This window comes from Anaerotignum propionicum (genome assembly GCF_024461735.1).
Classification (GTDB): Bacteria; Bacillota; Clostridia; order Lachnospirales; family Anaerotignaceae; genus Chakrabartyella.
The window spans coordinates 461,372-502,634 of sequence record NZ_JANGAD010000002.1 but is presented as its reverse complement, the minus strand read 5'-3'; the positions used below and the strand labels follow the sequence as shown (position 1 = coordinate 502,634).

Here is a 41,263-nt window from a genome sequence, read left to right as displayed (position 1 = left end):
ACCCCCGACCCACGGCTTAGAAGGCCGTTGCTCTATCCAACTGAGCTACTGATTCAAAGCGATTACGCAAAAATTATTATGCCACAACTTTCATGCTTCGTCAACACTTTTTTTAAAAAATGCTGTTTTTTATTCTTTTTCCTTCTTTTAAAGAGAAATCAGAGAGGAAAATCTCCGTTGATCCTTTCTTTATTTCAAAACAGTAGAATGCAATTTTATTACATCATTTTAAGGTGAAGGTGCTGTATAATATCCTACTTTCTATTCTGATAGAAACAAAAGTCTACCTATTTTTAGCTTAGGAGGTACTTTGATCTCAATAAAGTACCTCCTATTGCTTGGAAACTTTAATAATGCAAAGTTATCAATTTGTCCTAAACTCTCTTTTATAATACTGCAACAAGGTCACAAGGGAAGACCTCTTCTGAATTTCTCCACCTAAAATACACGTTTTCTCCGTGTGATTATCCCTTGGTCATAATCCATGATAGCGCCTTCTATTTTTCCATTTTCAATGGAAATGATACCAAAGGTGGGTGTGAAGCCCTCCCTAGGTAGAGAAATGCTTCCTGGATTAAACAAATATACCCGACCACCACCATCATTGTAAGGTACATGGGTATGCCCGAAAATCACAGCATCAGCCCCCTGTTCTTCCCCCCAATAGGCTATGGTGTTCAAATGATAATGTACCCGCTCTTTATGTCCATGGGTCAACAAAAAACGTTTCCCTTGAGCAGTTACCAGCTTATGGGTAGGCGTATCCCATCCATATTCATTATTTCCTTTCACATAATGAAAAGGCAACCCGGAGAATATTGATTGAAGCGCTTTGGCATCCTCGTCATAATCACCTAAATGGAAAACCATGTCCACCTGCTGCTCCAGCCTTTGCAGCACTGCCTTTGCATTTTCGATTCGCCCATGACTATCACTTAAGACCAAAATTTTCATTTCTCCAATTCCTTCTTCAGTATCTCCTTCATTTTTCGCAAAGCCTTACCTCTATGACTGATGGCATTCTTCTCCTCTGGGGAAAGCTCCGCCATATATTTGTCCTTTTCAGGAACAAAGAAAATGGGGTCATATCCAAACCCATTTTCGCCCTTGACCTCCCAGCCGATGATTCCTTCAACAGTATCATAGCTCACCAGCCTTCTTCCATCAGGAAATGCCGCAGCGATACAACTCACAAATCTGGCTGTCCTTTTTTCCTTGGGAACATGTTCAAGCTTTTCAAAAATCGCCTGAAATCTCTGGGAATAAGGAGTTTCCTCTCCCATAAATCTGGCGGAATATATCCCCGGAGCCTTGTCCATATAATCAATCTCCAAACCAGAATCGTCGGATAAGGTTATTTTATTGCCAATTTCCATGATTTGAACCGCTTTTTTCATTGCATTCTCTTCGAAAGATGTACCATCCTCAACCACATCAAAGGTAATTCCAGCATCTTCCATAGAGACAACTTCCACATCCATATCTGCTAAGATTGCATTGATTTCTTTTATTTTCCCCTTATTTTTCGTAGCAAAAATAATTGTTTCCAAATTTCTCTCTCCCTTCTTAATTCAATTCCATACCATCCAATGCTTCCTTCTGAATCTTCATCAAATCCTGAATTCCTTTTTTGCCAAGGGAAAGCATCTCTTCCAATTGTTCCTGAGAAAAAGTACCATTTTCCCCTGTACCCTGCAATTCAATAAAACCTGATGCATTGCTCATAATAATATTCATATCTACCTCAGCGGAGGAATCTTCCTCATAGCATAGATCCAAAAGACTTTCTCCCTCCACAACACCAACACTGACAGCAGTAATATAACTGGTGAGAGGCATTTTTGCCAGAAGTCCCCGCTCTACAAGCCCTTTGCAAGCCAACGCCAGTGCAATAAATCCCCCGGTGATGGAAGCTGTTCTTGTGCCGCCGTCCGCCTGAATCACGTCGCAATCTACGGTAATGCTTCTTTCCCCCAGAGCCTTCATATCAACGGCACCTCTGAGGGATCTGCCAATGAGCCTTTGAATCTCTGTAGCCCTTGGGTTCATTTTTAATTTATGGATATCTCGTTTATTCCTTGATTGTGTGGCACGAGGTAGCATGGAATATTCCGCTGTAACCCAGCCTTCACCGCCCCCCTTCTTAAAAGAAGGTACACTTTCTTCTACCGTGGCATTACAAATCACTTTTGTATTGCCCCATTCTATCAAAATAGATCCCTCTGCATAGCGGGTAAAATTTTTCGTTATTTTGATTGGTCTTAATTCATCATTCTCTCTGTTGTCAAATCTACTCATTTTTTTACTTTCCTCCTTTGTGCAATCTATTCTCCATTATATCCTGTCTAACCTGCTTTGAACAGAAAATTTTCCATCTCTTGTCTATTCAGAAACTCTGAAATTTCAAAAAGATTTACCTTATCACTAATGATAAACAGATAAATCTATGTTTCTCTTTCTATTTTTTTACCATATAAAATGAATCTCCAATTTCTAATTAAAAAATTACCAACAATAAATCCAAATATTTTGTAAAAATATAATCATACTATTTTTATGATTGATTGAAAGGAGGCTTTCTATGGATACTTTTATTCGCAGAACAATGATTTTTTTCATTGGAGCCTTTGGTTATTATAGTATTGAGGTGCTTTACCGTGGCTATTCCCATTGGACAATGTTTTTGGCAGGAGGACTGGCATTTTTATGCCTTTATACTTTGTTCAACACTAGCTTTTCTTTGCCCTATTGGGCATGCTGTTGTATTGGTGCACTGATTATAACCGCCATAGAATTTTCCATTGGAATTGTGGTAAATAGATGGCTGGGTTGGCACATTTGGGACTATTCAAAGCTACCCTGCAACATACTGGGGCAAATTTGTCTGTCTTTTAGCATAATCTGGTTGATACTTTGTATTCCCATTGGCTTCCTAACAAGACTTCTGCATGAAAAGGTAGTGAATAAATTGATGTTTGGCATGTTAAATTTCTTAAAACGCAAAGAAGTTCTAAATAAAAAAATCCACCCTTAGAGGAATACCTCAGTTCATTGTGGTATCTACAAACTTAAACAGGCCCAATCTCTATGTAAAACAAAAAAGGCATGAAAAGTAACTACTTACTTTTCATGCCTTTTTTCTATTTTCTATTTCTATTAACGAATTGTGTAATCATCCATCATTTCAGTTATTGCCTTGGCCATTGCCATTGCAACAATATCCTGATTTGTAGATGACGAAATTTTAATGGCATCACCGGGGTTTGATAAGAAACAGGTCTCCACCAAAATTGCAGGGACTGTGGTACCGTTTAAAATCAACAAATCCGTTCTGCGCTTCACACCACGATTGGTGGTGCCAAAGGCTTGAATCAAGTTACTCTGCATAATTTCTGCCGCCTTCAAGCTGGTCAACTTACTGCCGTTGTCATTGCTATGTACCTGATACAGGGTCTCCGTACCATTGGCAGTAGTATTCGTTCCTGCAGAATTCATATGAATAGAAACCATTAAATCGGCAATTTGGTTTGCCGTTTTCGCTCGCAAGTTATTTTCCGGATAGTTATCACTATCTCGGGTCATATATACCTTTATATCAGAATTTTCTAAATATTTTTGTACCTTTAGCGCCACTGATAAGGCAATATTTTTTTCTACTAAACCATTTCCATTGGTTCCAGGATCTTTTCCCCCATGGCCTGCATCCAGCAGAACAACCTTATTATAAACTTCCTTTGGATTTTTTGCAGCTATCTCATATCCATTCTTTGTTTCCTTTACCACATATTCACTGTAGCGATTTTGGTTAAACCGCATTACAGTGTCACCGCCCTTGGTGGAAACTGAAATATTGTTCATCACATCATTTCCGATTTTCAATGTACCATATCCATACACACTTTCATAGTTACCTGGCAATGTTAGCTCATAATAGCCCTCGGTATGGCGGTCATTTTTTACAATTCTATCCACATCTATAGATTTTACATTCTCTAGCGTTAGAATATTAGACGAAGAATCATAAGAGAGATTTTCAAGAGTAGATTTTGTTACCTCAACGGTTAATTCTCCATTCTCCTCTTTCCAGCTAAAATCTGTTAACTGCCCAATCTCTAATACGATACGAAATGTATTTGCATCATACATACCCGTTCTGGCAGCATTGATATAGGATAGTCCCTTGGTGCTCAATTCATTTTCCACTTTGGATTGAACATTTGGAATGTCCACCACAATCCTCTGAGGGTTTGATAATGTGGAAACTTTCGCCCCTAAAGAGCCGCTGGCTCCTACCACCAATTTGTCCACATCTCCACGGTTGGTAAGGGAAATTTCATCAATCACAGATTGTTCAAAGGTGATAACAATTTTTTTCTTATCTGCACTTTGGGTTATGGTCTTACTTTTTTTACCGGATAAATCAAAAACAATTCTAGTTACAGGTGTGCCATTACTATCATGCTGAGCCGTTCGTATGGCCGTTACAATATTGCTATTTGTTGCAGTAATTTTTTCTGATAAACTGCTCGTCGCGTTTTGAATGTCAATAACAACCCTTCCGTCATCCACATAAACCTCATCATAGCTGTATATTGCCCGATCTGCCTCAATGGTAAATACCTGTGATGCCGTTGTACTGGTGGGTACAGAAGCCTGAAAAACTTTGACCGCCTGGGTTGTTGGCGTTGTTGGGGTTGTTGGCGTTGTTGGCGTTGTTGGCGTTGTTGGCGTTGTGGATGAGCTCCCTGCGCCAATGTTTACTGTTCTATTGGGATCATCCCAAGTAATATCCAAATCCAAAGCCTGAGCCAATGCCCTCACAGGGAGCATCGTTCTGTCATTAACAACCATAGCCGGAACATCCATGGTAAATTCTTTACCATTTTTAATACCTTTTTTACTTCCCAATGTGAATGCAACAGTGGAATCGTTATTCATTACAAATGCCTGCTTAGTATCCTCATTCCAAAGAACCTCACACCCCAGAGCCTTGGCAATCAAACGCATGGGAAGCACCGTTCTGCCATCAATAATCACAGGAGGCATATCCTCAGGTTGCAATTCCTTCCCATCAATGTTTATTTTAACCTCGGACGCATTGTATGCGTGATTCTTCCCATCATAAAATAGATTCATATTAATTTTTTTTGCATATGCCACATTTGTCATCATCATCCCTATGGCAAAAGCTGAAAGAAACAGCCGCTTAATCCCAACCTTCATAGTTACCTCCTAAAGCATATCCCATCAAAAAGGCAGACGCCTTCATTATTTACACAATTATCTTTAGTATATCAAATTTTGTCGCAATTGAAAGGGAAATGTCCCAATTGAAATATAATTTTAATAAATAGAGATATGCTTTTTCTTCAAATTTAAAGAAGGCAAAGGGACTGAATAAAACTGATATAAACTTCAAATGAATGCTTTCATACAAAAAAGCCCGATTGCATGATGAGGGTTCCTCTCATCTAGTGCAATACGGGCTTTTGGCTTTAAAAGACTTACGTCGAGTTTGATTTAAAGAAAGGTGGAATAAAAAACTTTCCAGAGCCATTTATTACAGCTTCATATTCTGAGTTTTGGCAATATTAAATTTCAATAACATAACTCCATTCCCATAAAGAAAACCCCACAAAAATATACATACAGCGGCACTTCCTCTTGTAGCTGCAAAAATCAATCCTAAAACAAACAACGGATATTCCCACCACCAGACACTGCTTTTTGTTGCTTCATTCACTTGAGGAAGTTTATATAACCCCATGAGATAGCAACTTACAATGGCAACGGAAAGTCCCAACACTACAGTCGGAGAAAAAATTTCTTTGTTGACTAATAAATAACATGCATATATCGCCAGAAGAAATCCATTCGCCCAAAGCATCGCCTTTATATACATTTTGGGTGGCAAAACATTCCTTATTTGAAAAGACCACATGATAAACTCCTATATCTTAAAGTAGATACAAAACCGCTATTATACTTTTTTACGTGCCAAGACATCAAATTTCTTTAATTTCTTCATTACCAAGCCATGAATGCTGTTTTCAGGGTAATTGCCTTCAGCGTCCTTCTCTCCTGCAGACATCCCCATCAAAAGAGCAATTCCTTCCCCAATCTGACTGATAGGATAAATGTGGAATTCCCCATTTCTCACAGATTCTACAACCTCATCCTTTAACACCAAATCCTTAATATTGGATGCGGGAATTACAACCCCTTGGGTTCCTGTTAAGCCCCGCTTTTTGCAAAGGTCATAAAATCCCTCAATCTTGTGGGTAACACCACCAATGGCCTGAATTTCCCCTTTCTGATTGACTGATCCAGTTACCGCCAAATCTTGGCGAATGGGCACCTCAGAAAGAGAAGAAAGAATGCAGTAAAGTTCTGTACTGGAAGCACTGTCCCCATCAATCCCATTGTAATTTTGCTCAAAACAAATTCTACAAGAAAGAGATAGTGGGAATTCTTGTGCATAAGTCTGCCCTAAAAATCCATTGATGATTTGAACCCCTTTGTCATGGGTCTGACCACTCAGCCTTGCTTCTTTTTCAATGTTAATAAGCCCGGACTTTCCAACATAAGTGGTGGCTGTGATACGGCTAGGGTTGCCAAAAGCATAACTTCCCATATCTAATACAGCTAAACCATTAATCTGCCCAATGACACGCCCCTCAGTATCAATCATGATAACATGTTCATCCAACATCTCACCAAGCTTTTCTTCATAAAGCTTCATTCTTTGCTCTTTCTCATAGACCGTCTTTTTAACATGGGCCGCTGTAACCACCTGGGCATTCTCCATTTTCGCCCAAGTTACCGCCTCACAAAGAATTTCTGCAAGCTGATTAAAGCGTGTTGATAATTTATTTTGCCTCTCAACCAATCTTGATGAGTATTCCAATACGGCACAAACTGCGCTTGCATCAAACTCCATGGTCTTTTCTTGCTCCACGAAACGTTTAATGAATCCAGCCAATTTCCACATGTTTTCAGGATTCCTAGGCATTTCATAATCGAAATCAGCCTTAATTTTGAAAAACTTATCAAATTCCTCATCATATTCGCTTAACAGCTCATAGTAGTAATTGCTGCCTATCATAATTACCTTAATATCGGCAGGAATAGGCTCCGGCTTTAATGTGGGTGCCACTGTCGCCCCCAATTGGTCTCTACTGCTGTCCATGTTGATTTCTTTGGTTTTTATAACACGACGCAATGCCTCCCAAGCCTGAGGCATAGAAAGAATATCCTGTGCCTGCACAATGAAATATCCCCCGTTTGCTTTATGGAGCAAGCCCCCTTTGATTTTCATAAAATCTGTGGTTAAATTGCCGAACTCACTATCATACTCCACTTCCCCCATCAAGTTGTTATAGGTGGGGTTGAAGGATACCACTACAGGAGCCCCTTCGCTTTTGGAATGATCTACAATCAAATTCACCTTATATTTCAAGGTAACATCTTCAGCGGGTTTTTTCCCAAGCATAGGCAATAAAGAGGAGATTCCCTCGTCACTGTCCTCTTCATCCTCATAAAACTGCCCCAGGTTTTCTAAAACATCTTCACGTACCTCATTGATATATTCGATTACCCGCTTGCAATCCTGATATTTCTCCTGAATCCCACTGATATGGTGTCCAATGGCAAACATACCTACTTGATACTCAAGCTGTTCCAATTCTTTTTTAGAGGCCTTATCCAGCTCTCTTATGTCACGCATGATTGCTCCAGCTTTCTCCTGAACAACCTGCGAATTTTTTTCAATTTCATTTTTAACATCTTCGTCTAAAGCATCATATTCTTCTTCACCAATGGCATTCCCGTTTACAATAGGCATAAAATAAATGCCGGAGTTGGTGGTTTTTATCTGGAAGTCGAATTCTGCAGCCATTTTGCTCATATCTTCCATCAAACTGCTTCTTTTTTCATCAAAAGTACGCATCAAATCACTTTTCTGCTTCTCATATTCCTCTGCACGAAATACCTTCTGTATTTCTGTTTTCAGAAGCTGAACAAGTTCGCTCATATCTTCTTTAAATTGCTTCCCCATGCCCTTTTCAAACCGAAGAGCCAAAGGATTTCTTGGATTTTGAAAATTATAGACATAACACCAGTCTCTGGGGACAGGTTCAGTTGCCGCCAACTTTTCCGTGCTGGCTTTGGCATAGGTGGTTTTTCCTGTACCTGAAGGCCCCGACATATAAATGTTATATCCCTTCATTTTCACCATTAAACCAAAGTCAAACGCCCTTACTGCACGCTCCTGCCCGATGATTCCTTCCAATGGAGGAATTTCGCCTGTTGTACGAAAGGAAAAATCTTCAGGAAAACAGCCATTTCTCAGCTGTGTATACTTTAATTCTTGCGCCATCTTTACTCTCCTCCTTCCAAAAATGCAGACACTTGCAGCTCAATATTTGAACCATTTCTCTGCCCGCATTTTCTTATCCTTTCTTGCAATGTTCCTCATAGCCCTCAAAAACAGGATAATATTTCCACATGATTACGGCATCCTCATGGGTATCGGAGTAATAATTTTTCCGAATCCCTTCTGGGCGAAAACCGTATTTATGATACAATCTCTGTGCCGGTTCGTTATTGATACGAACCTCCAACGTAATCCCAATCATTTCTCTTTCTTTTGCTACCAATTCCAAGTTTTGCATAAACAACTCACCAATGCCCTGCCTGCGATATTCATGCAAAACCGCCACATTGGTAATATGCCCTTCTGTAACTACGTGCCACATTCCTGCGTAACCTACAATCTTATCTCCATCCATGGCAACGAAATAGATTGCCATTTTGTTTTCCTTGATTTCTCTCTCGAAATCCTTTCTGCTCCAAGGTACCGAAAAAGAAGCTTCCTCAACCGCCAGAACTCCGTCAATATGCTCCTCCTGCATTGGTACAACTTTAATCATTCTGTTTCCCCTCTCCTTGCAGGCGTTCTTCCCGCTCTCGTTCTGCCTGAGATTTTCTTAAATAAATTAGCTCAAAAGTATCGCCTTCCACCGCTCCACCTTCTTTTACAAGTTCCATGGCTAATGATGCCACAGAGGCCGCCCTTTGCAAAGAGCAATGGGCAGGAGCAAAAATAAAATCAGGGAAAAGAGATAAATTTTTTTGATGAACCGGCACTCCGTCTCCTAAAAATATAACCTTTTGTTCATAGTCCCTTGCCATTTGTATCACTTCATCAATGCTGATTGCCATCATTTCCGTCAAACGGCTTAATTTTCCGTTGATCCAACGGTAAAAAGCTGTATAAACCTGACTACGTCTAGCATCCATTATCGGACAAATTATTTTATCTGTTTCAAACACATTATATGCCAGAGCATCCAATGTGGGAACGGGAACGAGCTCCTTCCCAAGGGCTAAGGCCAACCCTTTTGCTGTAGCAGCACCAATGCGCAGGCCCGTAAAAGATCCCGGCCCACTGGCACAAGCAATATAGTCGGCTTCATCTGCCTTGGTTTCCGATTTTTCACAAATTTCAGCAATCATCGGCATGATTGTCTGACTATGTGTTAATTTATAATTTAAGGTAAACTCCGCAATCAGCTTGTCCTCCTCCACAATAGCAGCACTGGCTGTTTGCCCTGTTGTATCAATGGCTAAAATCTTCATGCTTCTTCCCCCTGACAAACGGTAATTCGTCGATAATCGTCGCCTTTTTCAAAATCCTTCTCTATGGTGATATGAATGGCATCCTTGGGTATTAAATTGGGGATCAGCGTAGCCCATTCCACCAAGGAGACCCCATGACCATAAAAGTAATCCTCGTAGCCAATATCATCCATTTCCTCCTCAGAAGAAATGCGGTACACGTCAAAATGATATAGGGGAATTCTGCCCAAGTATTCATTGATAATTGTAAAGGTCGGGCTTGTAACATGCTCTGTTATCCCAAGTCCTCTGGCAAATCCCTTTGTAAAAACAGTTTTCCCCACACCCAAATCCCCATCCAAAGAATATACCTGGGCAGGCTTAGCAGCCTGCCCCATTTTCACACCAATCGCCTCAGTTTCTTCGGAAGAAAATGTCTCCCATTGTTTCTTCATAAATCCTACCTCATTTTCAGTAAATATAAATTGCTGTCACACCTGTATCTACCATACGAGAAGTTTTCCCATTATAATAGTATAAATCGCCTATTCCTGTTGAAATATTATAGTTTTTCAAATAAGCAAATTTACCATTTTCTTTATATTGGAACACAAAAACATCTCGATCAATTTCTGTTTTTCCCTTTCCGTCAAACTTCATCAGGGCACTGTTGCCTGTTTTTGTATCGGTATTTGCCATATAGTATACCTCTCCCTTATCTTCAGGGAAATATACACCAACAGCATTTTTCTCTATCTCCTGGGGAGCTCCGTCTTTATACATGCCTAAACTGCCCATTCCACCGTTATAATTATAATAATACACCAATGTGTTGCTGTCACCCAAAAAGGTCATTTGTTCAACTGCTTTTTGAACCTGAACAGGTGCACTCTTGCCATCAAGAGCTTCCACCATTAACACATTACCACCGGTGGTTTCATCCTGCACAAAATAAGCGGCAGTTTTCCCATCAGGAGAAACCTGAATTGTATTGGGCACTGCTTTTTTGTCTTGCAGAAGATAATTTTTGCCTGTTTTATCTGCAATAAATACTTCTCTTTGTCCATACATCAATGCTGCATAATAGGTATACATTGCTTCATCAAAAGAGGTGATCTTTGACAGCTTCACAGGCTCCGGTGCCTGCATGTAGAAACCGCCCACATAACTGCCTTTTCCCTGAAGGGATACAGCAGAAATCACAGTTTCACCCAGTTTCATTTTATTACCCCCGGCATTTAGCAAATAGCAATCCTGGAAAATAGGATCCATGCCTTCTTTGCCATTCATCTTCTCTCTAATCTCTTTAATTTGAGCCTGACGCTTCTCATCATAGGATGAAAGATCTGTAATGTCATCTTCTATCATCTGGCTAAAGGAAGCATTTTCCGTTCTCATAGCACAATACAGAACATCCTGATCGTTGGGCATCAGCTCTGCGTAAGTAACCTGCTCGGCTATCAACTTGGGCTGTTTTCCTGGAGAAAATTGAAAAAGCTGATATGAATCTTCTTTTTGTCCTAAATAATAAGCAATATTTGTTTTCTTTGAAATAAAACTCAAAACAGAGGAATCGGCTAATTTTACAGATTCCTTCTCGCCAATGGTACGGGAGAACAGAGCTATCTTTTCGCCAATATTTTTTTTGTATAATAGATACGAACCATCATCGCTTAATTCATAAGCACCATTTTGCAGTAAGATATCGTCGTCTATCTTTTGGCTTTGACCATTGGCAAATACATACAGATCCATTTTATCCCCGTTTTTCACCAGATATGCACATTCATTGCCATCGGCACTTCTAATAAAATGATACACCTTTTCCCCAATCAGAATAGGCTTTGCATCCTTATTTTTGATGTCCTTATAATATAGATCACCAATACTGGCCTCATTTACCCCTGCCATATAATAAATGTCTTCGTTGTCCTCAGAAACATTTGCACCCCAAGCGGAGTAATAATAGTTGCTAACGCCACCCTTGGTTACACTGTCATTTACCACATAAGGATCATTTTTCAGATCATACACATATAATCCGTTATCCTTTAAGTACGCAATTGCAATATCTGCCGTTTTCCAAAGGCCACCCCCTGTTGCAAACCAGCAGTATCCCATTACACCTAAAAAAGCAAGAATACCTAAAATGACTTTCCACCAAACACCATTGTCTTTCCCACTAACACTTGTTTCATTTTCCACATCCAAAGCCGTGTTATCCACATTATCCACAGTTTCTTCCACAATGTCATCCTTGTCTGCTTCCTTTTCCACAAAGTTCTGCACAACTTCTTTATCGCTATCCACAGAGTTATTCACAGAATCCTCCGGTGTTTCCACAGATTTGCTCACATTTTTCGCAAATTCCTCTGAAAATCCATCATCTGTCCCCATGTTCTCTACAGTCTTACCCTGTTCATCCACATTGTTTTCCACTTGATTCACATCTTTATCCACAGCAATACCTTGGTACTCCTGCTCTTCCTTTTTCTGATCGTCCAATGTAATAGCCTCCTTGAAATTTTGTTAAAAATACCGATCCTTTATGATTCTGTACGCCCTAAAGCCTATTTTTCCCCGCCTGCAAATCTTTCTATTTGCAAAAGCAAAATTCCCCCGGCTCTGATTCTTAATTTTCTCGATTCTATTTTTCTTCATTTGTGTTTTTTGAATTTTATTATTCCGAAAAAGTCGTCGCCAAAGAAATGCCACAACACCTTTACCTGCTTTTAGACAAAACAGTCCCAATTCTGTGTTACGCATTACTTTTTTCAGCTCCAAATTCATAAAATCATTCCCTTCCACCGCAATAAGGACAAAATCCTTGTTTCAGTCTTCTAAGAAAGCGCTGCTGAGGCGTGTTCAGATACAATTTTTCTATTGATAAGAAAAAATACAGCAATAGCTGTGCTATTGCCAAATCTTTTAACACCATCCAATAGAGAATTTGATTGGTTGTGTTCATAGAAAAACAGCGTTTCCTTTATTTCATGAAAACGGATAAGCATATCAAAACCGAAGTAAATATTCTTATGAAACACTTGATTTCATCAGGATTATTGCAAGAATATTTCACGGTAAAATTGCCCCGTCGACCTTTCACATCATACCATATTTTGTTACATAGTGAAAGGAAATCCATAATTATTAACTAATTATTAACAACTTTGAACTTTTAATGAAATTTTTATTTACAATTACAGAAATTTACACTATAATACTAACATATCTTTTGAACAGAAAGGAACATTTGATGGAATCCCGTGAGAATTTACCTTTAAATAATCAATCAGAGCATCACTTTTTATCTCTTCATATTGCCCATAAAGGCAAAGAAAAATCACTTCATGTTAAAAAAACACATGCACTGGCATTTTGTGTTGCGGCATGCTTGCTTGTTGGCGGTTCAGCAGTTACCTTAGGCTCCTATTACAATACAAAAAATGAGCTAATGACCTATGAACAGCAATTGTTGCAAATTGAGCGTACAAACCGAAAACTTGCTCAAAACTCAAAGGCATTGGAAAACGAAAATACAGAATATACCCAAAATATTGAGAATTTGCAGAATAAAGCCGTGGAGCTTGAGCAAAAAATCAATGAATTGGAAAATGTGAAAAATAACTTGAATGACCAGTTGAATAGTATCAACTCAAGCGATAGCGCATCAACGGAACTTCGTAACGCCGTTGCCAGCTGCCTTGTGCAGGAAAAGCCCCAAGTTGTAGCAACACAAGACTTTACACCTATTGTAACCACTTCCTTCAATAAAGTTACAGCCTTGGCTGTCCAATTGGATCGTATCAACTCTCGCTTGAACGAGACAGAAACATCCTTTACGCAAGTGGCGACAAATGTTACAGAGACCCTATCCGCTTATAGCGATATTCCTTGCGGTATGCCGGTAGCAAAGGGGATTATTTCAACTGAATTTAATCCCGAGGGGTTATCCACTATCAGCGATGGCAGGGTGCATTACGGTCTTGACTTATCCACCCGCAGTAAAATTCTACCTATCGTAGCAACGGCGGCAGGAACGGTTATTGAATCTGAATACCATAGCGAATATGGAAATTACGTATTAATAGACCACGGAAACGGCTTTGTTACACGCTATGCACATAACACCGAAAACCTTGTTTCTCCAGGCGATGTAGTTAAAAAAGGTGACACCATTGCAACAACTGGTTCCACAGGTCAATCCACTGGCATTCACTGCCACTATGAAGTAATCTTAAACGGAATTTTTCAAGATCCCATGGATTTTCAGTAATCAAAAAGGATGGCTTAGCCATCCTTTTTTTATAATTAATCATATCACACTCACAACTTGAATCAATAAAATCCTTTAAGTATTTCCTTCCCATCAATCTCTTGCAAACTTAAAAGCTCCTTATGATAAGGCTGATTTCTCATCCTGTTTTTTATTCTCATCGTTTTGCGATTCAATTTTCTCTGCAATTTCAACGCTCTGGGATGGTTTCCCTATATTCATCAATACCACAGCACCCACCACCAGTAAAATGCCACCTATTTTAGCCAACGTGATACTTTCTTTAAATACCAAAATCCCCAGAACCGCCGCCACCACCGGCTCAATGGTTGCTGTCACCGATGCCTTGCTCGCTGGTAGACAACTCAAGCCTTTTGTATAACATAAATAAGGTATCACTGTTGTCATCACAGCAAACAGAATGGAAAGTGGCCATTGCCCTGCCTCCGTAATTTCCTGCACAACATGAATGGGATTTACACAAAAAGCCATAAATACAGAGGCCAGTAAAAACGTATAAAAGGATATCGTTAAGGATTGATAGCCCCTGCGTAATGCGAAGGTGCCAAAAATGCTATACAATGCATACCCAATTCCAGATCCAAGGCCCGCTAAAAGTCCCATGGGAGACAGCATCAGCTTTCCGTTGAAAAGCCCGGTTATCATCCCACAGCCACAAAGTGTCATGAACAACACCAGTGCCTTTTTCCTTGTCATCTTTTCTTGAAATAAAACAATGGAGAACAACATCACTATGGTAGGGGCTGTATACAACATCACTGCGGCAATACCAACACTGGTCAAATTAATGGCTTTCATATAACACCAGCTGAAAAAAGTAAAACTAACAATTCCTGTGCCAACAAAGTATAGGATGTCCCCTTTCTTTTTCAGTCGAAAGCTTTTTTTATCCCGAATCATAAGAACTATGGTTAAAAATAGTACACTAACGACGCCTTTGACAAATAGAATTTCTAACTCTGTTAAGCCAAAACGAGTAATTGCCTTTGTAAAAAGACCGATTAAACCCCAGCATATACCCGCAATCAATATCCACACATAAGCCATAATGAAACCCCTTCTTATATCAAAATTCCCCGTCTCATGGCAAAGGAATAAATATAAACCTCCGTCACCTGTTTTCCCAAAGACTGCTCCAATGCCCGTCGATACAGCTTCAATTGAATTTCATAGCGCTGGCGCAAGGCTTCCTCATCATACATTCTGTCACTTTTATAGTCCAGAAGAATCAGATTATCCCCCTCCATAAAGTAACAGTCTATAATACCGTTTAACAGCACCATGTCCTCAACATCCGCATATTCTGCTCCTAAAAAAAGCTCTTTCGCCGCCATAAGCATGGCAAAGGGTCTTTCCTTTTCTACTGCATCGCAACCTCTGATGCGCTTCGCCAAAGGGGATGAGAAAAAACCCAGCAATTCGTTCTTTCTTAATGCTGCAAACTCTTTTTCGGATAGCCTGCCATTCTTCATCATTTCTTTCAACAAACGTTCCAATCCATCTGCATCATATTCCTTATAAAAATCAGCATATTCCATCACCGCATGCATTGCAGTTCCAATTTCCGTGGGGGTTAGGGCACCCTCCCTCTCTATCATTTGAGGAAGTTTTATTTCCACAGCAGCATAAATAGGTTCTCCCGTAATCTCCTCCAGATTTCTTCTCTTCACCTCAGATATAGAAAGCTTAGACGGAAGGGACGTTGCTCTAAGATAAGGATATTGCCACTGAAGCAAAGAAAATATTTCTTCCCGCCTGCCACTAAAATCCGCCTCTGTATCCCAAAAGGCAAAATAGTTTTCCTGTTCTTCTGCCTGAGCTTTTTCCTCCACCACTTGCAAAAGAATATCCCCTCTGGTTTTACGTTGAAAAGACCATACAGAAGGCTCCTCCAGAAAAACCTTTACTCCATGGGAGACACCAAATGCTTCTCGCATCCATTTTGCATCAGGATGGCGTAGCAAAGCAGGCATCATCCAATCCAAATAGCTTTTGCTTCGTCTTAATCGAAATACAGATAGGCGGTCTTTCTTGCCTTCTGCCCCTTCAGCCCACTTTTTTACAGCTCTCTCCAAGTCCTTCACCGTTCCCGTCAAGATGAGCTTCTCTTTGGCTCTGGTTAGGGCAACATAAAGCACCCGAAGTTCTTCCGCTAGGTTTTCCAAACGTATGACCTCTGCCAATGCTGTTTTAGAAAGGGTGCGGTAAACCGCTCTGTGCTCCAAATCCTTATAATCCATGCCAAAACCCCACTCCTGATGGGTAAGCACCGCCGCCCTAACGTCCATCTCATTAAATTGCTTACCACAATCCGCCACAAAAACAACAGGAAATTCCAACCCCTTGCTCTTATGAATGGTCATAACACGAATCAGGTTTTCCCCTTCACTTTGAAGCTTTGCCGATGCCGATTCCGCTTCTGCCGTTTTCATATCCTCCACATATCGGATAAAGAAAAATAACCCTTTACGGCTTCCCTGCTCGAATTGCTCCGCCTTTTCCAATAGCAACCGAAGATTTGCCTGACGCAGACTGCCCCCCGCTGTCATTCCCACATAATCATAGTAGCCACTCTCTTCATATAGATAATGCAAAAGCTCATGAAGGGTCAACTCCTTCACCTGCCTACGCCATTTTTCTAAATCCCCAATGAAATCTTGCAGCTTTTCTTTTAATGCAATATCGTCACCTTGATGCAAATATCCCTGGATGCAATCAAAAAACAACCCATTTCCGCCATTCAGGCGCATTTGCATCAATTCATCCCCTGTAAGACCATATAATGGGGAATGAAGCACAGAAATCAGGGGTATATCCTGCCTTGGATTATCCAACAGGCGAAGGAGATTCAAAACCATATCCACCTCAGGTACTTCATAATAGCCTTCAGCTGTTTCTGCATAATAAGGAAGCCCTGCTTGTCCAAAAACATCGTCAAGCACGCTTCCCCAGTTTTTCATGCTTCTAAGCAATATGGAAATATCTCTAAACTCTAAAGGACGATAGTCTCCCCTTTCCTTATCCACAACACAAAAGCCCTCTGCCATCATTGCCTTGATTTTATCGGCAATTGCCATTGCTTCCAGTTGGCGTCGGTTTAGTTCCTCTAATTCCTCCATGCCCTCTTCTTCCAAAACATTTTGGCTCTCCACCAAAATCACTTCGTTTTCTCCTCCATGAGAAGTTTGGGCATCCGGAAAAATCGCTCCCGCATATAAGGCCGCTTCATCGTTATATTCCACATCACCAAAATCCATAGACATTAGCTGGCGAAACAGAAAATTGGCGCCGTCCAATATGTTTTTTCGGCTCCTAAAGTTCTTAGAAAGAATAATCTTTCTACATTTGCCCCCTTCTTCTAACGGATAAGTTTGATATTTTTCATTAAACAGCTGGGGCATAGCCAATCGAAAACGATAAATACTTTGTTTCACATCTCCTACCATAAATCGATTGTTTTTCCCCGTACTTTCTCCAGAAACTGCAGCCAATATCATTTCCTGAACCATATTGCTGTCTTGATATTCGTCTATCATAATTTCATCATAGCGCTTTTGTATTTCCAAAGCCGCCGCTGTGGGAATAACCTGCCCCACTGTGCTGTCTTTTTCCACTAATATCTGCAGACAAAAATGCTCATAATCATGAAAATCGATCATGAGCTTCTCTTTCTTTGCATCTAAAAACCGCTGTAAGAATCCCTCAACCAGCACCGCCAATCCCCTTGCCACAGGGTATAAAGAGCGCAGAAGCTCCCCTTGCATTTCTTCGCTAAAGGAAAAATAAATCTCCCCCAGCTTATTTCGAATATCCTTTGCTTCATTACGCAAATTTTTGATATCCTCAGCTAGCTCCTTCTCTTCTCCTCGGTAACTGGGTAGTCTTTGAAATTCTGTTTGCAGAAAAGCCATACGCCACTTGCTGTAGCCAAATGGCAAAGCTTCTTCCATTTGCTCCAATCCTATCGCTTCTTTTTCCATACATTCCAAATAAGCCTCAAATCCAGATGTTGAAGCCGCAAGGTGCATTGCCCGCTCCAATAGTTCTCTGGCAAAAGCCAAACTGCCTTCAATGCTTTCCCGAATGATGGGCATCCAACTGCAGGCATCCACTGTTTCTCCATCTTTAAGATGATATTGCTCCGCCATCTCAAAAAGAAGCTTCACAGGGTAAGGGTACCCTTGGGCAAAATTGTAAAGCTGTAATAGTAAATCTTTTAACCTGCTGTCCTTGGTCTCTTCACCAAAGGTTTCCAGCAGTTGAAAAAAAACTTCATCCTGCTTTTCATAAAGCTCTTCAAAGTAATCCTCCAGAACTTCTTGCTGTAATAATTTAATTTCCCCGGGGTCTGCTGTCCTAACCCCAGGGTCAATATCCAAAAGATGATAATACTCACGAATGGTTTGCAGGCAGAAGGCGTGGATCGTCTTAATATCGGCACGAGCAAGCAAGGTTAGCTGATTTTGCAAATGCTGATTTTGAGGCTCTTGCTCCAGCTTTTTTGCAATGGCTCCTCCAATCCTTTGACTCATTTCCGACGCTGCGGCCTTTGTAAAGGTTACTACCAATAATCGGTCTATGTCCATCGGTGGTTTTTCTGTGGTAATCCACCGGATAATGCGTTCAACCAGAACTGCGGTTTTGCCGCTGCCTGCCGCCGCTGAAACCAATAAGTCACACCCCCTTGCTTCAATGGCCTGTAATTGTTCCTTCGTCCATCTGCTTTCCCCCATGGGCCTTCATCCTCCCAAAATCATTCTCCCATGGCTCGCTCCATACGCACACGAAATGGTACATACCCAACAAACGAGCCCATAAAGCTACTATAGGAATTATACCAGAAGTTCCCGATAAAAGCGAACGAAAATGCAGAAAGAACCTTGTGGCCGAAAATATATCTAGCCGTTGTTTTTATAAATAATTCCTGAAAACCCGTCTGATAAAGAAAGGCACACCTTTGCAAAATGTCTACCATTTCCTTCTCATTTTCCGTCAAGTCGTATACTTCAAACAACCCTTCCTTGATATTTTCCCATAACATCTCCTTTTTCCGCCTTCTAACGATACGAATGGTGTGATGTATGGCAGCAAGCTTGTAAAAACGCATCATTGCTGTTTCGTCTAACTTTGCAAGGTTTTCCCTGAAATAATTATGTTCCATTGGTGTCTCCAAAAAGACCTCATATCCATCAGCAGCGGTACTCTCTGCACATTGTACGTAAAAAGCACTGTAAAATTGGTTTTCCAATTGATAGGCACGCTCTATAAAATATGATTTACACTCTTCAATTAACTTCTTACAACGTTCATCTTTTTTTGTATTTCGCTCCAGCACAACCATAACCCCTTTCAAAAAGCACGATTTCATATTTCTATTGTAAAGGATTGATAGCCGAGATGCCTTCCTTTTCGTTCGCAAATAAAGAAAGGCTTCCCCAAAAATCGGGAAAGCCAAAGGTATAGATATTTTCTGAAACCTTATAAAGAATTGACTACATAAAGCTTCATGGTGATTACAGCGGAATCAACAAGTGATTAGATTCTGAAAAGCAATTACATATTTCTTAATACCAACTTACTGCTAATGACTCCGCTGCATCTTTAATAGTTTGATTCAGTTTTCCATACTTCCTGTAGATCTTATGCGCAGACTAAATTAGCATCCGCAGTTGTTCCCAATCTGATTTCCACAGCCACAACTATTGCCGCCGCCACAGCAGAAAAGAAGAATCAGGATCCATAACCAGGAGGACTCGCCGCCACAGCCGCCGCCACAGCCGCCGCCACAACTACTGCCACCAAAACCGTTGCCACCACAGCAGCACAACAAAATTAAGATCCACAAACAACTATCGCCGCCACAACCAAATCCATTCATACTATAATACCTCCTTAAGTAAATATGTTTTGCTTACATTTTTATCCTATGAGGTATTTTGTAAAATATTGCCTGTCTATATTTAATCTTTTTTCTTTCTTAATCCCCCATAATTCGGGAAATCTAAAACAAGCTTTAGCAAGGAAGTATTAAATCCTTCACCAAAACCTCCACCGTAAAGCCTCCCATTTCATCTGCAAGGCTAACCAATAGCAGTCTTTCATCGTCTAAAAAGTATAGAACATGGGTCATGTCCTTCTTCTGTCCAAGAAAGATCAACTCATCTCTTTCGGCTTCTCCATGAAATGTGATTGCTAGACCCTTCTCTAAATATCTGCCGCCAATCATCTTGGCTGATGCTTCTCCCTGGGCAGTCCACGCAAACAAAGCTTTTATTCTTTGTGTCATAACAAACCTCCAAAAATTCTACTCGAAGAATTACAAAAAAGTACCCTCTGAGCATATACTCAAAGGGGCCTCAACTGCACAAATCTTAATTGGGAAGCTCTTATTCTCCCCGCTTTTCACTAAGCATTTTTTCAAGCTCATCGATAAATGTATTAATATCCTTAAACTGACGATAAACGGATGCAAAACGAACATAGGCTACCTCATCTAATTCCTTTAGGCGATCCATAACCATACCACCAATCACCTTGCTGTCCACTTCTCTTTCGCCACTGCCAATCAAAGTATTTTCCACATCATCAACCAAATTCTCAATCTGCTTTGCCGTAACCGGACGCTTGTTACAGGATTTCATAATGCCGCCCATTAGTTTTGTCTTATCAAATATCTCCCTTGTACCATCCCGTTTAATCACAGTAATGGGGATCATATCTATTCTTTCGTAGGTGGTAAAGCGTTTCCCACAATTTTCACAAAGACGACGACGACGAATGACGGCATTGTCATCCTGCGCTCTGGAATCAATCACCTTCGTATCTGCATAGCTGCAAAAAGGACATTTCAAAATGGTCCCCCCCTTTTCCAAGATTCTTGCCACTTCTTTCAATTATACGCAAGAAATACTGTGGGGTCAAGGCTTCATTCGTCAACAATCAAAACTTCACACGCATCCACCTCTACCAAAATGATATCATCCCCAATGCGCTTAATGCACCTCCAAGGTACGAAATACGCACGCTCCTTGCAAAAAAAATTCCATTTTCCCGCATCCTCTGGAATAATTAATGTACAGATTTTCCCATTATATGCATCAAACTCTAAATCACAGACAAAGCCCAGGCGCTTCCCATCACAAATATTAATGACCTCTTTTTCCCGCAGACACGAAAAACGTTCCCATTTCATGTATTTTTTCTCCCCTTTTCACCTGTTTAATATCAGTTTATGCCTCGACTTCATGAAATTCACCAAAATTCATTTTTCAAAAAACCCTTGACGGTGATTTCAGAAAGGTCTACAATATGTACGACTAATAATATTATAAAATCTATATATTGTGTTTTTTGCAATCCAAAAACGGATTCAAGCAATTCAGGGAATATGAATAAATGCAATAGAACTTTGAAAGGGGTATTCCTTATGATAACAACCATTAAAAAACGTGATGGCAGAACTGCCTATTTTGACATTAACAAAATTGCCAATGCCTTAGAAAAATCTTTTCAGGCATCAGTGGGAACAAAAGACTCTAATACTTGCTTGGCTCTTGCTCAGGAAGTATCAGATACTTTTGAACAAAACGGCATTACTTCTCCATCCGTTGAGCAAATTCAGGATATGGCAGAAAAAATTTTGATTGAACATGGCTATGCACTCACTGCTAAAGCTTATATTTTGTATCGTGCGGAACGTACCCGGGTGCGCAATATGAACGATAGATTAATGAAAACCTTTGAGGATATTACTTATAAAGAGGCAAATGACAGTGATATTAAAAGGGAAAATGCCAATATTGATGGAAATACCGCCATGGGTTCTATGTTGAAGTATGGTTCTGAGGGAGCAAAACACTTTTATGAATGCTATGTTTTGAACCCCGCCCATTCTGAGGCTCATAGAAACGGAGATATTCATATTCATGATCTGGACTTTTATACTCTGACCACAACCTGCTGTCAAATTGATTTGATTAAGCTGTTTGAGGGAGGTTTCTCCACTGGGCACGGCGTTTTAAGAGAGCCCAACGACATTGCCAGCTATGCCTCCTTGGCATGCATCGCTATTCAATCCAACCAAAACGATCAGCACGGCGGTCAGTCTATTCCCAATTTCGACCGTGGTCTTGCTCCCGGTGTAGCTAAAACCTATAAAAAACGCTACCGCTCCAACTTCACCTCCTTTGTGGAAATTTTGGCAGGCCCCGAATTAAGTAAGGCAGCAGCGGAAGCTTTCGCCCAACTAGATGAAAAAGGTCTGTATCCCACATTGGATGAAAATGCGCAATTTGATGCCGCAGAAGAGGCATTGCTTCTAAAAGCAGGAATTACCCCTGAAATCTATCATAAAGTTAAAGAATTCGCCGCAAGAAAAGGGACAGAAGAAACGGATAAAGCTACCTATCAAGCCATGGAGTCCTTGTTGCATAACCTGAATACCATGCACAGCCGTGCAGGTGCCCAAACACCGTTTTCCTCTGTAAACTATGGCATGGATACCTCTACTGAGGCACGAATGGTTATGAAAAATATGCTTTTGGTAACAGAAGCCGGCCTTGGAAACGGAGAAACCGCCATCTTCCCCATTCAAATTTTCCGTGTGAAGGATGGCATTAACTTTAATCCCGGAGAGCCTAATTACGATTTATTCCAGCTTGCCTGCCGTGTCAGTGCAAAGCGTTTATTCCCTAACTTTTCTTTTCAGGATGCACCGTTTAACCTGAAATACTATAAAGAGGGGCATCCCGAAACAGAAATCTCTTATATGGGCTGCAGAACTCGAGTAATGGGTAACGCCTATGACCCTACCCAGGAGGTAACACCGGGCCGAGGCAATTTAAGCTTCACCAGTATCAACCTGCCCCGTATTGCTTTACTTGCCAATAAAAACATCGATTGGTTTTTCAAAGAACTGGATAGAAAAATTGATTTGGTTGCCGCTCAGCTTCTGGAGCGTTTTGAAATACAGGCAAAGAAAAAGGTACATAATTACCCCTTCCTTATGGGAGAAGGCGTTTGGATTGGCAGTGATAAGCTGAACCCCAATGATGAAGTGCGCGAAGTATTGAAACACGGAACCCTCTCCTTAGGGTTCATCGGCTTAGCAGAAACCTTAAAAGCGCTCATTGGCGTACACCATGGGGAAAGCGAAGTTGCGCAAAATCTAGGTCTTGATATCGTCAGCCATATGCGTCAACGATTGGATGAGTATGTAGAAAAAACAGGCATGAACTTCTCCCTGCTGGCAACTCCTGCAGAAGGTCTTTCCGGTAGATTTATCCGTATGGATCGGGAGAGATTTGGTTCCATTGAAGGTATTACAGATAAGGAATATTACACAAACAGCTTCCACATTCCTGTTTACTATCCCATCAGTGCCTTTAAAAAAATTCAGTTGGAAGCACCTTATCACGACCTCACCAACGCAGGGCACATTACTTATGTGGAATTGGATGGTGACCCCAGCAAAAATACTGATGCCTTTGAAAAGGTAATCCGCTACATGAAATCACAAAACATTGGTTATGGCTCCATCAATCATCCCATTGACCGTGATCCCCTCTGTGGTTATACGGGTATTATAGGGGATACCTGCCCCAAATGTGGCAGAAAAGAAGAAGAGGGTGCTATGGGGTTCCAGCGTATCCGCCGTATTACTGGCTATCTGGTGGGCACTTTAGATCGCTTTAACAATGCAAAACGTGCCGAGGTTTCAGATAGAGTAAAGCACTCCTTGGTTACTGATGTGAAAATGAGTGCAAAGAAGGGTTTGTAATATGGAAATTAGATTGAGCGGTGTGGTAAACGATTCTATTGTAGATGGCCCGGGAATACGCTTAACAGTCTTTACCCAAGGCTGTCCCCATGGCTGCCCCGGTTGTCATAATTTGCAAACCCATGATTATCAAGGGGGATATATTGGCGATACCGACCTGATTCTATCAGCCCTAGCAGAAAATCCCTTGTTAGATGGCGTTACCCTGTCTGGGGGTGAACCCCTAGATCAGCCTCTTGCCTGTAAGCATATCGCCCACGGGGCAAAAAATCTGAGGTTGAATGTTTGGGCATATACAGGCTACCTCTGGGAGGATATTATAAAAAAGGGAGACTCAAAAATCCTTGAGCTTTTAGAGCAAATCGATATACTCGTTGACGGACCCTTCCAAACGAACCAGCGGTCTTTGGAGCTTTTGTTTTGCGGCAGTAAAAACCAGCGTATTATCGACGTTAAAAAATCCCTAAAAACAAAGCATATCGTTCTTTGGGAAAAAGAGTATAAATAAAATAATAGACAAGGGATAATCCTCAGGGTTTTCCCTTGTTCTGTGTTAATCACGCAGATTAATTTGGTGAGCCTCCTCATACATGCCCTCTTATGATTATTCAAAATCAATACACATTCCTACAATCTAAAACGAAACATAAACCGTTTACATAATGATATGAGACACAGCTTGTTCCCCCTCTTCCCTTATATCTTCAATACAAGAAATTTTCCATAAAAAAGCCCTCTTTATACATTGGCTAAAGAGGGCTTTTTTTATATTTTAAATTAATTTTCCTTTTCTGTTGTTTCATTGGTTGCAGTTTCTTCTGCTTGTTGCGTTTCTTCTTCCACCTGCCCTTGTTGTTCAGGGGCTTTTGCTAAGGGGTACTGCACATAAGCCTTGAATAGATCACCATCAATGGAAAGGGTAAACTTCCCTTTTTGTAAATCCACCAAACTTCTTGCAATATTTAACCCCAAACCACTTCCCTCTGTAGAACGGGAGCTGTCTCCCCGCACAAAGCGCTCCATTAATTCGTCAGGGGCGACATTCAACTGATCTCTGGAAGTATTCTTCATAGAAATCAAAGCAAATTTTCCTTTTTTAGAAATCTCCACATAAACCCTTGTTCCTGTTTGAGAATATTTACATGCATTGCTCAAAAGATTGCTTAATATACGCCAAGTCAAGTTCCCATCTACAAGACCATATATAGGTTCTTTTGCAGTAATTACTACTTCTAAGTTGGCCTTCTCCAGCTTTTCTTCATATTCCGCCACTGCCTGATGCACCAATTCACAAAGGTCAGTAGGCAGCAATTGGGCTGAAATATTCCCGGTTGATGCTTTGGAAGCCTCCACCAAATCCTCTGTGAGCTTCTTCAGCCTTCTTGACTGACGATCAAGAACCTCTAAGTATTCCTGTGCCTGCCCCGAAATCTCTTCCTTTTTCAATAAACCCACATAGTTGATAATAGATGTTAAGGGGGTTTTAATGTCATGGGATACATTGGTAATCAGCTCTGTTTTTAGACGTTCACTTTTTATTTTTTGTTCTATTGCAATTGCCGCTCCTTTAGATAGGCTGTTTAAATTGTTCCCATGTCTGCGGAAAACACGAAACATTCTAGAGGTATCAACTTTATAATCAAGATTACCGTTAGCCAACTGTTCCCCTGCCTTTTTTAGTTTCTGCAACTGATTCGAAACAGATAGCACCAAAACCAGAATAATGCAGTTCACAATAAATACTGTCCCGCTACTATTTGAGTTTGATAAATAAATAAGGGAAATGAATATCCACGCAGCGGCATATTTCCACGTCATAGGCAAAGCGGTAATGGTATCTTTGAATGTAACAAATACAGCCCCGGTAAATTTCCAACCAATGTGGAAAAACCAATAAGTAATAGAGTTTCTCCACCATTTCCCCATTTTTAACCGTGTGGCAATGGTCATTAACGCCGCAATTCCCAAAACAAGAAGATAAACCAAAGCCCCTAACATTAGCATAATATCTCTGAATTGATCAAAGGGATAGATAGCTTGACCCGCCATAATAGGCATTGCCGACAACAGCAAAATCATTCCGAAATAAATTTCCAAAGGGATGCGATCCTGGAGGTTTGATGTAACTTCATCGGTTTTCCCTCTATGGCCTGCTGCACACATTAAATAAATCAACGTGGCTAAAAATGTCAATATACTTGCTAGTGCTAAAACAAGAAGCCCCATGCGGAATTTATATGTCAAGTTGTAAAGCCTGTACGTCAGGGTATAATTATCCGAAGCCGTGATGGGCGTTTTCACATAGGCCTCCAGCTTGGCATCCATAGGTTCATCGTATGAGATCCACTCTCCGTCCACGGTATATTCATCATAAACATAAAAGTTATAGGTTTCTTTATAACCAGATTCCCCAGAGATATTTCCTTCTGATATCTTTTCACCGCTTGGGGTATAAATTTCAAATCCAAAGTTGGTACTCTTATTTTCCGCCCAACTTTTTAAATCCGTTGGACTATACCGATATAAATCCATAATTTCATCGGCATATTGATTGGTAATCCATTTACACCAAGGTGTGTCATAGTAAGAACGTGGGTTTCCGCTGTAAAAACCGCTTTCTCCCCCAACAAAAACTGCGGCTGAGCTGATGAAACTCAACATCCCGGAAATAACCACAAGAAACAAGGCCAACACTTTAAACCCAAGATTGTGGGTGACCTTTGTCATTCTTTAGCCTCCTTTTCAATTTTGTAGCCAAGCCCCCAAACCACCTTTAAATAGCGGGGTTCCGAGGGATTGATTTCGATTTTTTCTCGCAGATGACGAATGTGAACTGCAACAACACTACCAGAACCATATGCATCCTCATTCCAGATTTGTTCATAAATCTGTGTAGAGGAGAATACTCGTCCGGGGTTTTCCATCAGAAGCTTTAGAATATTATATTCACTAGGGGTTAGGGAAACAGGCTCCCCGTCAACGGTAACTGTTTTGGACTCATCATCTAAATCAATTCCTCCAATGACCAAATGGGATGCTTTTTTTGCCATTCCTCCTAAGGAAGTATATCTTCTTAGCTGAGAACGTACCCTTGCCATCACTTCTATGGGGTTAAACGGCTTTGTGATATAATCGTCTGCTCCAATATTCAATCCAAGAATCTTATCGCTGTCCTCACTTTTTGCGGTAAGCAAAATGATAGGTATATTTGAAGATTCCCGAAGCTTTGCCGTAGCTGAAATGCCATCCATCTGAGGCATCATAATGTCCATCAGAATCAAATGGATATCGTTGTTTTCTACCACCTTTAAAGCTTCTTTCCCTGTATAAGCAGTAAAAATCTTATAATTTTCTGTGGAAAGATATATTGATAACGCAGAAACGATGTCTTTCTCATCATCACAAATTAAAATATTGTACATGCCGTACACCTCCGTCATTCTGTAAATTCATTGTATAAAAAAGCCCTTAAGAATCAAACAGGAAATCATTTAATTTTCCTTTAAGATTAGATATTTCGCTTTTATTAAGATTTTTATTAAGTTCTTCTTAAAATATATACCCTATATTAGTATAAGACAATAAGAAGTTGAAAATCCTGAAAGGTGGTACATAAAGTGGACGAATTATTTTGGGTCGCGTTGGCCCTTGGTGCAGTGCTGAAACTAATCAGCTTATATTTTGGTGGGATTGCCTGCTTTGCCTTTAAAAAAGAAGTACAGTATCCTTCTGCAAAAAAACTGCGACGATTTGCAGTCCTTACCGCGGCAAGAAATGAGGAAGCAGTGATTGGAAACTTCATAGAAAGCATTCAAAAGCAAAACTATCCCATTGAATTGTTTGATGTATTCGTAATTCCTAATAATTGTACGGATAATACTGAACTCATGGCAAAAGCTTACGGCGCAGAAATCATACACTGTTCCTTCCCTGTATCCTGTAAAGGTGACGCTCTCCAGCAAGCATTGATGCAGTTAAGAAAAAAGGGCTATGACGCCTTTTGCGTCTTTGATTCTGATAATATTGTTAGCCCCGACTTTTTGTCCAAAATAAATGATGCCTTCGATGCAGGTGCAAAGGTAGCAAAGGGACGGTTGCTGGCCAGCAACCCCCATGCTTCTTGGGTTTCCGGCTGCTATAATATTTACTTTAACCTCTTCCACCTGTTTTTTAATAAGGCAAGAGGTGCCTGCGGCCTTTCTGCCAAACTGGTAGGTACGGGCTTCGCAGTACATAAAGATGTATTGGAAAGCTTAGGGGGATGGAATACCACTACCATCGCTGAGGATGCAGAATTTTCTGCCCAGTGTGCCCTCTTGGGTGAGCGGGTTTGGTGGGTTCCCGATGCTGTTACCTATGATGAACAGCCTGAATCCTTTCGGGTATCCTTGTTACAGCGTCGTCGCTGGTGCAGTGGCATCATGCAGGTAGGAAAGTTGCATTTTAAGCATCTTCTGCAGCGTGTTGTCAAACCCAATGGTGTTTATGCTGCAGACTTCACCATGTTTTTAATGGGAGCCTTTGCACAAGCCCTTTCCGTACTTCCCTTGGGGCTTACCCTTTTCGCAGCAATATTTGATGGGAAAGAAGGGATTTTCAATTTCATTCAGGCAATGGGAATCTACTTCCTACTCTACTATACGTTGATGTGTCTTATGGCAACAATGCTTACCCTGTATCAGGAAAAAATAGTATTTCCAAAAGAAATGCGCTCCGCAATTTTATTATTCCCTATTTTTATGGCATCATGGATTCCATTACAGGTTATCAGCTTGTTCCGAGAAACAAAAAGTTGGAAAGAAATTCAACACAATGGAAAAAGTAAAGATACTATCCCCACAGCTTAACATAAAAAAACGGCAGATAACAAGTCTGCCGTTTAGGATGGCAACGATGTTGTCATCCTTTTATATTTAATAGAACGAAATACTAGGAGATTGCAGGGTCTTGGAAAAGCCCTTTAAATGGGAAGATATATCAGCATGCCCCCTATATTTAATGATTAAAATGCGGTTATCTTTGAGCAAAAATATTTTTTTGTAATCGCTATTTTCTTCAAGCCAAGCTTGATCTAATCCTTCTTGTTCTATTTTGATAACATCTTTAGGTTCCATTAATTTTTGCAACAATTGATTTCCTAAAAATCTATATTTCGTTTCATAATATGACAAACTTAAATGTACTTCATCTCTTTCCCGAACCCCATCACTTTCATAAATGGCGTTACCATCCTGCTCCAGTTCATACTGAACAGGCACTAAAATCGATGTTTTGGTATCTACATATGTAAAATCGTTATAGTATTCTCTGTTTGGTTCTGCCGTTTCCAGCTCCTCTAGGGATACATAAGAAAACGGAATATCACTTTGATCAATTAAAACATCACTTTCGCTATTCCTTATCATTGTTATGACTGGAGCAAACATAAAAGCAAACATAAGCCCAGTAAGTAAAAATTCCACACGAAACCATTTTGTTGTAGGCATAAATGGGGAATCCATTTCTTCAGGCAAATTAAAGCTTTCCAATTTTCTTTTTAATAATATATTAGAGTGATATTCTCGCCTCGCTCCTATGAGATTGATTAAAAACGCAAATAAATAAACAACTCCAGAATCATAAGTCTTTCCCAAGGCATAATCATCCCACTTTAAATACAAAAAAAATAGCTGCATCCCCATCAAAGTAAGCACTGCCAACATAGAAAAAATAACACTTCTTTGTTTCTTTCTCCTTAACTCTTCATAAATAGCCCGTTCTTCCTCTCTAGAGAAAGGTATTGGCTTAGGATATTCAGATTCATTTGAAAAAACGAAAAGCAATTTTTGATAAGTGCCGACATAATGCCACCCCTCCTCTTCAAAAAGCTCTTTCATCTCCCGTGGAGGTGCATCCTCATCATACACAGTTGGTATTATTTTATATTTTATTTTTTGGCAATAATCATCCTGAAATACTGCTTTTCTTCCTGAAAAGGATTTCAAGACCAGGCCTTCCTCCCCCATCTGAGTAAACCATTGTTCCATTGCTGTTATATCATACATATTAACTGGTATCAATCGTTTTTCCATGAGATCCTCCTTAGTGTTACGAAAGCCAAAATATTTCATTTATACTATAACAAATATATCCAAATTTTGTCAAACAATCATATTTTAGTCTATCCTGATTCCTCATAGAAACAATCTAAAAATGCAGATAAACCCCAAGACTTTATAGTCATTGGAGTTCATCTGCATTATTTGAATTAAACTTAAAGAATGGGCTTTTTCAAGGCTTTATACCTTTCGGCATCTTCCCACAGTTCCATTTAGAACTTAAGCTTCAATCTTATTTTTTCTGCAATCCCCACATATACCGTATAGAATTAATTGCTCACAATTCACCTGAAAATCTAGTTCATCTTCAACCCTTTTATGAATTTCAGTCAATTCGTCTAAGAATAAATCTTGTACTTTTCCGCACTGTGTGCAAACAGTATGAGGATGGCATTTTACAACCGCATCATAACGAGAGCTACCCTCTCCAACATTTAGCTCCTGAACCAAACCAAGTTGCTTAAAATAATCTAAGGTTTTGTAAACCGTAGCCAAGCTCATGGTAGGATTTGTAGGCTCCAAAGCTCTGTAGATGGTTTCCGCATTAGGATGCTCTGTGGAATTTAACAGCATATTATATACTGCAATACGCTGAGGCGTTACTTTTAAACCTTTTTCTCTTAAAATTTGTGCAGTCTCTTTCATAATCAAAACCCCTAAGCGATAACTATTTTTATTTAATAGTAATATACAAGAAGGAATTAGTCAATAGAAATATTTCTCAAATCTAAAATTCCGTCTTACCTTCTATTGTTTTCAGTTTTTCTTTATGCTACAATTTGAAACATATGTGAAAGGAGGAACAAAGTATGCACATCGTACTATTAGAACCTGAAATACCTCAAAATGCAGGAAACATCGCAAGAACCTGTGCAGTAACCAATTCAGTTTTACACCTAATTAAACCCTTAGGGTTTTCTGTTGATGATAAATATTTAAAAAGAGCCGGTCTGGATTATTGGGAACTTCTTGATATTCGTTATTATGAAAATTTTCAAGATTTCATTGATAAGAATCAAGGAATCCGTCTCTGGATGGCGACCACAAAAGCCAGACATGTCTATACCGAGGTTCAATATCAAGAAAATGATTATTTCATGTTTGGAAAAGAAAGTGCGGGAATTCCGGAAGAAATTCTTATGGCTCACGAAGCAGGTACCATTCGCATCCCCATGCTGGAGGTGGCAAGAAGCCTAAACCTATCAAATTCCGTAGCAATCATTATTTATGAAGCCTTACGCCAGCAAGGCTTTAAAGGAATGCTTACCCAAGGCCAGCTTCATCATCATAGCTGGTAACAAACGCACAAAAACACCCATCGCCAAAGCAGGCGAGGGGTTATGTTACACATGATAAATCCACCGGATTTTCGAAAAAACCCGGTGGATGAACCTTTTCAACTTCTCATTTCGACTTAAATCTTTGTAATTATTTAAACAGCCCTTCTAAATTCTTTGCAATCACTACAGATCTTTGAACCATTTTTTCTAGATTCACCATATCCGTGCTTTGTCGTTCAGAATTTTGCAGGCTCATATCAGCATCTTGGATGGTGTGATTGATTTTCTCTCGAATTAACCCGTTTAAAACATCAATCTTAACAACCGTTTCATTGGAGCTTTCGGAAAGGGTATGAATTTCCTTTGCAACCACCGCAAACGTCTTTCCATCATTGCCTAATCTAGCTGCCTCAATAGACGCATTTAGGCCTAACAGCTTTGTTTGACTAATAATCTTGGCAATAGACTTCAAAACATCGGAAACCTCCCGGGTAACCTCACTCACCTCAGTTATTTTTGAGGAAAGTTCATTTTGATTTACGGACATTTCCTGTGCAGCATTCGTCAATGTTTCAATGGTTTTTGATATCTCCATAAAATTAACGGCTAGTTCCTTGGTCAAAACTTCTATTTCCAATCTATTGTAACCGTTATCTGCCAAAGCATTGACAACAATATATAAAACTTCCGCTGCCGCCTGAATATTTTTCATAGGGACCACATCGATTCTATGGGATGCGGACCATAATTCCTGCTCACTTAAGTTTAATTCTCTAGCTGTTTTCTTTATAATCTCTTCTTTTGGTGGATTATCTAAAATTTGTCCACCCAAAACAGTACCAATATGCCGTCCTTTGACTACAATTGGACAAGCAAAGTCGATTAAGTTCGCATGGCAAGAACCAACATAAGGTCTACCTAGTTTTACCGCTTTCATCCCCATTTCATCGTGACACTTGGCACATCTGGCATCACCAACGGAAGACATATGTACATAATTACTGCAAAAATCTCGGTAGTGACTTGGGGATGTAATCTCTCTTCCCTCTCTATCCACCGCAACTGCAGCACAGTTCATACCCAATGCAAAATTGTCTAAAAAATTCTGCAAAATATTAATATCAATAATATCTGTTACTTCAAGCCTGTCCAAACTAACTATCCCATTTACCATTTCTACCATACCCAAGCCCCCTAAAATTGCATTAAACAACAATTACTGTTTGCATTTTTATACCTATCCAATTCTATGGTATCACTGCCATTTCTACCTGTCAATGTGGTAATACACCAATTTCCAAACATCTTTACTTTAGAAATAATGTCTTATTTTGTCATAAAAGTCAAAACATTGGTAGTTTTTTTTATAAAAAAGCTACATTTTCGTTTATTTTTTGTCAAAAATAATTCTAAACTTCAGAAATATCGAAAAAACATTTTCTAACCTTGAAAATTTGCTGTATAAAAACAGTATTAAACAAAAAACCCCATATAATTGTTAGAATAACAAATCATATGGGGTAATCTTTATTATTATTTTTTTTCCATTCCCTCTATCGATGCAAAGAATTGTTCATAGGTATCTCCCCATTTTTTCCGAGGTTCCGTGGCACCAATACAGCCGTCCTCCAAGTCAGATAAATACCTTGCCCCTTGCTGATAAATCTCCCCTACTGTTACACCACAGCCTAATTCTGTGGATAATTCACAAAGAGCCAGCTCTGGATCCTTTGCATTTCTTGTTTCTAATATTCTTTTTCTCAAATCGCTGTCTGTTCTAGCCTTCTCCAGCAATTCAAATAATCCATCCTTTAACATTTTTCTCGCCTCCTTTTTTCTCAGTATTTCCAGAGAAAAACAGGAACATACTGAAAATTCCTGTAAAAATTTATAAATAAAAAAAGGATATCCCTTTAAGCATATCCTTTTCTAATGCCACAACCCTTCCATTACCAAGTTATTTTGAAATATGCGAAATAGCTATATTTCATTTTTTCCAAACCTTGTGTCAAAAACCATTCTAGCTTTACTTTTACCATGTGCTTCCAAAGCACGGAAATCCTTCATCTTGCATTGGCATATTTCCTCATGAAAAATTTCAACGAAAACGGATTTTTGTTCCTTCTTTAACATATCAATCCATTTGCTCTGGCACTGTCTTCAATGGCTTCTACCACCAAATCCAAATCCTCTTTGCTATGTCCCGCAGAAATAATAAAACGCAATCGTGCTTTTTTCTTAGGCACCATAGGAAATTTAATGGCTTGGGCAAAAACGCCCTTTTCAAATAAATCCTCACTCATTTTCTGAGCCAATTCTTCATCTCCCACAATGACAGGGATAATAGGGGTTACCGTTGTTCCTATATTCAATCCAAGCTTGGTTATGCGGTTTGCAAAATACTCTCTGTTTTCCCATAGTTTAGCTACATATGACCCATCCTGTGAAATCATTTCCACAGCCTTTAGTGCCGCCGCCGCAAGACAAGGAGCCATAGGGGAAGCGGTAAAAATAAAACTTCTAGCCTTTGGACGCAGCGCCTCAATCAGCTCCCTTGATCCTGCTACAAAGCCCCCTGCCGAACCAAAAGCCTTAGACAAAGAGCCCGTTTCTACGTTCACACGGCTTCGCAGTCCAAAATGATCCACAGTCCCTTTTCCCCTAGGTCCCATCACACCATCACCATGGGCATCATCTACCATAAGCATTGCTCCATATCTTTCAGCCAAATCAGCAATTTCAGGAAGCGGTGCCAAATCGCCATCCATACTAAATACGCCATCAGTCACAATCAGCTTTTTTCCTGTTACAGGCTCTTTTAAAATACCCTCTAAGGAACCCATATTTTTATGTTCATACACCTTAATCTGGGCGCCGGAAAGTCTGCAACCATCTATAATACTGCCATGATTCAGTGCATCGCTGTAAATAACATCCCCTTTGCCTGCCAAAAAAGGAATTACCCCCGTATTTGCAGAAACTCCACAATTAAAAACCAGTATTGCCTCCACTTCCTTAAACTCTGCCAATGCCTTTTCCAAAGCATCGTGAACAGGAAAATTACCCACAATATTTCTGCTGGCAGTAGGACCTACTCCATATTGATCTAAGGCATTCTTTGCTGCCAGTATTGCTTGAGGATGGCTGGCAAGACCTAAATAATTATTGGATGCCATGTTAATCACTTCTCGTCCATCCAATTGAATGCGTGCCCCTTGGGGACTGTTTACCGTTCTGTACATATTATTTCTCCTTTCTTTTTCATTTGTATCACTAAAATCATGATTTCCTTCATAAAGATATCTATTTTATTATTATACCAAATCCAACTTTAGGAAACAACAAAGACAAAAAATGATGATCATTTCCACCTATAAACACTTACTGAGCAAAAAAACAAGCTTGAGAATCATTCCCAAGCCTGCCTTTTAATAATTACAATATAACAAATTCTTTTTTCTGTCTTCTTCGTTCCAGCTTCCTGTCCTTCCACTTCTCCAATTCCACAATAGGCAAAGGTAAGCATGCTAACCCTGCAACAATGAGCCATTCCCAAATACCCAAGGGAGCAACCTTAAACACTGTGGCCAAGGGCTGTACCATAATGACACCCACCTGGAGCACGATGCCAATGAGAAAGGCTCCAACCAGCCAAGTGTTTTCGAAGGGGCGAATGGAAAGCAAAGAATGCTCCGAGCGCATGTTAAATGCATGAATTAACTGAGAAATGGAAAGAACTGCAAAAGCCATGGTTCTTCCCGTAACATACATTTTTTCATCATCAAAATAGATATGTCCTATGGCAAAGGCCAATAATGCCAGCATACCAATCATCATACCCTCAACCATAATTTTTCCGCCCAATCCACCACCAAACAAGGTACTCTCCCGCTGTCTGGGGGGACGCTCCATGCAATCTCCTTCCACCGGATCCATGCCTAAAGCAATAGCTGGCAAAGAATCAGTTACTAAGTTTACCCATAACAACTGAATGGGAAGCAAAGGTGTTGCCCAGCCAAAGCACATTGCGGCGAAAATGGTTATAATTTCACCTATATTGCTGGATAACAGAAAATGTACGGCTTTACGAATATTATCGTAAATACCCCGCCCTTCTCGTACTGCCTCTACAATAGTGGCAAAATTATCGTCAGTCAAAATCATGTCTGCCGCACCCTTTGCCACTTCCGTGCCACTTTTGCCCATGGCACATCCAATATCCGCAGCCTTTAATGCCGGTGCATCGTTTACACCATCTCCTGTCATAGCAACCACACTGCCATCTTTTTGGTATGCTTTTACAATGCGCACCTTATGCTCTGGCGCAACCCTAGCAAAAACCGTACAATGTGCTGCAGCTTTTTCTAATTCCTCATCGGAAAGCTTGCTTAATTCCTGCCCGGTAATGCAGGTATCTCCTTTTTCATAAATACCCAACTGGGTTGCAATGGCTTGCGCCGTTAATGCATGGTCTCCCGTAATCATAACAGGACGGATACCCGCTTTTTTGCAAAGAAGAACTGCTCCTGCTACCTCCGGTCGCGGTGGGTCAATCATTCCTGCCATACCCACAAAAACCATGTCACACTCAATGCTATCCACCTTTGATAAATCCGGCTTCTTCTTCCATTCTCTAAATGCCACAGCAACAACCCTTAAGGCACCTGCCGCCATCTCCCCATTTTGCATGCGGGCTTTGCTTTTTTTGTTACTGTCGAAATGCACCTGATTATGCCCATCTAAACATTTATCACAACGTTCAAACAAAATATCTGGCGCCCCTTTGGTCACAGTCATCCAAGTTCCATCTCCCATGGCATGGAGTGTGGTCATCATTTTACGTTCCGATGAAAAAGGAATTTCCCCTTCTCTGGGCATCTCCCTCTGCACATCTTCAATGGCGATACCTCCTTCCTCCGCCGCCTCAGCCAATGCTCGTTCTGTGGGTTCTCCCACAAGCTTTCCCTTTTCACTTCGACAGTCATTGCAAAGTGAGAACAAAGTGAGAATTAATTGCCTTTTCTCATCATCTTTTTTCTTGCCATAATCGGCAAGCTTTACAACCTTCATTTTGTTTTGAGTTAATGTTCCGGTTTTATCCGAACAAATCACTGATGCACTGCCTAAGGTTTCCACTGCTGGCAATCGACGAATGATTGTGTTTTTCTTAGACATCCGTTGCATCCCAATGGCTAATACAATGGTTACGATTGCAGGTAAACCCTCGGGAATTGCGGCAACCGCTAAGCTGACAGAGGTCATAAACATACTAAATGCAGGTTCTTGACGTAATAAGCCCATGGCGAAAATAACAGCACAAATCACCAGTGCCCCCATGCCTAAGGTTTTTCCCGTTTCTCCCAGTTTTTTCTGTAGCGGCGTTTCCTGATCCTCTTGCTCTGCCAAAAGGTTTGCAATTCTACCGATTTCTGTATCCATACCTGTTGCAACTGCAACGGCTCGTCCGCTCCCTCCTAAAACAAAGCTTCCCGAGAGTACCATGTTTTTGCGATCACCCAATGCAGTTTCCTTGGGAAAAATACATGTCTCCTTTTCCACCGCTAAGGATTCCCCTGTAATGGCACTCTCCTCTGTTTTTAAACCACGGCTTTCAATCACTCTGCCATCTGCACATATGTATCCACCTGTCTCAAGAAGCATAATATCTCCAATTACAACTTCTTCTGCAGGGATTTCCATGCGCGTTCCGCCCCGAAGCACCACTGCTTTTGGCGCAGACATTTTCTTTAAAGCCTCCAACGCCTTCTGTGCTTTGCTCTCTTGAATCACACCTAAAAGAGCATTTAATACAACAATTGCAATAATGATTATGGAGTCAATAAATTCCTTTTCCCCATTTAGATAAGATACCCCAAAGGAAACAGCCGCTGCAACCAACAGCAGCATTATCATAAAGTCATTAAACTGGGCAAAAAACCTTCTGACAATGCCTGCATTTGTTCCCTCCTGATGAAGAAGATTCTTACCGTTCTCCATCAGCCTTTTTTTTGCCTCCTCTAAGGAAAGTCCATTTCCCAAGGATGTCCCCAAAGACTGACCTACTTCCTTTGATTCTTTATTCCACCAATCCATATGCTCACACCCGTCCTTTGTATTTTTATCGGTTTGTCCTCTTTTTCATATTTATGTGGTCATGCCCAAAAAAATTCCTCCTGCATACTATGTAAATCAGGAGGTGTTTCCTTATGTTTTTTAGTTTGCTCCTTGCCTTTTCTCTTAGTATAGATGCTTTGGGCATTGGCATCTCTTATGGATTGCGTCGTATCACATTCCCAGCCGCATCCAAATTTTTATTAGCATTAGAAACTTTTTTGATGATGGAAGTATTTATTATGGTGGGACGCGGGCTTGCACTGTTACTTCCCTCCGCCACGGGTGAGACCTTAGCGCCCTGCTTCTTACTTCTATTCGGTCTATGGCTTTGCTTACAAGGGTTTCGGAAGGCGAAAGAACCGCCATCACCCTTGGCATCTGTTCATCAGCCTTCTGTTTGCGATAAAGATGCATCCCAAACTTTAGACCCAAAGGAAACCCTCCTCCTTGGTTTTATTCTTTCTTTGGATTCCTTGGGTGTTGGTATTAGTGCAGCGGCTTCCGGTATGGAGATCGGTAAGCTTCCAGTATTCGCCGCAATATTCCAAGTTGTTTTTCTCTCTTTAGGGGCTTTTTGTGGCAAAAAGCTAACAAATACTGAAAAGATTCGAGAAAATCTTTGGACTACAATTTCCGGAGGGATTCTTATTTTCATTGCAATCCTACGGCTTATATAATTTTTGTTCTCCAAAGGAATTTATCTCAAAAGAGTTACCATTGAAATACCCATGTTTTCATCTCCCCCAAATCATGATATACTCATTAAAATGGAGGTGATTAACATGTTTACGTCTTTTAATAGTCTTGTCATATATTCTGCCCATTCTTTGGATGAGCAAGGGCTGATGCGCCAATTCTTAGAGCAGGCCGGCATTGATTATTCTGTGTCTGCAGTGGATGCCAATGCACCCAAAGGTTTTTATCCAGCTATTTCGCCGGAGCTTTTATTCACACAGACTATTGATTATATTTTTTATGTCCGTAAGAAGGATTTTGATAGAGCAAAAGCCCATATCCAGTCAAATTGGCACTGGGAGGAAAGTAATTAATTCTTTAGAATTCCCCCAGCCTGCACATATAGGAAAAAAAGATTTCATTTTGCTCTTTCCCTTGTATTATTTTCAAAGAAAAAAAGCCCTTGCATCGTAGAAGATTTTCTTCACGTCATTGCATTGGGCTTTTTTGGTGTCTAACCACTAACAGATTCTAATTTAGAATTCTAAGAAGAATCTAAATAAAGGCATCAAATTCATTTACATAAAATAGAATAACTCCTCAAATTTCTTATCCAAAGCAATATAGATAATGCTTTGGAAATTACTTCATTCCATGTTGAACGAATGTATAAGGCATTACAGTTTTTCAATCCAGTATACCCCTGCTTTATTTAAAAACTCAGCGCAGCCCTTTACCTCACTGTCATAATAGGCAGTAAAGCGCTCATCCATTACATACAAATCGATAATGCCCAGATGCCTTTCCTTAGAATAGCTTTTACATGTCATACTCAACCAATCTTTATGCAAAAGCACAATTTGTTTCCCCTCTTGACTTTCAGGGGTAATCCCTTTGGTTACGGCTGCCTTTAAGCTTGCAAGAATTTCTTCCTCCAATGCTTTAAATTTTTCATAATCTTTCTCCGTCATGCCCTTCATCTTCTGCACAGATTCTTCCATAGAGGCATCTCCGTACTTCTCACGTACCTCCTGTCCGTATTTCTCCTCATTTTCCAGTATTACTCTTTCTTTCCAGATTTCAAAACGTTCCTGATCACTCATTCTGCTCTCTCCTTTTTTCGCTGCAATTGTTTTTTTCACAATGGAGATTAGGCCTTCTAACCTTTGTTTCTGATTTTCAAGCTCTTCTAAATGGTTGTGCAAGGCAATAAGGATATCAAAATCTCTTTCATATACAATGTTCTTAATTTCCTCTAATCCAAAGCCTCTTTCCTTATAAAAAAGAATTTGTTGCAATAATTCAATTTCCTTTTCTCCATAAAAGCGATATCCCGCCTGGTTGGAACGCAAAGGTAATAATAAACCAATTTCATCATAGTATCGCAGAGTGCGTGCACTAACTCCTGCCATTTCTGATAATTCTTTTATGCTGTATTCCATAAGACCACCTCCTTTTGTAAAAATAGAATACCTCTTGACGCAACGTCAAAGTCAATAACAATTTGAAAATATATTTAAATTTCCCACTGGTAATTCCATGCAGAAAGCATAACATCTGAAAAACAGTAATGCTGTCTTTTGATATATTATTTCCAAAATCCATTTAACAATATGGTTTCCTTAGATATAACCTTTTTTCAACTAAAAACGAGTGGCAAAAAGCCACCCGTTAAAAGTTACAATATTTTAAACCGCTGTATTAAGACTCTTTTTATTTTCAATCAACTGCATTACAACAATAGCACCTATTGCCGAAATCCCAATCACGTCTGTAAGAGCACCTGGGTGAATCAGTAACAACCCACATGCGATACAAAGCACACGGATAATAAGCTTTAAATCTTTAAACATATATCCAATCATACCAGCTGCAATAGCAAACATACCAACAAAGGAAGTGATGACAACCTGAACAACCTGTAAAGGCGTTGTATCTATAAACAATAAAGCTTGGTTATAGGCAAACACATATGGAATGATAAAAGCTGCAATGGCAAGCATGGTTGCATTAAACGCCGTTTTCATAGGGTTCGCGCCGGCAATTGCCGCACCTGCATATGCCGCTAAGGCAACCGGTGGTGTAATATCTGCAACAATACCAAAATAGAACACAAACATATTTGCAGCAATGATATCCATATTCATGCCCGTAATTAAAATCGGCGCACAAGTTGTAGCCATAATAATGTAATTTGCTGTGGTTGGAACACCCATGCCCAAAATAATACAACAAACCATCGTCAACATCAGTGCGATGAGTAAATTATTCCCGGCGATAGATACAATTCCAGAAATGAAAATTTGTCCCAAACCAGTCATACTTACAACGCCGGCAATAATTCCAGCCATACCGCAAGCCGCCGCCACGGATAACGTACCTTTACCGCCACTCTCTAAGGCATTGAAAAACCCACCTACAGTCATACGATGCTCTTTATTAAACATACTAACGGCAATTGCAACCAAGGTTGCAAAAATTGCAGAACGAGACATGGTATATCCATCAATAATCATATATACCAATACAAGTAAAGGTAGAAGTAAATAGATATTTTTCACCAATTGACCAAACTTTGGCAATTCATTCTTGGGTATTCCCATTAATTTCAGTTTCTTTGCTTTAAAATGAACCATTAAGAAAATGCCTGAAAAATATAAGAAAGCGGGTAATATAGCCTTCTGAATAATGCTAGCATATTCCACACCACACATTTCAGCCATCAAAAACGCTGCCGCACCCATAATTGGAGGCATAATCTGTCCACCGGTAGATGCTGCCGCCTCAACTGCTCCTGCAAATTCAGGAGGATAGCCTGTTTTTTTCATCATAGGAATTGTAACACTACCTGTTGTAACCGTATTTCCTACAGAACTACCGGATACCATACCACACAAAGCACTGGAAATAACTGCAACCTTTGCAGGACCACCTGAGCTTGCTCCGGCGACTGAATTTGCACATTGAATGAAGAAATTCGATATACCTGTTGCCTCCAAAAATGCACCAAAAATAATAAATAAAACAATGAATGTAGAGCATACACCAATAGGCACACCAATTACACCTGTCGTTGTATAAAACAAATTATAAATAATTCTTCTCAGTGGCAGGCCACTGGAAAAAGCATAAATTACAAACCCTGTAGCTACAAGAATAATAGGAATACCTGTTACACGGCGACAAGCCTCAGTCAGTACCAAAATACCGATGATACCAAGAATAACCTCAAGCTGACCAATTCTAGTTGCCTTTTGTAAGATTTCATTGAAATTTACAACATAGTAAAAGAAGCTCCCTGAACCTGCAATTCCTAAAATCCAATCATACCAAGGAATATAATTCACCTTTTGCTTTGAGCCCTTTACTCGTGGAAAAATCGTAAATATCAGTAAAATTACCA

General features: G+C 40.1%; 35 protein-coding genes (1 of these 35 only partly in view). 8 read left to right on the top strand and 27 right to left on the bottom strand.

What is annotated here, in order from left to right:
* Positions 1–438: 438 nt before the first annotated feature.
* From NE558_RS04940 to rph, 3 genes are read right to left on the bottom strand one after another with little or no spacing between them, the layout of a single operon-like run.
* Complete coding sequence (locus NE558_RS04940; protein WP_256148798.1) at positions 439–954, bottom strand: metallophosphoesterase; 516 nt, start codon at positions 952–954, stop codon at positions 439–441.
* Entirely contained in the window at positions 951–1,550 is a 600-nt protein-coding gene (locus tag NE558_RS04935) for an XTP/dITP diphosphatase (protein WP_256148797.1), read from the bottom strand. Before NE558_RS04935 ends, NE558_RS04940 begins: the two co-directional genes overlap by 4 nt.
* A gap of 16 nt (positions 1,551–1,566) precedes the next feature.
* Positions 1,567–2,298, bottom strand: coding sequence for a ribonuclease PH (rph, locus tag NE558_RS04930; RefSeq protein ID WP_256148796.1), 732 nt, complete (start codon positions 2,296–2,298; stop codon positions 1,567–1,569).
* Positions 2,299–2,581: 283 nt separating this feature from the next.
* Between rph and NE558_RS04925 the strand changes: the two genes are divergently transcribed.
* Positions 2,582–3,034 carry a putative ABC transporter permease gene (locus NE558_RS04925; protein ID WP_256148795.1) on the top strand — a complete coding sequence of 151 codons (453 nt, stop codon included), beginning with the start codon at positions 2,582–2,584 and terminating at the stop codon, positions 3,032–3,034.
* Between the two features lie 122 nt (positions 3,035–3,156).
* Here the strand turns inward: NE558_RS04925 and NE558_RS04920 are convergent, their stop codons facing one another.
* From NE558_RS04920 to NE558_RS04890, 7 genes are all read right to left on the bottom strand, one after another.
* Entirely contained in the window at positions 3,157–5,223 is a 2,067-nt protein-coding gene (locus NE558_RS04920) for an N-acetylmuramoyl-L-alanine amidase family protein (RefSeq protein ID WP_256148794.1), read from the bottom strand.
* A 337-nt stretch (positions 5,224–5,560) separates the two neighbouring features.
* Entirely contained in the window at positions 5,561–5,941 is a 381-nt protein-coding gene (locus NE558_RS04915; protein ID WP_256148793.1) for a hypothetical protein, read from the bottom strand.
* Positions 5,942–5,980: 39 nt separating this feature from the next.
* The gene (locus NE558_RS04910) at positions 5,981–8,377 is read right to left on the bottom strand and encodes a Lon protease family protein (protein WP_256148792.1); all 2,397 of its coding nucleotides are present in this window, start codon (positions 8,375–8,377) and stop codon (positions 5,981–5,983) included.
* Positions 8,378–8,450: 73 nt separating this feature from the next.
* A complete protein-coding gene (rimI, locus tag NE558_RS04905) occupies positions 8,451–8,930 on the bottom strand; it encodes a ribosomal protein S18-alanine N-acetyltransferase (RefSeq protein WP_256148791.1) in 480 nt (159 codons plus the stop codon).
* Complete coding sequence (gene tsaB, locus NE558_RS04900) at positions 8,923–9,639, bottom strand: tRNA (adenosine(37)-N6)-threonylcarbamoyltransferase complex dimerization subunit type 1 TsaB (protein ID WP_256148790.1); 717 nt, start codon at positions 9,637–9,639, stop codon at positions 8,923–8,925. Before tsaB ends, rimI begins: the two co-directional genes overlap by 8 nt.
* Positions 9,636–10,073 carry a tRNA (adenosine(37)-N6)-threonylcarbamoyltransferase complex ATPase subunit type 1 TsaE gene (tsaE, locus tag NE558_RS04895; RefSeq protein WP_256148789.1) on the bottom strand — a complete coding sequence of 146 codons (438 nt, stop codon included), beginning with the start codon at positions 10,071–10,073 and terminating at the stop codon, positions 9,636–9,638. The genes tsaB and tsaE overlap by 4 nt, the downstream gene beginning before the upstream one ends.
* Before the next feature lie 16 nt (positions 10,074–10,089).
* Complete coding sequence (locus tag NE558_RS04890) at positions 10,090–12,123, bottom strand: hypothetical protein (RefSeq protein ID WP_256148788.1); 2,034 nt, start codon at positions 12,121–12,123, stop codon at positions 10,090–10,092.
* A gap of 751 nt (positions 12,124–12,874) precedes the next feature.
* On the opposite strand from NE558_RS04890, the gene NE558_RS04885 reads away from it, so the two are divergent.
* Positions 12,875–13,894 (top strand): M23 family metallopeptidase, encoded by a 1,020-nt coding sequence (locus tag NE558_RS04885; RefSeq protein WP_256148808.1) that lies wholly within the window; start codon positions 12,875–12,877, stop codon positions 13,892–13,894.
* 120 nt (positions 13,895–14,014) lie between these two features.
* On the opposite strand, the gene NE558_RS04880 is transcribed toward NE558_RS04885, so the two are convergent.
* From NE558_RS04880 to NE558_RS04850, 7 genes are all read right to left on the bottom strand, one after another.
* Entirely contained in the window at positions 14,015–14,962 is a 948-nt protein-coding gene (locus tag NE558_RS04880; RefSeq protein ID WP_256148787.1) for a DMT family transporter, read from the bottom strand.
* Positions 14,963–14,976: 14 nt separating this feature from the next.
* Positions 14,977–18,648: a helicase-exonuclease AddAB subunit AddA gene (gene addA, locus NE558_RS04875; RefSeq protein ID WP_256148786.1), complete on the bottom strand. Its 3,672-nt coding sequence runs from the start codon at positions 18,646–18,648 to the stop codon at positions 14,977–14,979.
* Between the two features lie 20 nt (positions 18,649–18,668).
* Complete coding sequence (locus NE558_RS04870; RefSeq protein WP_256148785.1) at positions 18,669–19,250, bottom strand: hypothetical protein; 582 nt, start codon at positions 19,248–19,250, stop codon at positions 18,669–18,671.
* Positions 19,251–19,571: 321 nt separating this feature from the next.
* Entirely contained in the window at positions 19,572–19,793 is a 222-nt protein-coding gene (locus tag NE558_RS04865) for a chorion class high-cysteine HCB protein 13 (RefSeq protein ID WP_256148784.1), read from the bottom strand.
* Positions 19,794–19,928: 135 nt separating this feature from the next.
* The gene (locus NE558_RS04860; protein ID WP_256148783.1) at positions 19,929–20,201 is read right to left on the bottom strand and encodes a hypothetical protein; all 273 of its coding nucleotides are present in this window, start codon (positions 20,199–20,201) and stop codon (positions 19,929–19,931) included.
* A 100-nt stretch (positions 20,202–20,301) separates the two neighbouring features.
* A complete protein-coding gene (gene nrdR, locus NE558_RS04855) occupies positions 20,302–20,766 on the bottom strand; it encodes a transcriptional regulator NrdR (RefSeq protein ID WP_066053584.1) in 465 nt (154 codons plus the stop codon).
* Positions 20,767–20,840: 74 nt separating this feature from the next.
* Entirely contained in the window at positions 20,841–21,107 is a 267-nt protein-coding gene (locus NE558_RS04850; RefSeq protein WP_066047063.1) for a YlmC/YmxH family sporulation protein, read from the bottom strand.
* Positions 21,108–21,341: 234 nt separating this feature from the next.
* Between NE558_RS04850 and NE558_RS04845 the strand changes: the two genes are divergently transcribed.
* Both NE558_RS04845 and nrdG read left to right on the top strand, forming a co-directional pair.
* A complete protein-coding gene (locus NE558_RS04845) occupies positions 21,342–23,693 on the top strand; it encodes an anaerobic ribonucleoside triphosphate reductase (RefSeq protein WP_256148782.1) in 2,352 nt (783 codons plus the stop codon).
* A 1-nt stretch (position 23,694) separates the two neighbouring features.
* A complete protein-coding gene (nrdG, locus tag NE558_RS04840; RefSeq protein ID WP_256148781.1) occupies positions 23,695–24,201 on the top strand; it encodes an anaerobic ribonucleoside-triphosphate reductase activating protein in 507 nt (168 codons plus the stop codon).
* A gap of 269 nt (positions 24,202–24,470) precedes the next feature.
* Here the strand turns inward: nrdG and NE558_RS04835 are convergent, their stop codons facing one another.
* A complete protein-coding gene (locus NE558_RS04835; RefSeq protein WP_256148780.1) occupies positions 24,471–26,420 on the bottom strand; it encodes a HAMP domain-containing sensor histidine kinase in 1,950 nt (649 codons plus the stop codon).
* Positions 26,417–27,115, bottom strand: a complete 699-nt coding sequence (locus tag NE558_RS04830; protein WP_256148779.1) for a response regulator transcription factor — start codon at positions 27,113–27,115, stop codon at positions 26,417–26,419. The genes NE558_RS04835 and NE558_RS04830 overlap by 4 nt, the downstream gene beginning before the upstream one ends.
* Before the next feature lie 195 nt (positions 27,116–27,310).
* Between NE558_RS04830 and NE558_RS04825 the strand changes: the two genes are divergently transcribed.
* Positions 27,311–28,540 (top strand): glycosyltransferase family 2 protein, encoded by a 1,230-nt coding sequence (locus NE558_RS04825; protein ID WP_256148778.1) that lies wholly within the window; start codon positions 27,311–27,313, stop codon positions 28,538–28,540.
* Positions 28,541–28,606: 66 nt separating this feature from the next.
* Here the strand turns inward: NE558_RS04825 and NE558_RS04820 are convergent, their stop codons facing one another.
* Positions 28,607–29,764 (bottom strand): DUF2812 domain-containing protein, encoded by a 1,158-nt coding sequence (locus tag NE558_RS04820; RefSeq protein ID WP_256148777.1) that lies wholly within the window; start codon positions 29,762–29,764, stop codon positions 28,607–28,609.
* 246 nt (positions 29,765–30,010) lie between these two features.
* Positions 30,011–30,436, bottom strand: a complete 426-nt coding sequence (locus tag NE558_RS04815; protein WP_256148776.1) for a Fur family transcriptional regulator — start codon at positions 30,434–30,436, stop codon at positions 30,011–30,013.
* A gap of 164 nt (positions 30,437–30,600) precedes the next feature.
* Here NE558_RS04815 and trmL point away from each other — a divergent pair, with 164 nt between their 5' ends.
* A complete protein-coding gene (trmL, locus tag NE558_RS04810) occupies positions 30,601–31,089 on the top strand; it encodes a tRNA (uridine(34)/cytosine(34)/5-carboxymethylaminomethyluridine(34)-2'-O)-methyltransferase TrmL (RefSeq protein ID WP_256148775.1) in 489 nt (162 codons plus the stop codon).
* A gap of 130 nt (positions 31,090–31,219) precedes the next feature.
* Here trmL and NE558_RS04805 read toward each other — a convergent pair whose 3' ends face one another.
* The 4 genes from NE558_RS04805 to NE558_RS04790 all read right to left on the bottom strand — a co-directional run bounded on the left by NE558_RS04805 (position 31,220) and on the right by NE558_RS04790 (position 37,164).
* On the bottom strand, positions 31,220–32,254 hold the full coding sequence (locus NE558_RS04805; RefSeq protein ID WP_256148774.1) for a PocR ligand-binding domain-containing protein: 1,035 nt from the start codon (positions 32,252–32,254) through the stop codon (positions 31,220–31,222).
* Between the two features lie 350 nt (positions 32,255–32,604).
* Positions 32,605–32,889 carry a hypothetical protein gene (locus tag NE558_RS04800; protein WP_256148773.1) on the bottom strand — a complete coding sequence of 95 codons (285 nt, stop codon included), beginning with the start codon at positions 32,887–32,889 and terminating at the stop codon, positions 32,605–32,607.
* A gap of 308 nt (positions 32,890–33,197) precedes the next feature.
* Positions 33,198–34,313, bottom strand: a complete 1,116-nt coding sequence (locus NE558_RS04795) for an aminotransferase class I/II-fold pyridoxal phosphate-dependent enzyme (RefSeq protein ID WP_256148772.1) — start codon at positions 34,311–34,313, stop codon at positions 33,198–33,200.
* Between the two features lie 193 nt (positions 34,314–34,506).
* On the bottom strand, positions 34,507–37,164 hold the full coding sequence (locus NE558_RS04790; protein ID WP_256148771.1) for a calcium-translocating P-type ATPase, PMCA-type: 2,658 nt from the start codon (positions 37,162–37,164) through the stop codon (positions 34,507–34,509).
* Positions 37,165–37,277: 113 nt separating this feature from the next.
* Here NE558_RS04790 and NE558_RS04785 point away from each other — a divergent pair, with 113 nt between their 5' ends.
* Together NE558_RS04785 and NE558_RS04780 are read left to right on the top strand one after the other, a co-directional pair.
* Positions 37,278–37,862, top strand: coding sequence for a manganese efflux pump (locus NE558_RS04785; RefSeq protein ID WP_256148770.1), 585 nt, complete (start codon positions 37,278–37,280; stop codon positions 37,860–37,862).
* Positions 37,863–37,967: 105 nt separating this feature from the next.
* Positions 37,968–38,234, top strand: coding sequence for a hypothetical protein (locus NE558_RS04780; RefSeq protein ID WP_256148769.1), 267 nt, complete (start codon positions 37,968–37,970; stop codon positions 38,232–38,234).
* 303 nt (positions 38,235–38,537) lie between these two features.
* Here NE558_RS04780 and NE558_RS04775 read toward each other — a convergent pair whose 3' ends face one another.
* Positions 38,538–39,302, bottom strand: coding sequence for a MerR family transcriptional regulator (locus NE558_RS04775; protein ID WP_256148768.1), 765 nt, complete (start codon positions 39,300–39,302; stop codon positions 38,538–38,540).
* A gap of 246 nt (positions 39,303–39,548) precedes the next feature.
* On the bottom strand, positions 39,549–41,263 hold the 3' portion of the coding sequence (locus NE558_RS04770; RefSeq protein ID WP_256148767.1) for a TRAP transporter permease. It continues 241 nt past the right edge of the window; the window shows 1,715 of its 1,956 coding nt (coding positions 242–1,956); its start codon lies beyond the right edge, outside the window; its stop codon occupies positions 39,549–39,551.

Bases quoted from the DNA above. Each gene is read 5' to 3' on its own strand.
- NE558_RS04940 (WP_256148798.1), bottom strand. From the start codon at position 954: ATGAAAATTTTGGTCTTAAGTGATAGTCATGGGCGAATCGAAAATGCA.
- rph (WP_256148796.1), bottom strand. From the start codon at position 2,298: ATGAGTAGATTTGACAACAGAGAGAATGATGAATTAAGACCAATCAAA.
- NE558_RS04925 (WP_256148795.1), top strand. From the start codon at position 2,582: ATGGATACTTTTATTCGCAGAACAATGATTTTTTTCATTGGAGCCTTT.
- NE558_RS04920 (WP_256148794.1), bottom strand. From the start codon at position 5,223: ATGAAGGTTGGGATTAAGCGGCTGTTTCTTTCAGCTTTTGCCATAGGG.
- NE558_RS04915 (WP_256148793.1), bottom strand. From the start codon at position 5,941: ATGTGGTCTTTTCAAATAAGGAATGTTTTGCCACCCAAAATGTATATA.
- NE558_RS04910 (WP_256148792.1), bottom strand. From the start codon at position 8,377: ATGGCGCAAGAATTAAAGTATACACAGCTGAGAAATGGCTGTTTTCCT.
- rimI (WP_256148791.1), bottom strand. From the start codon at position 8,930: ATGATTAAAGTTGTACCAATGCAGGAGGAGCATATTGACGGAGTTCTG.
- tsaB (WP_256148790.1), bottom strand. From the start codon at position 9,639: ATGAAGATTTTAGCCATTGATACAACAGGGCAAACAGCCAGTGCTGCT.
- tsaE (WP_256148789.1), bottom strand. From the start codon at position 10,073: ATGAAGAAACAATGGGAGACATTTTCTTCCGAAGAAACTGAGGCGATT.
- NE558_RS04885 (WP_256148808.1), top strand. From the start codon at position 12,875: ATGGAATCCCGTGAGAATTTACCTTTAAATAATCAATCAGAGCATCAC.
- NE558_RS04880 (WP_256148787.1), bottom strand. From the start codon at position 14,962: ATGGCTTATGTGTGGATATTGATTGCGGGTATATGCTGGGGTTTAATC.
- addA (WP_256148786.1), bottom strand. From the start codon at position 18,648: ATGGGGGAAAGCAGATGGACGAAGGAACAATTACAGGCCATTGAAGCA.
- NE558_RS04865 (WP_256148784.1), bottom strand. From the start codon at position 19,793: ATGAATGGATTTGGTTGTGGCGGCGATAGTTGTTTGTGGATCTTAATT.
- NE558_RS04860 (WP_256148783.1), bottom strand. From the start codon at position 20,201: ATGACACAAAGAATAAAAGCTTTGTTTGCGTGGACTGCCCAGGGAGAA.
- NE558_RS04850 (WP_066047063.1), bottom strand. From the start codon at position 21,107: ATGAAATGGGAACGTTTTTCGTGTCTGCGGGAAAAAGAGGTCATTAAT.
- NE558_RS04845 (WP_256148782.1), top strand. From the start codon at position 21,342: ATGATAACAACCATTAAAAAACGTGATGGCAGAACTGCCTATTTTGAC.
- nrdG (WP_256148781.1), top strand. From the start codon at position 23,695: ATGGAAATTAGATTGAGCGGTGTGGTAAACGATTCTATTGTAGATGGC.
- NE558_RS04835 (WP_256148780.1), bottom strand. From the start codon at position 26,420: ATGACAAAGGTCACCCACAATCTTGGGTTTAAAGTGTTGGCCTTGTTT.
- NE558_RS04830 (WP_256148779.1), bottom strand. From the start codon at position 27,115: ATGTACAATATTTTAATTTGTGATGATGAGAAAGACATCGTTTCTGCG.
- NE558_RS04820 (WP_256148777.1), bottom strand. From the start codon at position 29,764: ATGGAAAAACGATTGATACCAGTTAATATGTATGATATAACAGCAATG.
- NE558_RS04815 (WP_256148776.1), bottom strand. From the start codon at position 30,436: ATGAAAGAGACTGCACAAATTTTAAGAGAAAAAGGTTTAAAAGTAACG.
- trmL (WP_256148775.1), top strand. From the start codon at position 30,601: ATGCACATCGTACTATTAGAACCTGAAATACCTCAAAATGCAGGAAAC.
- NE558_RS04805 (WP_256148774.1), bottom strand. From the start codon at position 32,254: ATGGTAGAAATGGTAAATGGGATAGTTAGTTTGGACAGGCTTGAAGTA.
- NE558_RS04800 (WP_256148773.1), bottom strand. From the start codon at position 32,889: ATGTTAAAGGATGGATTATTTGAATTGCTGGAGAAGGCTAGAACAGAC.
- NE558_RS04795 (WP_256148772.1), bottom strand. From the start codon at position 34,313: ATGTACAGAACGGTAAACAGTCCCCAAGGGGCACGCATTCAATTGGAT.
- NE558_RS04790 (WP_256148771.1), bottom strand. From the start codon at position 37,164: ATGGATTGGTGGAATAAAGAATCAAAGGAAGTAGGTCAGTCTTTGGGG.
- NE558_RS04785 (WP_256148770.1), top strand. From the start codon at position 37,278: ATGTTTTTTAGTTTGCTCCTTGCCTTTTCTCTTAGTATAGATGCTTTG.
- NE558_RS04780 (WP_256148769.1), top strand. From the start codon at position 37,968: ATGTTTACGTCTTTTAATAGTCTTGTCATATATTCTGCCCATTCTTTG.
- NE558_RS04775 (WP_256148768.1), bottom strand. From the start codon at position 39,302: ATGGAATACAGCATAAAAGAATTATCAGAAATGGCAGGAGTTAGTGCA.